The sequence below is a fragment of the Microbulbifer sp. CnH-101-G genome, assembly GCF_052466775.1.
The window spans coordinates 3,836,443-3,893,628 of record NZ_CP174292.1 but is presented as its reverse complement, the minus strand read 5'-3'; the positions used below and the strand labels follow the sequence as shown (position 1 = coordinate 3,893,628).

The following is a 57,186-nucleotide window of genomic DNA, read 5'->3' as shown; positions in this document are numbered from 1 at the left end:
GCGATAGCGTACAGCAACAGAAACACAAAAATACTTTGCCAGCCTCCCAGCGTCAGCAGCAGCGAGCCTATAACCGGGGCAATCAGGGGGGCGATCAGCATGATAGTGCTGATCATGGAGATAATTTTGGCGGCCTCACGCCCACTGTGCAGATCGCGCACAATGGCCGCGCAAATTACCGTAGCAAAACCACCACCTACTGCCTGCAGAAAACGCAGGATGATCAATTGGTCGACATGATCGGCAAACAGGATCAGCAGCGAACTGACGATGTAAATACACAGGCCGATAGTGCCTACCAACCGTCTTCCCCAGCGGTCCGAGAGCGGCCCGCCGAAGAGCTGGCCGAGAGCGAAGCCCAATAAAAAACTGGAAACCGAGTATTGAACCCGCGCAACCTCCGTATCCAACGCCCCGGCCATGGCCGGTATGGCCGGCAAGTAGCTGTCGATGGAAAACGGCGTCAGGGAGACCAGAGCCGCCAGCCATACCACCAACCAGCGTGGTGCCTTTTGCTCAGCGGATAAAGCAGTGGATGTCATGGAATTGCTCTGGGACGATTTGAGGGCTCTTGTTGGCGGTGACAATAGATTGCTGAATACAGCAGGCACGCTAGAGGGGGCGCGACACCTTATCTAGTGCCGCATTCCGCTCCCTCAATGCTTGTCTTCCCGCAATGTGTACAGGCCCTGTTTGAGTTTCAATAAATGTTCCTGCAACTGGGGGCCTTTGCGCTGGGCAACGCCAATGGCGAGTACATCGATCACCACCAGGTGGGCGATCCGCGAGGACAGCGGCGTATAGATCTCGATATCCTCTTCCACATCGACTTCCAGCGGGATACTGGCCTGCTGTGCCACCGGTGAACCGCTTGGTGCCAGGCCAACTACTAGGGCGCCCTGCTCTTTCGCCATGCCCATGGAGCGCAGCAATGCCTTGGTGCGTCCGCTTTGCGAGATCGCCACCACGATATCGCCCGGCTGCATGGACATGGCCGACATATTCTGGATGTGATGATCCGAGTGGGCTGCGGTGGCCAGCTGCAGGCGGAAGAACTTGTGCTGGGCATCGGCGGCTACCGCACCGGAGGCGCCGAAGCCAAAGAATTCAACCCGTTTGGAAGCGGCAATGGCGGTCACTGCGGCTTCCAGGGCGCGGTCGTCGATGCGATCGCGCACCTTCAGTAGGGTATCTACGGTGGAGTCGAATACTTTGCGTTTGTACTCGGCGATAGTGTCGGTCTCAGTCACCGCAATTTGGCCGAAACTGGGGCTTGAAGCTAGTTGCTGTGCCAGATTCAGCTTAAATTCCTGAAAGCCGGAACAACCCACTGCACGGCAAAAGCGCACCACGGTGGGCTCGCTCACTTGGGCCTCTGTGGCCAAATCGACGATACGCATATGAATGATTTCGTCGGGGTTGGCGAGAATATACTCCGCCACCTTGCGCTCAGATTTGCGCATGGATGACAGCTGTTCGCTGATTTTTTGCGTGACTTCCGCCGGTTTCACAGGACTACCTTCTCTATGCCAGATGCCGCAGTTTAGCCGCTGCGCCCTCTGCTGGCGAGCGGCTTGGCATTGTCAGCCGGGGCAAAATCCTGTTTATTTACACAGGTCTCGCACAGCAGCTCTGGTACAATCTTCGCCCATGGACGTATCTCAGATTTTAGACCCCCTCAACGACGCCCAGCGCGAAGCGGTAGCTGCTGCGCCAGGCAATCAATTGGTTCTGGCCGGTGCCGGCTCGGGCAAGACCCGCGTGCTGGTGCACCGTATTGCCTGGCTGATGCAGGTGGAGGGCGCCTCGCCCTACTCCATTATGGCGGTGACCTTCACCAACAAGGCCGCCCGCGAGATGCGCGCAAGAATTGAGGAACTGCTGGGGGTGAATACCTTCGGTATGTGGGTGGGCACCTTCCACGGTTTGGCCCACCGGCTACTCAAGGCCCACTGGCAAGAGGCCAAGTTGCCGCAAAACTTCCAGATTCTGGATTCCGACGACCAGCTGCGTTTGATCAAGCGGGTGCAGACAGATCTGGGCCTGGACGATAAGAAGTGGCCACCGCGGGAGACCCAGTGGTGGATTGGTGCGCAGAAAGACGAAGGCCTGCGCCCGCAATATATCAATGCAGGTGCCGATCCCTGGCAGCAGACCATGGTGCGCATCTACTTAGCCTATGAAGAGGCCTGTCAGCGCGGCGGATTGGTGGATTTTGGGGAACTGCTGCTGCGTGCCCACGAGCTCTGGCTGAATAATGACGCTATTCTCGCCCACTACCGTCGGCGTTTCCCCTTTATCCTGGTGGATGAGTTCCAGGATACCAACACCATACAATACGCCTGGCTGCGCCTGCTTGCCGGTGAGGAGTGCCACATCACCGCCGTGGGGGATGATGACCAGTCCATTTACGGCTGGCGCGGCGCCAAAATAGAGAACATCCAGCACTTTTCCACAGACTTGCGCGAAGTGCAGACGGTGCGACTGGAGCAAAATTATCGCTCCACCTCCACCATTTTGAACGCGGCTAACGCGGTGATCGCCAATAACAGCGGCCGTCTGGGTAAGGAGCTGTGGACTAAGGGCGATGAGGGAGAGCCCATCGCCGTCTACGCCGCCTATAACGAGCAGGACGAATCGCGCTTTATTGTCGAGCGTATCAATGACTGGGTGCGCGATGGCAACCGCCGTGACAGCATTGCTATTCTCTACCGCTCCAATGCCCAATCTCGGGTACTTGAAGAGGGCCTGCTGCGCGAGCAAGTGCCTTACCGTATTTACGGCGGCCAGCGTTTCTACGACCGCCTGGAAATCAAAAATGCCCTTTCCTATCTGCGCCTGATCAGCAACCGCAATGATGACACCGCCTTTGAGCGGGTGGTGAATACCCCCACGCGCGGTATCGGTGCGCGCACGGTGGAGATGGTGCGCTCCTTTGCTCGCGAGCAGGGCTGCTCCCTATGGCAGGCGGCCAAGCTGATGTTGCAACAGCGGGTTCTGGCCGCGCGCGCCGGCAACGCCCTGCAGAGCTTCCTGGATCTGATCAACCAGCTGGCTGCAAATGCCGAAGATAAAGAGCTGGACGCCATTGCCGAGGATGTGATCGAGACCAGCGGCCTGCTGGAATTCCACGGCAAAGAAAAAGGTGAGAAGGGCCAGACCCGGGTGGAAAACTTGCAGGAGCTAGTGACTGCTTGTCGCTCCTTTGCCGGCGTGGACCTGCCCGAGGGCGAGGAAGGTGAGGAGGAGATTCCCCTGCTCAACCAGTTCCTCGACAGTGCCGCCCTCGATGCCGGTGAAGGCCAGGCGGATGAGTTTGAGGATGCAGTCCAGCTGATGACCCTACACTCCGCCAAGGGTCTGGAGTTTCCCCTGGTATTTATGGCGGGTGTGGAGGAAAACCTGTTCCCGCACAAGATGTCTGCACAGGAGCCTGGCCGCATGGAGGAAGAGCGACGCCTCTGCTATGTGGGTATTACCCGAGCCATGCGCAAGTTGTACATCACCTATGCGGAAAATCGTCGCCTGTTTGGCAGCGAGACCTATAACAGCCCGTCTCCGCTTTATCGGTGAGATTCCTGCAAACCTAGTGCACGAAGTACGCTTGAAGACTGAAATTTCCCGACCGCTCTATCAGGCGGACTACGGTAAAGTGGGTCAGTTTTCCGACCCGGCCCCGGACTTTGATGACCTGCCACCACTGGCCCTGGGCGGTCGAGTGGAGCACGCAAGGTTTGGCGAAGGCACCGTAGTACAGTTCGAAGGCAATGGTCCACGTGCGCGGGTGCAGGTCAATTTCGATGATGCCGGTAGTAAATGGCTGGTGGTGGCTATGGCTAAGTTGCAGCCTCTATAGATCGCTAGCTTTGGTAAAAACCGGGCCACATAAAAGAGATCTTTCTACAGTGGTTTTGGTTTTTTCCAAGATATCGAATATTTAAAAAGATCATTAATCGATGATCAACGCCATAAAATAAAAAAGATAATTAAAAGCGATGAAAAAAGTTAACTGGTACCCCGCTATTATTTTGGGCCTCATCGCCCTGCTGGTTATTACCTTTGCCGCATTGGTCACTTCCCGTGCGGCACAGGGGCCTGCACAACACTTTTCTGATACGGACAACAAAGAATTGTTCGAGTGGAAGTTGGTCACTACCTGGCCAAAAAATTTTCCCGGCCTCGGCCAGGCACCGGAACGCTTCGCAAAAAATGTTGAGAAGATGTCCTCCGGCCGTCTCAAAATAAATGTTTATGGTGCGGGCGAGCTGGTGCCAGCACTGGGTATTTTTGGCGCGGTATCTGAGGGCGCTGCACAGATGGGACACGGTGCTGCCTATTATTGGAAAGGCAAGATTCCAGCGGCCCAGTTTTTTACCGCAGTGCCTTTTGGCTTAAACGCCCAGGAAATGAATGGCTGGCTGCATCATGGTGGCGGTTTAGAGCTTTGGACGGAGATTTATGAACCGTTTAATCTGATCCCCCTGGCCGGAGGCTCCACCGGGGTACAGATGGCGGGTTGGTTTAATAAGCCGATTAATTCCGTTGAGGATTTGCAGGGCCTAAAAATGCGTATTCCCGGCCTGGGAGGTGAAGTTTTAAATCGGGCCGGCGGTACCGCTGTGACTATTCCCGGTGGTGAACTCTATACCGCGTTGCAAACGGGTGTAATCGATGCGACGGAATGGGTCGGCCCTTACAACGATCTCGCTTTTGGTTTCCACCAGGTTGCCGAATATTACTACTACCCAGGTTGGCATGAGCCCGGCTCAATGATGGAATTTATCGTCAACAAGAAAACCTTTGAGAAATTACCCAAAGACCTGCAAGTCATTGTGCGGGTCGCAGCCCGTGAAGCAAATCAGGATATGTTGGATGAGTACACCGCGCGTAATAACCGCGCCCTGCGAGAGCTGGTGGAAACACACGGGGTAAAGGTTAGGCGCCTGCCAGATGATGTACTTTCACATCTGAAGAAAATCAATACGCAGATTATGCAGGCGACTGCAAACAAAGACCCGGAATTTGCGCGTATCTATAAAGCTTTTAAGGACTTTGAGCGAGATGTGCGGCCCTATCACCAGATTAGTGAAGAGGCTTATTACCAGGCGCGAGAGCTGGATGGAGAAAGCAAGAAACAGTAGTAAAAGGCAAAATTAACATATAGAAGGGAAACTGGCTTAAGGCAGTTTCCCGGAATAGTTTGGCAAGTCGTTTCAGGGCAGCGGCCTGGTATGCCCTCTATCGTCAATAGCGACAAAAACAAACTCACCTTCGGTGACCTTCACCTGCTCACCGGAATCTACCCGCGTCAGCCATACCTCAACCATTGTCCTGATGGAGGAGCGCCCCACCTCGATAGCTTCTGCATAGCAGCTGACCGTAGAGCCAACCGGTACCGGACGTAAAAACACCATACTGCCAACCGCGACGGTAGTTACCCTACCGCGTGCGATGCTCTGAGCCAGGATTGCACCGGCAAGGTCCATTTGCGACATCAGCCAACCGGCGAATACGTCTCCCTGGGGGTTGGTATCACGGGGCATAGCCAGGGTTTGCAGGGTAAGCGTGCCTGTTGGTTGCGGGTTTTCATCAAGGGCTGAAAGTGCGGACATCGACTACTCACAGATTGTTAGAGTTATTGGTTTCCACCTGAGGGAAGGTGGCGCATTCTAGCACAAATTGTCCAGTAAATGACCAGCATCCTTTGTAAAAGCTTCCTCTAATCCTTTGGCAATACACGGTGTTAACCGGTTAATAACCCTGGCAGCCAAGTCACCAGAGCAGGCCAAAGAGCCAGGAGGCACAATATCAGCAGCTGAATAGCGATAAATGGCATGACGCCACGATAGATAGCGGAAGTGGCCACTGAACTTGGCGCAACACCGCGAAGATAAAACAACGCAAAGCCAAAGGGTGGCGTAAGGAAAGAAGTCTGCAAATTGATCGCGATCATGATACCCAGCCATACCGGATCTAAGCCCATTGCCAGCAGTACCGGCCCGACGATGGGCACCACCACAAAGGTGATCTCGATAAAGTCGAGAATAAAACCGAGCAGGAAAATTACCAGCATCACCAAAAGAGTTGCGCCGACAACACCACCGGGCAGGTTGTGGAAAATGTTGGTGACTAACTCTTCACCGCCGTAACCGCGGAAGACCAGGGAAAACAGAGAAGCGCCAATTAGGATGGCAAACACCATCGCGCTTACTTGTAGAGTGCTGCGACCCACCTCCCCCGCCTGTGTCCACTGCAGAGCGCTGCGACGGTAAGCGAGTAATCCTGCGCCCAGGGCGCCTACGGCGGCGGCTTCTGTAGGCGTTGCGGCACCGGTAATAATGGAACCCAGCACTAATAGCATCAGAGTAATAGGAGGAAAAAGGCTACTCAGTAGCGGCCAAACTTCCAGATGTTGACGCTGCGCGGTCTCGGCCTTACTCGGAGGACGGCGTGCCACGAACAATAGGTAAACAATGTAGGCTGCAACCAACATTAGGCCAGGGATAATCGCGCCGATAAACAGATCACCAACGCTGACCGGCTTCGGATTAAAAATACCCGCGGATAGCTGTGCCTGTTGGTAGGCGTTGGAGAGAGTATCCCCAAGTAGAACCAGTGCAATTGATGGAGGGATGATTTGCCCGAGGGTGCCGGTGGCACAGATAGTGCCGGTGGCGAGCTTGGGAGAGTAGCCCTGTTTCAACATGGTGGGCAGGGACATCAATCCCATCGTCACCACGGTGGCGCCCACAATACCGGTGCTGGCGGCCAGAAGTGCGCCGACCACTACCACGGAGATGGCCATACCCGCCGGTGCACCCATAAATACTTTGGTCAGATTGACCAGTAAGTCTTCGGCGATCTTGGCTCTCTCGAGAATCACTCCCATTAGGACAAAGAGTGGTACGGCTACCAGGGTGCCGTTTTGCATAATGCCGTAGAGGCGGTCGGGGAAGGCGCGCAGTAGTTCTGCATCGAAAACGCCATACACGATACCCAGGCCGGCGGTGATTAGGGCTGTACCGGCGAGGGTGAAGGCCACCGGGTAGCCGAACATCAACAGCCCACAGACGGCGGCAAACATCAGTAGTGGTATCAGCTCGATCATGCTTCGGCTTCCTCCACTTGTTTGAGGAGGTGTGGTTTCGCCACAGCCTCGCTCGCCGGGCTGGAAACCTCCATCAGCTGTAATAAAGCGCGTAGAAATTGGGCGCTGCCCGCGAGACCAAGAGTTATTGCCGCGAGGGGAATCAGGCTTTTCAGTAGGAAAACACCGGGAAGGCCGCCGGCATTGGCGCTCTCCTCAAGCACTGACCAACTGTTCAAAACGAAATGCCAGCTGCCCAGTAACATAAAGGTACAGAGTGGCAGCAGAAATAAGAGAAAGCCGACAGCGTTAACCCAAGCCTTGCTCTTGGGACCCATTCGCCGATAGAAGACATCGACACGCACATGGGCGTCGGTTTGTAGGGCATAGGCCAGCCCCAGCATGAAGGCGGCACCGTGTAGATAGATCACGGATTCCTGTAGCGCGATAGAGCCACTGTCAAACAGGTGGCGTAGGGCTACGACGCAAGATTGCAGTAGGACCATGGCCCAGGTAAACCAGGCGAGCAGGTGGCCGGTGCGACTGGACAGACTCTCCAGTGCACGCGCTCCACGCATCAGAAATAGCATGGGGGCTTCTCTCTTTACATCTTATTGTTATCTCGTTTGCATGCAGGTTACCGCTTTGCCTGCCCGGGCACCAGCGGGGCAAATTTCAGGTTGTAATCTTTTTGTCATGTTTTATTCATAGAATCGTCATCCGTTCTTCCTAGCATCGCCGCGTGAAATAAAAAACACTCATCGGAGTTACACATGAACAAGCGAATTCTGGCTACTTCCTTGGCGGCATTGACCCTCGCCACTTCTCAGGTGGCTCTGGCGGCGCGCGACTACATCAGCGTTGTTGGTTCCTCCACTGTTTACCCATTTACCACCACTGTGGCGGAGCGTTTCAGCCGCGCTACCCAGTTCAAAACTCCGGTAGTCGAATCCACAGGTACTGGCGGCGGCATGAAGCTGTTCTGCCAGGGCGTTGGTGAAAGCACTGCGGACATTACCGGTGCCTCTCGCCGCATTAAGCAGTCTGAGTTGGAGATGTGTAACGGCAACGGCGTCGATGTTGTGGAAGTGCAGATTGGTTACGACGGCATCGTGCTGGCGAATGCTAAGAAAGCGACTCCTTTCAAGCTTTCCCGTAAGGATATTTTCCTGGCTTTGGCAAAAGAAGTTCCGAACCCGAACGGCTCCGAGACTCTGGTTGCCAACCCTTACAAGACCTGGAAAGACGTGAACCCAGCGCTGCCCAACACCAAAATCGAAGTTCTGGGTCCGCCCCCCACTTCCGGTACACGTGACGCCTTCGCGGAGCTGGCAATGGAAGGTGGCTGTAAGAAGTTCGATTGGATCGCAGCCATGAAGAAAAAAGACAAGAGCGCTTACAAGGCGATCTGTCACAACGTTCGTGAAGACGGCGCTTATGTTGAAGCCGGTGAGAACGATAACCTGATCGTTAACAAGTTGGTTGCCAATTCGAATGCCCTGGGCATCTTTGGTTTCAGCTTCCTCGACCAGAATGCCGATAAAGTACAAGGCTCTTTGATCGAAGGACAGGCTCCGACTTTCGACTCTATCGCAGATCAGAGCTACCCGGTTTCCCGCCCGCTGTTTATTTATGTGAAGAAAGCACATGCCGACGTAGTACCGGGTATCAAGCAGTTCCTGGCAGAGTTCACCAATGAGCGCGCCTGGGGTGATGAAGGTTACCTGACTGACAAAGGTATGATCCCGCTGCCCCAAGAGAAACGCCAGAAAATTGCTACTGACGTTCGCAAGCTGAATGCCCTGAGCAATCTTGCTGCGAAGTAAATTTATCCTGGAGTAGTACAGTCAAAGGGAATTGACGGCCAAGCTCGAGAGGGCTTGGCCGTTTTTATGAAAGCCAAGTGGAAACACAGGGAAAAGTCGGGATAATGCCGACATCGACATTTTTAGCACGGTAACTCAATGCAAACCCCCACACTGTTCGCCCTTTTGCTGCTGTTGATTTTAGTGGCCTACGGTACCGGCTTTAGTCGTGCACTGAGTGCAGCGCGCAGCCGCGGAGGCCTGCGTAATCTGGCCTCACTGCCCAGCTATCACGGTATATTTACCGCGCTTTGGTGTGGTTTACCGGCACTTTTACTACTGGGTGCCTGGCTGATTTTTGACGATGCCATTATTCGCACCATGGTGATGCACAGCATTGCAGACAAGCCCGATACCATTGCCGGACAGAACCTGCTCTATGCACAAATTCAAAACCTCGCTGCCGGCCATTTGGTGGGAGAGTCATCTCCACAGTTACAGTCGGCGGCGGAGCATCTCAGTCAATTGCGCAATAACTCCAATACCCTGCAGGCTTTTTTAAGTCTGGTATTGGCGGTGGGCCTGGGGGCATTTGCACTGTTGCGTTTTTCTCCGGAACTGCGCGCCCGTGAGAAAGTAGAAAAAGTCCTTAAGTCTATTCTGATTACTTGTGCTTGCGCCGCGATTTTTACCACTGTGGGTATTTTGTTCTCGGTACTGTTTGAGTCGCTGCGCTTTTTCCAGTCGGTGCCGGTGACTGAATTCCTGTTCGGCTTACATTGGAGCCCGCAGATGGCCCTGCGTGCCGATCAGGTTGGTTCCAGTGGAGCCTTTGGTGCGGTACCCCTGTTTACCGGTACCTTGATGGTTTCCGCAATTGCCATGTTCGTGGCGGTGCCAGTGGGCCTAATGGCGGCTATTTATCTGGCCGAGTATGCCAGCAAGCGCGTGCGCAACGTGGCCAAGCCAATTTTGGAAATCCTCGCCGGTGTACCCACAGTGGTATACGGCTTTTTTGCGGCGTTAACCGTCGCTCCGTTTATTCGTGACCTGGCTACTTCTATTGGCCTACAGGCCTCCAGTGAGAGCGCCCTGGCCGCTGGGTTGGTAATGGGGATTATGATTATCCCGTTTGTCTCCTCATTATCAGACGATGTGATTAATGCGGTACCTCAATCCCTGCGCGATGGCGCTCTGGGGTTGGGTTCAACCCAATCGGAGACCGTGCGTAAAGTGGTGATCCCCGCAGCACTGCCGGGAATTGTCGGCGGTGTGCTTTTGGCGGTATCCCGCGCAATTGGTGAGACGATGATCGTGGTAATGGCCGCGGGCCTCGCCGCCAATTTAACCGCCAATCCCCTGGAGTCGGTCACCACCGTTACCGTACAAATTGTGACGCTACTAGTCGGCGACCAAGAGTTTGACAGTCCCAAGACCCTGGCCGCGTTTGCGCTTGGTCTGATGTTGTTTGTCTCGACTCTGGTACTGAACTTTATCGCCCTGCACGTAGTGAAAAAATACCGGGAGCAGTATGACTAATCTCACTCAGACGCAGGTTCGCGAGCGTATCGAAAAGCGTCTCGCCAGCCGTCATCGCAAGGAAAAACTGTTTCGCGGGCTGGGTATTGCCAGTATTGCTTTCGGCATTCTCGCGGTTGTTATTTTGTTTAGCGATATTATCAGCAAGGGTAGCGGTGCCTTTGTACAGACCGCCATTGAGTTGGAAGTACACTACGATGCTCAGGTACTCGGTATCGAAAACGTCGATGACGAGAGCCTTGCCTGGGCCAACTTCACCGGGGTAATCCGCGAGGCCCTGCGCGAGCGTTTCCCTTCGGTGACTGGCCGCAGTAACAAGCGTGAACTGTATTCGCTGGTTTCCTCTGGAGCGCCCTTTAACCTGCGTGATCGACTGGCCGCAAACCCAGAGCTGCTCGGTAAGAGCGAGAAAGTATGGTTTGCCGCTGACGACGATGTGGATACTTTTGTTAAAAGTCTGAAGGATTCCAAAGAGGGCTTCCGCGGCCGTACTTCGGAACAGAAAGCCGGCTGGATCGAACAGTTATTGGAAAGCGGCGAACTGAAGAAGCGTTTTAATACCATCTTCTTTACCAACGGCGACTCCCGTGAACCGGAGCAGGCCGGTATCCGCGCGGCCTTGATGGGCTCGCTGTTTACATTGCTGGTGACCCTGGCGCTGTCTTTCCCAATCGGGGTGGCTGCGGCCATCTACCTGGAAGAATACGCACCAAAGAATCGTTGGACCGACCTGATTGAGGTGAATATCAATAACCTCGCCGCGGTGCCATCCATCGTATTCGGCCTTCTGGGGTTGGCGATCTTTATCAACTTCTTTGAGTTGCCACGCTCCGCGCCCCTGGTTGGAGGTCTGGTACTCACCCTGATGACATTGCCGACAATTATTATTTCCAGCCGTGCGGCCCTGAAGGCGGTGCCGCCTTCGATTCGCGAAGCGGCGATGGGTATGGGTGCCTCGCGTATGCAGGTGGTTTTCCACCATGTGCTGCCGCTGGCCATGCCCGGTATGCTCACCGGTGCGATTATCGGTATGGCTCAGGCCCTGGGTGAGACCGCGCCCCTGCTGATGATCGGTATGGTCGCCTTTATTGTGGATGTACCCGGAGGGGTGACCGATCCGGCCACGGTATTGCCGGTGCAGATTTTCCTCTGGGCGGATAGCCCCGAGCGCGCCTTTGTGGAGCGCACCTCGGCAGCCATTATGGTGTTGCTGAGTGTATTGATTCTTATGAATGCCAGCGCGGTAATGCTGCGCAAGAAACTTGAGCGCCGCTGGTAACAGCGCGGATAATCGGAAAACGGGATTATTTATGAGTACCATGACCCTGGATGCCGCCGGACATACTGGAGCGGCGCAATCCGAACTGACCGGTGACAAAATGGCAATCAGCCAGACCGAGGTGCGGAAAACAGTGGGCCAGCCCTTCTCTGACACCGCCAAGTTGCGCATGCGCAATGTGAATGTGTTCTACGGCGAAACCCAAGCTATTCACAACGTTGGCCTGGATATCGGTCGCAATGAAGTTGTGGCGATGATCGGCCCATCCGGTTGTGGTAAGTCCACCTTCCTGCGCTGCCTCAACCGCATGAACGACACCATTGAAGGCTGTCGGGTTGAAGGTGAGCTGAGTTTGGATGGCGACCCCATTTATGGTCCCAAGGTGGATGTTGTACCTCTGCGCGCACGGGTGGGGATGGTGTTCCAGAAACCCAATCCCTTTCCCAAGTCCATCTATGAAAACGTGGCCTACGGCCCCAAGATTCACGGAATCGCCAGCCGCCGCGCGGACCTGGATGAAATTGTGGAAAACAGCCTGCGCCGCGCCGGCCTCTGGGATGAGGTCAAGGATCGTTTGGATAAACCAGGTACCGGCCTGTCTGGCGGTCAGCAGCAGCGTCTGTGTATCGCCCGTGCAATTGCAGTGAGCCCGGAAGTGATTCTGATGGATGAGCCCTGCTCCGCTCTGGACCCAATTGCCACTGCACGGATTGAAGAACTGATTGATGAGCTGCGCGAGAACTACACTATTGCCATCGTGACTCACTCGATGCAGCAGGCGGCTCGTGTCAGCCAGCGCACGGCTTATTTCCATCTGGGACATCTAGTCGAGGTTAACGACACTGAAACCGTGTTCACCAATCCGGAGCACGAACTAACCGAAGCCTATATTACCGGCCGCTTCGGCTGAGCCAGTTCTGCCCCGAGGGATAACTATGGAAATGCACTTCGATCAACATATCTCCCGCCAGTTCAACGAGGACCTGGAGGGAATCAAGACCGAGATGTTAGAGATGGGCGGCATGGTCGCCCGCCAGGTAGCCGATGCCGTCGATGCCCTGTCCAATGCCGACAGCCAGCTGGCGGAGGAAGTCCTGCGCATCGAAGAGGAAATCGACAAGTGTGAGATGGCCCTGGACGAGCACGCGACCTTGATTATCGCTAAGCGCCAGCCCGCCGCCTCGGATTTACGCATGGTGATGTCGGTAACCCGCATCGCCCGCGACCTGGAACGTATTGGTGATGAGGCCAGCAAGATCGCGAAAATGGCGATTGCGCTCACCGACGAGGGCACCTCACCGCGCGGCTATACCGAGATACGCCACCTGGCCAATGCCGTGCGTAAAATGCTCAACGATGCCCTGGATGCCTACACTCGTTTCGATGTGGAGTCCGCATTACGCACCCTCGCCGAGGATGAGCAGGTGGATATGGATTACCGCACCGCTGTTCGCGAGCTGGTGACTTATATGATGGAAGATCCACGCAGTATTTCCCGTGTAATCAATGTGCTGTGGACACTGCGCTCACTGGAGCGTATCGGTGACCACGCCAAAAATATCTGTGAGCAGGTGGTCTATCTGGTGGAAGGGGCGGATATTCGCCACGGCCACGAGAGAAACCTGAACTTAAGGAAATCCTAAGTTCCCCACCCAAAAGAAAAGGTCGCTTAACGCGGCCTTTTTTATTGCGTGTGCTTACTGAAAAGATGGAAAGGAAGAGTTCACTAAATTTTTGAGTCGAGAGAGAAATAGAAGCACTGCTACCAGTGCGTAGGGAATTATTCACAATGTGTCATAAGAGCGGAGCGTTCTTTTCTACTTTTCTACTTGCAAGTAGATAGCTCAAGGAGATAGTCGGTGAAATATATTTTTGAGGTTCGAATTAAGGAAGGCTTCACAGCGGAAGAATATGCCGATGCCTGGGTACGTGCGTCCCAATTAATTCAGCGAGCACCTGGGGCTATGGGGACGGAACTTTTGCAAAAGATCGGTGACGAAAATACTCTGATCGCCATCGCTACCTGGCATAGTAAAATTGAACGCGATGCCATGCAGTCTCGGCACACGACAGAAATTGACAGAATTATTCAAAGCGTTGCTCCTTTTGTAGGTATACGCCTTTTAGGTGAGTATGAGGAGTTTCGAAAAGTAGATAGTTCTTTTACAGATAGTAAGCGCTAAGGATAACTAGAAAACCTGAATAGAAGCTGAATAAATAAAAGTTTTTCTCAGTCATTAAACAACAGCAAATAATACACACCCTTACAAGGAGATAACTGCTTACGGCAACATATAATTTAGTACAGACTGCGTCATTCGCTACATCCCCCGTTTTCACTCCCTTCGTCGCAAAGTCTTCATAAACTGACTTTGTGTAATTAGCTGTGGTTGCGGACAAAAAAACTTTTGCTACAATCCGCATCCCAATTTGGATCCATAGTTAACGAAGGATTTTAAAATGAGATTCAAGCTCGCAGCTCTTCCCCTGATGCTTCTCGCCGCAACCGCTGGTGCCGAGGAGTACAACTCTTTTACTAAATCTAAGTACACCAATTTAGAGAATGATGCAGATAGTTTTACTATTGGCAGCCAGTATTTTTTTAGTGGAAAAGAAACTCTCGGTCCTCTGAAAGAATTTGAGTACATCAACAAAGTTAGTAATATTTACGGTGATTTTTCTCATTACAATGAAGGTAGTGAAGACTCTGATATTTTTACAGTTGGTGGAGAATACTTTGCATCTAACGGGATCGTTTTGGGTGCTCAGTTAGCAGATTTTGGTGAAGAAAATATTGATACTCTATCAATAGGTTATCTCTTTACTCCTAACTTCCTGGTTAGCCTGGAGCATGAAGATAACGACAGCGATAATGAGTTGTCTGTAAATGCTCGTTATAACCATCAGCTGAATGCAACAGATTACATAGGTTTCGACTTTTCCGTTGACGAAGAGTTTGATACCCGCAGCTTGTCCTCGAAGTATTTTACTCACCTGGGTGGCGAGCAGTACCTGACAGCAGAACTGGCTTATGTTAGCTACGATGAGGGCGATGACTATTGGAAGTTGGGCACAGAGTACTTCTTTACTCAGCGCACCTCCGTCGGCTTTACTTTCGATGAAAATGAAGAGTTTAAGCTGGGCATGAACCATTTCTTCAGCCGTAATTTTGCCGTTGAAGCGGCTTATGTTTCCAATACTGATAGTGATGATGATTACGATATCTACCAAATTGGTATGACCGTACAGCTGTAAGTCAGAAAGGGCTATCTTCGATAGCCCTTTTCTTTCCTTGGTTCATTATCGCCTGTTACCTAAGCGCCTATTTTTTGTCGTATTGTTATTGTTTCTAGCAATAAAAAATAACCTCCATTAAAATCTCGCAACTTTGAATTTATAGTTGGAAAAGGATTCTATGAAAAGTCTGAGGATGTCAATTTTCCCCCTGATGGTGCTGGCTACTGGCGTAACGGCTGAGGAGTATAAGTCGATAACTACGTTGAGTTATTCAGATAAAGAATACTCTTATCACGATCATTACTACAGCCCAATGGGATGGCCATATAGCCCAACGTCTGGTTATAGTGTTGAAGAAAATAAGTATAAAACCTCTTCCGTTGGTACTACTTATTTTTTTGGAGGAAAAGAAACTCTTGGGCCTCTAAAAGAATTTGAGTATATTAACAAGATTAGCAATATATCAGCACAGTTCTCTCGACACGAAATTCGGGATGATTATTGGCGGGATGATCACCATCAAAATTCACTTTCTACAAAAGGTGAGTATTTTTTAGAAAATGGTGTGGTACTGAGTGCTGGTATAGAAGATAAAAAATATGCCAATATTTATGATCAATCGATTGGTTATTTTTTCACTCCGAATGTTTTAGTGAAATTAAACTACAGTAATACTGATTTTAAGTATTTTGATGAGGAAGAAGAGTTTTCATTAACCGCTCAGTATAGCCACCAATTAAGTGATGCTGGTTATATTGGTTTTACAATGAATGTCGGTGAGGAAGCTGACGATCACACTTTATCTTCTAAATATTTCGTAGATTTCGGAAATGATAAGTATCTAAGTGTTGAGGCGAGTTATTATCACGGAAACGGAAGAGTATGGGGTGATGCCTCGGAGTTGAGTGCAGAGTTCTATTTTAATAAAGAGACTTCCGTCAATATAGCCTATGATGAAAATCATCGTTATAAATTAGGATTCTCCCACTTCTTTAATCGGAATATTGCCTTTGACGTAGTTTACTTAGCTGCAGCAACAAATAAGTACAATGGATATTACGAAGATTATGGGTGTGATGATTGCGATGCTTATCGGTATGACGAATACCGGCTGGGCTTGAGAGTTCAGTTATAATCTTCTGAAAGAAAAGGGCTATTTAATAGCCCTTTTTAATTTTTTAAATCAAAATTTCTAAAAGATAAATTCAGCCCTTTCCCGTCAATGCCTGTATCCGGGCCTGCGCTTTAGAGCCAATTTCTCCCCCCGCCCCGGCCGCAGTCTCGTAGTGCTTGAAAGCACTTTGTTTATTCCCCTGCTTTTCATATACCTCGCCCAGGTAGAAGTGTGCGTAGGCTGTTTCCAGGTAGCGTAGTGAGCGGTTTAAGTCTCTCTCCGCTGCGGTGTAATCATTTAGCTGCGCACTTGCCATGCCGCGTTTTAACCAGTGGGAAAACAGTGCTGGGTTTTTCTGTACGGCACGGTCGTAGGCTTGGTGGGCTTTATCAAATTGTTTTTTCTGGGCGAGCAGATCTCCTTCCAGTGCGAAGAAAGAGGCCTCTTTTGGTTGTTGCTTTTGTGCCTTTCGTACCAAATTCAGTGCCGTATCAAACTGCTTTTTATTGGCTGCGTTTAGGGCATCATCATAATTTTCATAGGCATCGGCATCACGTTTCAGTTGCGCTATGGCTTTTTGATAGGCATCGCGGTTGGTAACCCCGCCCTTGGGCAGGGATTTACTGTGCTCGATATTGGCGCTGACACGGGATTGTGATGGCGGGTGGCTGGCGAAGAGGGCTTCCAGGCCATTGCTTTGGCGACCCTTCGAGAGTTCAACGAACTTGCGTTGCAGACGCACGGCGCCCTGGGGATCATAGCCGGCGGCAGCCATATATTTCATGCCGTATTCGTCGGATTCAAATTCGTTACCGCGACCATAGCGGGCGATATAGGCGGAGCCTCCCAGCTGGCTGCCGGTAGAAATCAGGTCCGCATAGGCGGATTCCTTGGTGGCTGCACCGAGTACTGCCAGCCCCGCCTCGAGCACCTGTTGCTGTGACATGGCGGTGGCGGAGTGGCGTGCTGCAGCGTGGACAATCTCGTGGCCGAGTACAGCGGCTAGCTCCGCTTCATCCTCAAGCAGGACCAGCAAGCCCCGGTTAATGGCGATTTTGCCTCCAGGCAGTGCCCAGGCGTTGGGAACGGAGTTGTTCAACACCACAAATTCATAGGGTAGCTGCGGCTGGTCCGAGGCCCGTGCCAGTTTCTGCCCAACCCGGTTCACATACTCTTGCAAACTGGGGTCTATGGTGTACTGGCCACCCTGCTGTTGCTGGTTGATCGGGTATTGTTGCTGCCCTAAATTCAATTCCTGTTGGGTTGAAATCAGGGAAAGCTGTTGCTCTCCGGTTACCGGATTGGTGACACAACCACTGAGAATTGAGGTCGCTGTCAACGCCAGTGCGGCGAAGAAAGCCTGGTTACGCGAGATCATTGCTTGCCTCCCTGTATAATGCCGAGTATTCAACGATCACCCATTGTACACAGTCGGGGAATAGAGGTTATGACGGCACTTCAGGTAATTGAGTTATTTGCGGGCACCAATCCCGATGGCGAACCGGTGGTGGAGCGCTTACAGGTGCGTGTCAACGAGGACGATAGTTGCCAGTTGGTGCGTTCTCCCGCATTTATAAAAGGCATCGCCAGTGGCGATTGCATTAAGGTGGATAAAGATACCCAGCAGTTCGAACTGGTAAAGCGTTCGGGTAATCTGGCGATCCGCGTCTTTTGTCGCGGTAACAGCGCCGAACTTTCCGACCGCTTGAGCCCACAGCTGGAAAAACTTGGAGGAGAGCTGGATCTGGAAGTTCCACGAATGCTGGTATACAGCATCCATGTGAGCTGTGGTTTCGACAAAATTGAACAAATTCTTAATAGTGTCTGCGATGGTGCTAACAGTGCTTGGTACTACGGCAATGTCTACGATCCCAAAGATGGCCAGACCCCACTCAATTGGTGGCAGGATATACTGAAGCCAGAGTAGGCTATTGACCGCCGGTCCGAGTGGCTGGACCCAAACGGAAAGCAAAGCAGCGATAACTAAGGCACCCGATGTTAATAGTGATTTCTCCAGCCAAGACGCTGGACTATGAGAGCGAAATTCCCACCCTGGACACCACTCAACCGGATTTTCTCAAGGAGTCAGCGGCACTAATCAAAGAGTTGCGTGATTTGAGCCCACAACAGATCTCCAGCCTGATGAAGATTTCCGACAAGCTCGGTGTGTTGAATTACGACCGCTTCCAATCCTGGAAACGCCCTTTCACCGATAAGAATGCACGCCCAGCCCTGCTCGCATTTAAGGGGGATGTCTACACCGGTCTGGCTGCTGAAACCATGGGCAAGCGCGATTTCAGCTATGCCCAGAAGCACCTGCGTATGCTCTCCGGCCTCTACGGCCTGTTGCGCCCATTGGACTTGATGCAGCCCTATCGCCTGGAGATGGGGACCAAATTTGAAAACAGTCGCGGTAAAAATCTGTATGAATTTTGGGGAAAGCAAATTACTGAGGCGCTCAATTCACAGTTGCAGGCGCTGAAGAGTCGGGAGCTGGTCAACCTCGCTTCTAATGAGTACTTCAAGGCGGTAAAGCCCAAAGCGCTCGATGCGGAGGTAATCACTCCCCACTTCAAAGATCTAAAAAATGGCCAGTACAAAATGATCAGTTTCTTTGCCAAAAAGGCGCGGGGCATGATGAGCCGCTGGGCCATTGAGCAGCGGGTGAAGAAGGCGGAGGAGCTTAAAGACTTTGATATGGCTGGCTATTCCTATAATTCGGAGATGTCCAGTGAGCGGGATTGGGTCTTTACTCGGGATGAGCTGCCGTGAGCGATTCCAGCCTGCCGGATGCGCCGGCTTGTGCGCGCAATCGCGATCCAATACTTTCCCACCTGCGCCGCCTGTTGGAGGCTAGCCAACAGGTATTGGAGGTGGGGAGCGGCACAGGCCAGCACGCGGTCTACTTTGCCCCGCGCCTGCCCCACTTAATCTGGCAGACCTCGGAACGCGCAGAAATGCTGCCCGGCGTACGCGCGTGGCTGGCGAGTGCGCCCGCACAGAACCTGCGCCAACCACTGGCCCTGGATGTCGATGCGTCCTGGCCTGAGCTGAATTTTGATGCGGTGTTTAGTGCAAATACCCTGCATATTATGTCGCGGGAGTCGGTCCAGCGCTTTTTTCACCAACTGCGCACCCTGCTACAACCTGGTGGTCTGTTGGTTGTTTATGGCCCCTTCAAGATCGATGGTAGTTTTATCGGCCCCAGCAATGCAGATTTCGATACCTATCTCAAAGAGCGCAATCCCGACAGCGGTATTCGCGATCTGGAGTGGTTGGACCAGTTGGCAGGGGGTGTGGGCATGCAGCGAGAAGAATTAAATTACCTGCCGGCGAACAATCAGTTGGTTGTTTGGCGTAAAAACGATAACAAGGAGTGATTATGCCCGTATGGTTTGAAGTGTCGGTCGTTGTGGCCTTTGCCATAGGGGCGGTTTTCTTTTTCGCTAAATACCGCGAGACTGCCGCCGCCCTGCATGAGAGTGAGCGCATGAAAACACGCCTCTCCAATGACTTGAATCGCTATAAGGATGTACCGCGGCTGCGCGCGTTGCGCGATGCATTGGTCGGTACCAAACCTCTGCCCATAGATGATGACGGCAATGAGCATCTGCTATTGCGGGATGGAGACTTGCAGTTGCATCACTTGATTTTGCGCCGGGAGAGTACCCCGGTACACGATGAAGAGGAAGCTACCTACATAAAAGATGGTGAGCCGGTAAAACTATCAGAATTTGAATAGCTTTTACTGATGCAGGGGCGGATCAGGAATCCGCCTTTTCGTTTTGTAGCAGTGCCCTGGAGGGTTTTTCTTCCAGCTTGGTGGAGGGAAAGTGCAGGGTGAAGGTGCTGCCCTGACCGGGGACGCTCCGAACACTCATTTCTGCGCCGTGGCGCAACAATACATGTTTGACAATGGCCAGGCCCAATCCTGTACCGCCACTATCGCGGGAGCGACCGGGGTCGACTCGGTAAAAACGTTCGGTAAGACGCGGGATATGAATCGGATCTATGCCGATACCCTGGTCCTGCACACTGAAGTGTCCGCCATCGTTATCCTGCCACCAGCGCAGCTGGATTTCTCCATTCCCCGGACTGTATTTCACCGCATTGAACGCAAGATTAGCGAAGGCGCTGTGTAGCTCGCTGGCATCGCCGCGAATGCTGCAATCCCCTTCGCAGTCCACCGTGACCGGGTGGCGGTCACCGCTAAAGCTGCGCGCCTCCCGGGCAACCCGCTCCATCAATTCGCGGACATCCACGGAAACGTCGCTGGATTTTCGCTCGGAAGTCTCCAGGCGTGCCAGGAGAAGCAGATCGTTGACCAACGTGGTCATGCGCGCGGCTTGTTCCTCCATCTGAACCAGGGGACGTCGCCAGGCGGGGGGGGCCATATCGCTGCTCTGTAGGGTTTCCAGGTAGCCGGCGATTACGGTGAGTGGAGTGCGCAGTTCATGGGAGACATTAGCGACAAAATCCCGGCGCATCTGCTCGAGATTGTGCAGGCGAGTGATATCGCGAACGATCACCAGGGCTTCATCCTTACCGTAGCGGGTGACTTCCAGCTGTAGGTGAAGAGCTTCATTACCCGGCGCCTGCAGGGTCAGTGGTCCGCGGGGACTGTTGTCCTCGCTGTGCATATAGCTGACAAATCCGGGATCGCGCACGAAGTTCACCAGGGACTGCCCCTGATCACTGGACTGTAGGCCGAGTAGCTCGCCGGCGGCGGGGTTCCACCAGGCCAGGTGGTCGCCATTTTCCAATGCCACAATACCTTCGCGCAGGGCACTAGTACTGTCCTGAACACGGCGCAACATGGCATGCAGCTTTTGTTTTTCGCGGCGGTGGCGGCGCTGCATGCGGTAGAAGTCGTCGTAGATTTCGCCCCAGATACCAAAAGCGGTAGGCGCAGGGCCGCGGCGGCCATTGGCCAGCCATCGATTGAAGCGGTGCTGTTGCCACAGCACCGAGAGCAGGTAGGCTGCCAGCCCCAAAATCAGGGTCAGGGACCACTCGGAGGTGGTGAACCCTAGGGTTAAGCAGCCCAGTGCAATAATTAAAAAGCGCGAAAATTCGCCAATACTGCGATCTAACATAGCCTTGCCGTGTTACCTGGCGGTCGTCGGGAGGGCTGGTGTCCACCCCCGCACTCAGTACATCTTAGAAACCCGATCCTCTACAGGAGTGACCAAGGGTTACCGCGGGAGTCAGTGCCGATCCAGAAGGATTGTCACACTTTTTCGACAGTTTGCACAGAAAATCGATAGCCGGTGCCGCGCACTGTCTGGATATAGCGGTCGTGACCATCCAGTGCCAGTGCCTTGCGCAGGCGGCGGATATGTACGTCGACCGTGCGCTCCTCCACATACACATTACCGCCCCAGACATGATCCAGCAGTTGGGTGCGGGTGTAGGCGCGCTCCTGGTGAGAGAGGAAGAAGGTCAGCAGGCGAAATTCGGTCGGGCCCATATCCACCGGCTGTCCCTTGATGTTGACCCTGTGGCTGATAGGGTCCAGAACCAAATCTCCGGCGCTGAGGGGGTCTTCGGGGGTGGCTGGGCCGGCGCGGCGCAGCACTGCCTTGAGGCGCGCCACCAGTTCACGGGGGGAGAATGGCTTGGTGATATAGTCGTCGGCGCCCGTCTCTAACCCTTTGATTTTATTATCTTCTTCACCCTTGGCGGTGAGCATGATAATGGGCACCGCAGTGGTCAGCTCATCGCGCTTGAGGCGGCGGGCCAGCTCCACACCGGACACATCGGGCAGCATCCAATCGAGGAGAATGAGGTCTGGCTTTTCGTCGATGACCAGGGCGTGGGCCTCCTGGGCGTTCTCCGCCTCCAGGCAGCGGTAGTCTGCCATTTCCAACGCCACCCGCAGCATATCGCGGACTGCTGCTTCGTCGTCGACAATCAGGATTGTTTTACTGTGCATTTGGCTGCCATACCCGTTCTGTTGTCAGAAGTTCCCGGTTATGACCGGGGATTAAACGGGATTTATATGACAAATATATGACGGTTGTGCCTCAACTCCCAGGCCTGGATCAATTGAAGAGGTAATGCAGGAATATTCCGGCAAATATCGCCAATCCTACCCAGTTGTTATGGAGAAATGCTTTGAAGCAGGCGTTTCTGTCTCGGTCGCGGATCAGCCACTGCTGGTAGGAAAAGAGCGCCGCCACGATAGCCATAGCCACATAGTAAATGGCTCCGAGAGCAAAGCGCTGGCCCATCAACAGTAGTGCCAGTAACACCAAAAACTGCAGGGCTGCAGTTATGGCTCTGTCCATATCCCCGAACAGAATTGCCGTGGACTTGACCCCGATTTTCAGGTCGTCATCCCGATCCACCATGGCATAGAAGGTGTCGTAGCAGAGAGTCCACAACAGGTTGGCAGTATAAAGAAGCCAAGCCTGTGGCGGGACTTCGCCAGTCACTGCGGCAAAAGCCATGGGGATGCCCATACTGAATGCCGCACCCAGTACCACTTGTGGCAGGTGAGTATGGCGCTTAGCGAAGGGGTAGCAGAAGGCCAATGCCAGTGCTGGCAATGACAATAAAATCGTTAGCAGGTTGGTGGTGAGGACCAGTAGAAAAGCCGCGAAGCTGAGCCCGGCAAAGAGGCCCAGGGCTGCCTTGGGGGTAATACTTCCTGTGGCGAGGGGGCGCGTGGCGGTGCGCTTTACATGGCCGTCAATCTCGCGGTCGGCAAAGTCGTTTACCGCACAGCCGGCCGCGCGCATCAGTATGACTCCCAGGGTGAACACCGCAAACAGGTGCAGCCCTGGCCAGCCGCCCGCGGCGAGCCAAAGTGCGGCCCAGGTTGGCCATAGCAGTAGCAGGGAGCCGATGGGCCTATCCATACGCGCCAATTGCCAGTAGGGCATTACTGCGGGCCAGCGCGCGGCGATTTGTTGGCTTATCACGGTAGCTTATCTCCCTGTGTTTGGTTATTGGTTTGTGGGGGCTATGGGTGGGCCGTCGGGACGAAAGTGCGTGAGGAAGGCCTCTGCCACCAGCAGGGGTTTGCCCCGCAGCCAGAATATTGAACGGCGCCCCCAGACATTATCGCCCTCGCTGCAGAGCCCTTGAGCCTGCAAATCGGGGTTGCGGCGCAACTGGTTGAACTCTATTTCACCGCGGCGAATCCCCGGCTCGCTGAAAAGCAGCTCCCCCAGGGGGCGGCTGTCCAGGCTGCGCAGGTTGCGGGACTTGCCCTGCAGGCTGCGCAGGGGCAGGACACTGCGTGCGTAAACCCAGGGCTGGCCACATCCCAGCAATAGAACCTCTCGCACCAGGGCGCGGCTGCGGCGATTTAAATTGAGTGCGCGGCACTCCTCGGCGCGGGGCAGTTGCCAGCTTTGGCCGAGTACCCGCACGCTAAAGTCCCCTCCACTCAATTGCTTCAGGGCTGCAGTGAGCGAACCGGTGTACGCCAGCCACGGCATCAGGTTTTCCGGTGGCTGGGACTGCGCCGGTTCAAATGGCCGCCCCTGCCAATCGCCCGCAGGTACAAATGGAGATTGGTGCAACGATAACTCCGCAGTCTGCAAAAGTGGGCATTGTACCCTGCCCTCTGGCGGCTGGCGCCACCCCGTTGGATTTTTGCTCACCGGGGCGGCAATGGATATAGTGCTCCCTTTAATGAAAACAATGAATTTATAAAGAGAAGCTTGTTATGGGGCTTACGACCAAAATTCTTCTGGGGATGGTGGCGGGCATCGGCCTGGGGGTCTTGTTCAATTACTTGAATGCCAGCCAGTTGTTGGGTGCCGGCGTTACCGAGGCCATCAATCTCTATCTGACAGAGGGGCTCTTCGACATCATCGGTCGGATCTTTATCGCTTCGCTGAAATTGATGGTGGTGCCACTGGTATTGGTTTCTCTGATCAGCGGTGCCTGTGCCCTGTCAGAGGGCAGCCGGATCGGGCCGCTGGCGGGTAAAACTGTTCTGCTTTATATGCTCACTACGGCGATTGCCATAACAGTGGCCTTGTGCCTGGCACTGGTATTCCAGCCTGGGGTTGGTGTGAGTGAGGCCGCTGCGACAGTAAATTCTACGTTCCAGCCAAAGGAGTCTCCGCCTCTTTCTGAAGTCCTGGTGAATATCTTCCCCACTAACCCGGTCGCGGCTATGGCCGAAGGTAATATGCTGCAGATTATCGTGTTTGCCCTGTTGATGGGCTACGCGATTTCCCGTTGCGGTGAGCCGGGCCAGCGAATTGCCGCATTCTTTAACGATTTGAATACCGTTGTACTGCGCATGGTTGGGGTGCTGATGGTATTTGCACCCTATGGGGTCTTCGCTCTATTGGCGAAGACATTTGCGGATCTTGGCTTCAGTGGGTTGGTGCAACTGGGTAAATACTTCCTGGTCGTTTTATCTGCCCTGCTGCTCCATGCCCTGGGTGTTTACTCGATTATCTTGAAGCTTTTGAGCGGCCTCAACCCGCTGGAGCTGATAAAGAAAATGTGGTCGACCATGGTCTTCGCTTTCAGTACCGCATCCTCAGCGGCCACCATTCCGGTAACTCTGTCGACGGTGGAAAAGCGTCTCGGCGTCGATAACAAGATCGCTGCTTTTACTGTACCCCTTGGCGCCACTATTAATATGGATGGCACCGCGATTATGCAGGGTGTGGCTACGGTCTTTATCGCCCAATTCTATGGCATTGATATTGGTTTTACCGGCTATCTCACCGTAATTCTGACGGCAACTCTGGCCTCCATTGGTACCGCGGGGGTACCCGGCGTTGGTCTGATCATGCTCGGTATGGTGCTGCAGCAGGTGGGTCTGCCGCTGGAGGGTATCGCCATTATTATCGGCGTCGACCGCTTGTTGGATATGGTGCGCACTGCAGTGAATATCACCGGCGATGCGGTGGTGAGCAGCGTGGTGGCTAAGAGTGAGGGCGCACTGGATGAGGAGGTCTACTATGACTCCAATTACAACAGTGTAAACGCCAACGACCAGCAAAATACTATCGGCGCCCACTGAGGCGCCCAGCTATCAAGCCTCGGCAAAGCGGGGCTTGTTCTGTAGCCAGCGCTTGATCAGCTGGCTGCGCATTTCCTGACTCAGAGCTGGAGATACGGCGATTTTTTGCACCTGCGGCAGCAGTTCCGCATCCCGCTGTAGATCGGCGATGCGGTGCTGGATCTCCCCGGTCTGGCGGGTGCCGAGAATTTCACCGGGGCCGCGCAGGCGCAGGTCCTCTTCTGCGATGGCGAAGCCGTCGCTGTGCTGGCGCAGTGCCTGTAAACGCGCGCGGCCATTTTGTGAAAGCGGAGTGCCGTAAAGCAGCACACAGTGACTGGCAATAGAACCGCGCCCTACCCGACCGCGCAGCTGGTGCAGCTGGGCGAGGCCCAGGCGCTCGGGGTTTTCGATAATCATCAGGCTGGCATTGGGCACATCCACCCCGACCTCAATCACTGTGGTTGCCACCAACAGGTCAACCTCACCGGCTTTAAAGGCACTCATAACCTGCTCTTTCTGTTCTGGCTTGAGGCGCCCGTGTACCAGGGCTACGCGCGCACCGTCGAGCATCTCCGCTAATTCCTCGGCGGTGGACTCCGCTGCCTGAGCCTGCAGACTCTCGGACTCCTCAATCAGGGTACAGACCCAATAGGCCTGGCGTCCTTCGGCGATGGCACTGTGCACTCTTTCCATCACCTGATCGCGGCGATCGTTGGAGATTGCCACGGTGTTGATCGGCTGGCGCCCGGGGGGCAGCTCGTCAATGATGGAGCAATCCAGGTCGGCAAAGGCGGACATCGCCAGTGTGCGGGGTATCGGGGTAGCGGTCATGATCAACTGGTGTGGTTGCAACCTGCCGGTCGCTCCGCTGGCAGCGCCTTTCTCGCGCAACTCCAAACGCTGGCGCACCCCGAAGCGGTGCTGCTCGTCGATAATTACCAGCACCAAGTTGTGGAACACCACGCCTTCCTGGAAGAGTGCGTGGGTGCCCACCACCAGCTGCGCCTCGCCACTGGCAATTTTTCCCAACTGCTCGCGTCGCTCGGCGGCCTTTAAGCTGCCGGTGAGTTGCGCGACCTGAACACCGAGAGGTTCAAGCCAGTTGCAGAAATTGATTCGGTGTTGTTCGGCGAGAATCTCTGTCGGTGCCATCACCACCACCTGAGCCCCAGCGCCGATGCCTTTGAGGGCGGCCATGGCGGCTACCAGAGTTTTGCCGGCGCCGACATCTCCTTGCAGCAGGCGCATCATGGGGATGTCCTGGGCGAGGTCTTCGGCGATCTCCTCGCAGACCCGTTGTTGTGCACCGGTGAGCGCAAATGGCAGGCGCGAGAGAAAATCCCTCTCCAGGGATTCGTTTACGGGTAGTGGCGGTGCCGCGACCCTGGCGCTGTTGCGCCGCAGTTCCAGCAGGCTCAAGTGGTGTGCGAGCAGTTCTTCCAATGCCAGGCGCTGCTGCGCGGGATGCGTGCCGGCGGCGAGCTGTTCCAGCTGAGTGCCGGCAGGGGGCGAATGCAAATAAATCAGGGCGTCACTCAGGGGATAACGCAGTGTTTTTGGCAATAACTCAGCGGGTAGCAGCTCAGTAACCGCTCCGCTTCGCAGTAGAGCCACTGCCTGCTGCATCAGGCCGCGCATACGCCCCTGGCTGACGCCTTCGGTCAGGGGGTAAACCGGTGTCAGGGTTTCCTCGGTAGCGGCGTTTTCACTGCCGACCACCTCAGTTTCCGGGTGGTACAGCTCCAGGCCGGCGGCGCCGCGTCGTGCCTCGCCGAAGCAACGCAGGCGCACACCGCGGGCAAAGCGGTTTTTCTGCGCTGCAGAAAAGTGGAAAAAACGCAGGGTGATACTGCCGCTCATATCCTGCAGCTTCACTACCAAGCTGCGTCGGCGGCCGAAGACCACATCGGCTGCGGTCACTTCACCTTCTATAACGGCGTCCATGCCGGCGGTGAGTCCGGCCACCGGCACGACTCGGGTGCGATCCTGGTAGCGCAGTGGCAGGTGGAACAACAGGTCCTGCAGGGAGTGGATATGCAGTTTGGCCAGCACCTGGGCAAACTTGTCCCCTACCCCTTTGAGGTTGGTGACCGGCTGATCCGCGAGGCTGTTTATGGCTCGATCAGGTGACACTGGCTGATGGCCTCACGCAATATATCGATAGCACGGTGGCGTGGAAAACTGGCGCGCCAGGCCAGGGCGACGGTGCGTCGAGGGCCGGGTGCCTTGAAGGGGCGGGTCTCCAGCAGCCCGCTGGCATATTGCGAGGCGGTGGCAGCGGAGAATGGCAGTACGGTGATGCCGAGCCCGGAAGCCACCATGTGTCTCAGGGTTTCCAGCGAACTGCCATCGGCAGCTGTGCGAATGCCTCCACCGCCACTCTCCTTGTCCATAGTCACCTGCAAATGTGGGCAGGCTTCCAGCACCTGGTCACGGAAACAGTGGCCCTCCCCCAGCAGCAGTACATTATCTTTGGTGAGCTGTTCGGGCTCTATGAACTCTTGCTGTGCAAGGGGGTGTCCCACCGGCATCAAAACTACAAAGGGCTCGTCATAAAGTGGCTGGGTGACCACATCGGGCTCGGTGAATGGAAGCGCAATAATGATTGCATCCAACTCCCCCTTGCGCAGGCGCTGGCGCAGGGTAGCGGTATAGCCCTCTTCTACATAAAGAGGCATGTCCGGTGCCAAGTGCTGTAGCTGCGGAATAAAGTGAGGGAACAGATAGGGACCGATGGTGAATATCGCCCCAACCGAGAGGGGGCTCGCCAGCTGATCCTTACCGGCGCTGGCGATATCTTTAATGGCGGCGGATTGCTCCAGCACCAGTTGGGCCTGGGCGACAATGCGCTCTCCCAGCGGCGTGGCTTGTACCCGGGTCTTGGAGCGTTCGAACAGGGCGACCCCCAACTCTTTCTCCAACTTTTTTACCGCGATAGACAGGGTCGGTTGGCTGACGAAGCAGCGTTCGGCAGCGCGGCCGAAGTGCTGTTCCTGAGCGAGAGTGACTATGTAGCGCAGTTCATTGAGGGTCATGGTAAAGACAATTAAAGAATAGTAGTTGATAGCTATTATTCATAAATAATGGCCGCTGGCCACTACTGAACTTCAAGCTGTCGCCTCAAGCACAAAGTTGGAAAAAATTACTAATTATGGAAGGGTATATGGGATTGAGGCGCAAAATTTTGCTATATCTTATGTGGGCCAACAGAATGGAGAAACGCCATGGGAGTTTTATCCTGGATTATTCTCGGACTGATTGCCGGTGCCTTAGCGAAATGGATCATGCCAGGTAAAGATCCCGGTGGCTGGATAGTCACAATGGTGATTGGCATCATTGGGGCCTTTATCGGTGGTTGGTTGGGCGCCCTAATTGGATTCGGTGGACCCGTGACCGGTTTCGGATTTGGCGACATAATAACGGCCACCATTGGTGCGATTATCTTTCTCGCTGTCTACCGCTTACTCAAACGGCGCGGTAATTAGTTCAATATCAGAGTGGCAGATGGAATGGCGAGGCGCGAAAGTGCCCCGCATCGTTATTCATGGACGGTAAAGCCGCAATCGTTTGCGGATTATTTTTGGCGTATCGCATAAACGGCCGGAGAAAAGGCTAGGGGTTCCCCAGGTAGGGTTTCTCCAGCGGGACGCAACAGCATAATATCAAGGGAATATGGCAATCGACGCTGTCCCAGGCGCCCGATTGCCGGGAACTATATGACACAAAAAGAGAAGCTTTGGATCCTTGGGTGTGGCGACCTCGGGGCGCGTCTTGCGCTCAACATAGATCGCAAGCAATACAGCGTATACGGCATGCGGCGCAATCCACTGGTGGCTTTGGCGAGTAAGCGACGTGCAGATGCCGTCAATTGGCGCCGCGGGGATGCTACCAAGGTGGGGGATATAGAACGCCTGCTGGCGGATGGTGCCGATATTATCCTCGCCACATTTACCCCGGATGAACATACCCCAAGCGGTTATCAGCGCGCCTATGTGGAGACTGCCCGGGCGCTGAGTGAGGCCGTTTCGCGCCTGTCAAAACCGCCGCGCATGGTGATTTGGGTATCTTCCACCCGCGTGTATGGCCAAAGCGGCGATGATTTTCTCGATGAGCAGACGCTCCCTATGCCCAGTGGGTTTCAGGGGGAGGCACTGCTCGCGGCGGAGGATATTATTCACTCGGCGATACCGGGTGCCTGCATTGTACGTTTTGCCGGTATCTATGGCCCCGGTCGCGACCGCCTGCTCTCCCAGGTGCGCGCCGGTCGCTGTGCGCCGCCCCAGCCCCCCCAATTCAGCAATCGTATTCATGTGGATGACTGCATTGGCTTTTTGCTGCACCTGGTCGAAAGGCAAAAGCAGGGTTGGAAGCCGGAGCCACTGTATATCGGTGCTGACAGCAAGCCGGTGCCCATGTATGAACTGCAGCAATGGCTGGTGAAGGCGATGGGTTACACCAGTGCCCATCTGCGTGAGATTGTGCAGACCAGTGAGCGCCGCTCGAAAAAGCTCAGTAATCAGCGCATGCTCGCCAGTGGCTATCGGCTTCAATACCCCGATTACAAAGTGGGCTACAGCGCATTATTGGAAGCGGAAGGCTAGTAAAAGCTAAGAGTGGGAAATCTAAGAGAGTGAAAGGCAGAGTAGTGAATGAGCCGGGTGTGTGCCCGGCTCTGCAGTATGGTGCTCCGCTGAGTTAGGGCACCATCACTCCTTCGGCTTCAAATTGCGCCCCGAGGGGCAGTTCTTTAACCACCACGGTAGCACGCGCCGGGTATGGCTCCTGGAAAAACTCTGTCATTACCTCATTCACCGCAGCAAAGTTGCTGCTGTCGGTGATGTACAGGTTGAGCTTTACAATATGCTGAAGCGAGCCATCCGAGGCCTCACATACCGCCCCCAGGTTGTGGAAAACCTGGCGCGCCTCATCGGCAAAACTGCCGGAAACCATCTGCTGGGTTTTGGGGTCCAGTCCTATCTGCCCTGACAGGTACACAGTATCGTTAACCTTTACCGCCTGGGAATAGGTGCCGGCTGCTTTGGGAGCCTTGTCTGTCTTGATAATCGCGCGGTTGGGCATTGGGCACTCCATTACTTATTGCTATTTGCAGAAAGCGGGTAAATATAGCGCGCTTTAATGCTGAATGGCAGCGACGCTAAAGGCCAAGAAAAGCCAAAAACCTATCAGCTGTGATCCGGTGGCAAATATATCGCCAGATTATCTCAGGGGCGTGAGATACGGATTACAGATGGCAGATTGCGCAGCCTCTTCATGACCCTCGCCAGATGAATCCGGCCGCTCACTTCCAAAGTGAGAGAAATCACACTGTTGTGGGCGTCCTTCTCGTCCACGTTGATCTGCTCGATACTGGCGCCCTCTTCGGTAATGCGAGTGGCCAGACGCGCGATAATGCCGCGCTCAGACTCCACTTCCACCCGCACATCGCCGAGGAATTCCCCGCGCACATCCGGCGACCAGTTCACTGGCATGAGGTTTTCAGGGTGCTCGCGGAATTCGTTGGTATTGCGGCAGGTATCCCTGTGAACCACCACGCCTTTGCCCGAACTGATATGGCCGATAATGGTATCCCCCGGAATTGGCCGGCAGCAGCGTGCGAAACTGATCATCATGCCCTCCTGGGCGTCGATGGTCAGTGGTGAGGAGATGTTGCTTGCTTCCGCCTCTTCGCTGTGGGAGGGGGCCAATAGCTTGGCTGCGGAGAAGGCTACCTTATTGCCGAGGCCGATCTCCTCCAGCAGTTTTTCCAACGTGGGGCACTTGGCTTCATGCAGTCCCTGCTCCAATTGCTCCGGTGTCAGTTCTTCCAGGCGGGTATTAAATTTACCCAGGGCCTTTTCGAGCAGGCGCCGTCCCAGAGCGATGGAGTCGTGGTGGCGCTGGTGCTTGAGGAAGTGACGGATGGCGCTGCGGGCCTTGGCGGTGACCACAAAATTGAGCCAGTTGGGATTTGGCTGGGCGTTTTTACGGGTGAGAATTTCCACCTTCTGCCCGCTGGCTAACGGCTGAGACAAGGGGGCCAGGCGCTGGTTGATCCGCACTGCCACACAGGAGTTGCCGATATCCGTATGCACTGAGTAGGCGAAATCCACCGCGGTGGCACCGGCGGGCAGGTCGATAATCTGCCCCTTGGGGGTGAAGACATAGACCTCGTCGGGGAAGAGGTCGATTTTAACGTTCTCGATAAACTCGAGGGAGTCGCCGGCGCGCTGTTGCATTTCCAGCAGGCCCTGCACCCAGCGGCGAGCGCGCACCTGGCTGGTACCGCCAGTATTGATTACCTCATCGCCGGAGGCCTTGTACAGCCAGTGGGCGGCGATGCCGCTGTTGGCCATTTCATCCATTTCCTTGGTGCGAATCTGCACTTCAATGGGCACACCGTGCATGCCCAGCAGCACGGTGTGCAGGGACTGATACCCATTGGATTTGGGGATGGCAACATAATCCTTGAATTCGGAGATGACCGGCTTGTACAGGCTGTGCATCACACCCAGCACCCGGTAGCAGGTGTCCACGCTGTCCACGATGATGCGGAAAGCGTAGACATCCATGATCTCTTTAAAGGATTTCTTCTTGGTGCGCATCTTTTGGTAGATGCTGAACAGGTGCTTTTCGCGGCCGATCACCAGGGAGCTTATCCCCTCCCGCTGCAGGCGCAGTTCTATGGCGTTCTGAATCTGCTCCAACAGTTCCTTGCGATTGCCACGCGCGGCTACCAGCGCGGCGCGAAGTCGGCTGGCGCGCAGCGGATGAATCGCAAAAAAGGCGCGGTCCTCAAATTCGATACGCACATCGTTCATCCCCAGGCGGTGGGCAATGGGTGCATAGATTTCCAGGGTTTCGCGGGCGATGCGGTGACGCTTTTGCGGCTTGAGCGCGCCGAGGGTGCGCATATTGTGCAGACGGTCGGCCAGCTTGACCAAAATCACGCGGATATCGCGCGCCATGGCCAGGGCCATTTTCTGGAAGTTTTCCGCCTGTTTTTCCGCAGCGCTATCCGTCTCAAACTGGGTCAGCTTGGAAACGCCGTCGACGATATCGGCAATCTCGCCACCAAACTGCTCTTCCAGAGCGGCTTTGGGGATTCCGGTGTCTTCGATCACATCGTGGAGCATGGCCGCCGCCAGGCTCTCGTGATCCATATGCATGCCGGCGAGAATTGTGGCCACCGCCAGAGGGTGGGTCACGTAGGGCTCGCCGGAACGGCGCTGCTGACCGTCGTGGGCCTGTTCCGCATAGAAATAGGCGCGACGGACTATCTGGATTTGCTCGGGAGGCAGGTATGAGGAGAGGCGGTGGGCCAGACTATCGATGGTGTGCAATGCCGCGCGCGCCTCTCATATAACTCATAAAACTCTGGGTCAGAACAGATCGAAATCAGATTTCCTGGTCGGATAGATAAGCCGGGGCGGCCATGGGTGCCGGGGCCTCTTCGCGGTCGGGCTGATCGAGAATACTCGCGTCTACCAGGCCTTCTTCGATTTCGCGCAGGGCGATAACTGTGGGCTTGTCGTTCTCTTCTGGAACCATCGGATCCTGTCCGCCGGTGGCGATCTGACGGGCGCGCTTGCTACCCACGATTACGAGTTCGAAGCGATTGTCGACGTGCTCCAGGCAATCTTCAACGGTGATACGTGCCATAAACTTTCGGTTCCATTCACTGTGCCCGGGAGGGCGAATTCTGTTCGGGGGACCGGTTATTTTACCGGACCGCGGAGTGTACGCAATTCGATCAACCGGCTCAATGGCGCAGCAGTGCCTGCAACAGATCACCGTGGCGTTTCTGTTGCTTTTCCAGGCGTTGGCGCTGGGCGGTGAAAATGGAGCGAAGCTCCACCAGGGCCTGCTCGAAATCGTCGTTGATCACCAGATAGTCGGCTTCTACATAGTGGGCCATTTCATCGATGGCCTGATCCATACGGCGCTCGATTACACTTTCGTCATCCTGGCCGCGGCCGGTGAGGCGTTCGCGCAGCGCTTCTTGGGAGGGCGGCAAAATAAAAATGCCGATGGTTTCCGAGTGCAGCCGACGCACCTGGGCGGCGCCCTGCCAGTCGATTTCCAGAACCACATCGCGTCCGCTGGCGAGAATTTCCTCGATACTGCCCTTGGAAGTCCCGTAGTAATTATCACCGTATACCTGGGCGTGCTCGAAGAAAGCATCCTGCTCAAGCATTGCCAGAAACTCTTCACGCGACACGAAATGGTAATCGACGCCGTTGACCTCACCGGGGCGCATAGGCCGGGTGGTGTGTGAGGTAGAAACGGTGATTTGACTGTCGCTATCCACCAGCGCTTTGACGAGGCTGGTTTTCCCAGCACCGGAGGGGGCGGATACGGTATAGAGGGTTCCTGTTTGCACAACTGATCCTGTTAGGGGGCAAAGCGCGCAGTATAACCGAAGCCGTTACCCGAGCGGTGACCGGCAGTTGCGGAATCCCAAGGAGATATAGGGAGAAAAGGCTAAACCCCGGCCGGAGTTGGGGGGTATGTGTTGGGAGTTTCAGGGGGCGCTACAAACTGCCTCCTGAGCCCGGCCGGGATCGCCCAGCGGGAGATTGCTCGATCACCACCAACATCCTGCAATCGAGGTTCACTCCTGGTTGCTAATCGCAAACGACAGCGACTGTATCCTCTTTGCCAGTGATTGCCAACCACCCCCAGGCCAGAGCGCTGAGTGCGATATAAGTGCTAAAAACTGGGACAAATTGTGCACTTAACAGCGGAAGGGCTCCGCAGTAGAGGGTCAGGCGCAGAGGCTCCAGATATTTTGCCAGGGGGTGGTTATCGAGAATGCGCCCATTGACCACAAGGCCAAAAACCAACAGGGCCACTGCGGCCAGCAGTGAGGAAATCTCCAGACTCTGGTAGTACCAGAGTAGGGCCAGGGTAGCGGCGGAATAGCAGAGGTGCTGGCCCAGCGCATAGTTACGCCGGCCCCGACGAATCTGTGGATTGTAACGCTGGAAATGCGCCAAATTGGTTGAGGGCACTGGCATCGCTGCTTCGGCATCGGCGGGACGGTAGCCGGTGGGGCGGAACCAAAGGGTAAATTTATCCCACCAGTTTTTGGTATACCAGGCGTCCTGAGCCATGCGTTTTAAATGTTGCAGGTTGGCCGCCAGCGGATCGAAAGTATTGAGGGGTTTGCGCACACCGTAAATACACGGCTCCTCTTTCAGTTCCTCTTGATAGGTGCCGAACAGTCGGTCCCATAAAATCAGGATACCGCCATAATTTTTGTCCACATAAACCTTGTTCTGCGCATGGTGTACGCGGTGGTTGGAAGGGGTGATCAGTAACCATTCCATCCAGCGGATTTTGGGAATTTTTTGGGTGTGTACCCAGAATTGGTAAATCAGATCTATAGCACCTGCGGCGATCACCATTTCCGCCGGCAGGCCAATCAATAGCAGGGGCAAATAGAACACCCAATCCAACTGCAGGCCCCCACTGGACTGGCGCAGAGCGGTGGTAAGGTTGTAATCCTCACTTTGGTGATGAACCAAGTGTTCCGCCCAAAACACGTTGACCTCATGGCAGATGCGGTGCTTCCAGTAATAACAAAAGTCGTAAGCGAGAACGGCCAGCGCCAGATGCCATCCGTTGCTCATAGACCAGTTAAAGCCGACTGCCTGGTAGTAAGGCTGCAGCAGCTGGAATAGCGGGATGTAAATCACCAAAAACAGGCTTTTGTAGGTAAGGCCCAAGATACGGCTGAGAATGCCTGTACTCAGGTTGCCCAGAGCATCGTTGAGGCGATAAAGCCCCCAACCTTTCCAGCGGTCCAGGGCGAGCTCGGTGAGCACGGCGATCAGGAAAAAGGGGATGGCGAAGGTAATCAGATCCACGGCGACCTCTTATTGTTATTGCTTCATACCGTATCGCTGGACTTTGCCACATGGGGCTAGAGGTAAAAATATCCACAGGATCTGGATTCCGAAATCCGTCAGTATTTCCAGTCGGATTCGGGTGATTGTTGAGCCTGTTAATACGGCAGCTTTGAGATGGGGGTAGCTTGGACTGGGATTGGGTTCAGGAATGAAACCCGGTGTGGAACCGGAAAGGAAGTCAGAAGTGTACGCGGGGTGAAAAGGTGAATGGGTAAAGGGGTGAAAACAGAAGCGGCCTTTACGACCGCTCCAGAGAGAAGTCCTTCTATTGAAGACTGGCCGCTGCTACCGCGGCGGCGGCATCGACAATACCGGAGCCACAGCGGGAACAGCTCGCCGGGAAGCTGCGCGCGGTACTGGTGAGAATCGATTCCACCTCATCCGGGGTCACGCTGGGGTTTACCGAATAAATTAGTGCCGCAGCGCCAGCCACATGGGGGGTGGCCATGCTGGTACCGGGATAGAAAGCGTAGGCATCAGTACCGGCAAATGTGTTGCCGCTGTTGAGGGTGGAAAGTACGCCATCGCTGCTGACTACATTGATCTCACCTCCGGGAGCGGCCACGTCGACCACACTTCCGTAATTGGAGTAGTAGGCACGACCACCGGAGCGGTCTGTGGCGGCGACAGTAATAACCCCGGAGCAGCTAGCCGGCGAGTAGCGGCGGGCATTGCGGGCCGAGTTACCTGCGGCAACCACAATGGTGGCACCAAGGCTACGCGCGGTATTGATGGCATTCTGTGTCGTGGTGTCGCAGCGGCCACTGCCACCCAGGCTCAGGTTCAACACTTGCGCTGGATTTTGATTATTCGGCACGCCGCTAACGGAACCGCCGGCGCTCCAGATAATGCCGTCGGCGATGTCCGAGGTGTAGCCACCGCAGCGGCCAAGCACGCGTACCGGGACAATTTTCGCTTTGTAGGCCACCCCGGCGATACCCATATTATTATTGGTGACCGCCGCTATGGTGCCGGCCACATGGGTGCCGTGCCAGCTGCTGTCCATCTCTGGGTAGCTCGGGTCGCCGCAGTGGGTGTTGGTGTACCAGTCACCGGGATCGGTGGCATCGCTATCGCGACCATCGCCATCCACAGAGACGTCGGTATCGGAAATCATGTCGTAGCCTGGCAGGATATTTGCGACCAGGTCTGCGTGGGGCAGGTAACCGGTATCAATCACTGCGACCACGACACCTTCACCCTGAGCGCTGTCCCAGGCTGCAGGCAGGTTGAGGCCGCCGGTGGATTCGAAATAGTGCCATTGGTCGTAGTAGCTGGGATCGTTAGGCACGGCCATGGCCTTCATCATCAGATCCGGCTCCGCATATTCGACATCTGGATCCTGTCTCAGGCGGCTGATGATGGCTTCCAGTTCAGCCTTGTTTTTACGGCCTTCCAGTCGCATCACCTGTGCACCAGTAGCCATACGGCGCAGATGGCGCATCTTGTGGCCGGCGCGACGGGAGGCCTTTGCCATTGTTTCCGGGCTCAGGCTGGCAGCCTGCCCTACTTTGGCCCCTTGCTTGTATTTCACGATAATGCGATCGGTAATTTGAGTGCTACTTGTCTTCTCCACTTGGGCGGCGAAGGGGCTCGCGCACAGTAGTGAAAATAGGCTGGCCAGTGCAGATTTTTGCAGTAGGTTTTTCAGTGATGTTTTCATTATTGTTATCTCTCCGTGATGGTTGTTGCCCCAGTCAGCATTTTGCTGACATGGATATCAATCCGGGTGCACCGCTATTGATTGGGCTGCGTAAGGCGAGGCACCGTTAACTAACAGGCAAAATATGTGCCCGAAAAAAGTGCACTAAGGAGGTCTGACGGTATTGCTGGCAAAGCTGGGGATTGGTGCAAGGTTACAGAGATGCGCTCCTCTACCTAAGAGGCGGAGAAGTTCTAACCTTTGTTATGTGCCTTGCACCATTTAAGGGAGGTATTTCAGCTATTTGCTGCTTAGTCGCACCAAAATACCTCCCTATTAAAGGCCGGCTGTTTAAAGTGCCGGCCAGAGGGTTCTCTTAAGGAGTTGTTTCGGCCTTCAGGGTAACGCCACTGTAGGAGTCATAACCATACACGCTGACATACCAGGTACCGGAATCTGGATTGCTGATGGTGCAGGTCTCTTCATTACCCCAGAGGTAGGGGCGGCAATCATATCTGCGCAGAGTCGGGTAGTTGGCGTGACGCACATAGAGATCGACTTCACCATTGCCGCCGGACATCTCAATATTCAGGCTCGAGGTACCCGCAGCAACTTCGATAGTGAAGTCGCTCCAGCTGCCGGAGTTGCCGGAAAGGTTGGTTTCGGTCCAGCTGACACCGCCGCCATTTCCGTTGTCGCCACCGTCGCCGTTACCGTCACCATCGCTACCGCCACTCGCCATGGCAACGGCCGCTGCCGCATCGACGATACCGGCACCACAGCCACTGCATGAAGACGGGAAGCTACGTGCGGTGGTGGTGAGTATTGATTCGATGTCGTCCGGGCCCAGGCCGGGGTTTACCGAATACAGTAGTGCGGCGGCACCGGCAACATGGGGCGCTGCCATACTGGTGCCCTGCATGTAGACGTAGCTATCGCTGCCCGCGATCGTACTGCCACTATTGTGGGTGGAGAGAATGCCGTTCGGGTCGTTAGCAAAACTCTGCGCGCCTCCCGGTGCCGCAACATCCACTACGCTGCCGTAGTTGGAGAAGTAAGAGCGGCCACCATCGCGGTTGGTTGAAGCAATGGTGATTACCCCATCGCAGCTGGCGGGAGTGTATTGGCTGGCGTTATCGGATTCATTACCGGCGGCGACCACGACGGTAGCGCCGAGGCTGCGTGCGGTGTTGATGGCATTCTGAGTAGTCGTGGCACAGCTGCCACCACCACCGAGGCTCAGGTTGAGCACCTGGGCGGGGTTGGGGTTGGATGGCAGGCCGCTGACAGAGCCGCCGGCGCCCCAGATGATGCCGTCAGCGATATCTGAGGTATAGCCACCACAGCGGCCGAGCACGCGTATCGGTACGATCTTGGCTTTGTAGGCAACACCGGCGATACCCATATTGTTATTGGTGACGCCTGCGATGGTGCCGGCGACATGGGTGCCGTGCCAGCTACTGTCGCTTTCCGAGGGGATGCGAGGATCATCGCCACAGGCTTTATCCGTATACCAGTCGCCTGGGTCAGTGGCATCGCTATCACGGCCATCACCGTCTACAGACACGAAGGTGTCGGAAATCATGTCATAGCCCGGCAGAATATTGTCCACCAGATCGGGGTGTGGGCGATAACCGGTGTCGAGCACTGCGACAACCGCTCCCTCACCCTGGGTGACATCCCAGGCCGATGGCAGGTTCAGGCCGCCGGTGGATTCAAAATAGTGCCACTGGTTGAGATAGCTAGAGTCGTTGGGCACAGCCATTGCGCGCATCATCAAATCCGGCTCGGCGTACTCCACATCTGGATCTTGCTTCAGGCGGTTGATAATCGCGTTCATTTCCGCTCTGTTTTTGCGACCTTCCAGGCGCATTACCTGAGCGCCGGTGGCCATACGGCGCAGGTGGCGCATTTTGTGGCCAGCGCGACGGGAGGCTTTTTCCACAGTGTCCCTGGCCATGCTGGCTGCACGGCCTACTTTGGCACCTTCCTTGTATTTAATGATGATGCGATCCGTTAGCGGGGTGTTGTCAGCACTCTGAGCCAGGGCGGCGAATGGCGCGGTGCACAGCAGTGTGAATACGCTTGCCAGAGCGGTCTTCTGCCGAAGGCTTTTTAATGGTGAGGTCATTATTGTTATCTCTTCGAAATTGTTGTTTTCCGGCCACCAATAGGTCAGTTGGTGTGCCGGTCACTCCTGAAAAGAACTCCCGCTGACAGAAAAAAATCCGCCAGCACAGAGATCTGGATAGCCGCCTTATTAGGCTTTTGGCGGTTAAAAAGACCCAAAATAGTACCAAGGTTTCATTTTGATACAGGTATATAACGATTTTGAAATTATTGTCCTCAGTAGAGGAGTTGGAATTTGTGTGGCTTATGACGACAAATTTATAAATTTTCAGAAAAAAGTCAGGTAACGAGAACTTGGTCAATGGGAGGGTGTGTTGTAGTTCACGGGGGCTGGCTGATGAGAAATGGCTAATAGCGGTAAGAAAAAATAATGTCATTTCCCGGTAAGACAGGAACTCACCTTATGCCATTCCGAGGCGTTTACAGGAGAGTCCGCAAAAGAGTTCACAAAGGGGGTTGTTTGCCTCAGGATTTTTCCCGGAGCATACACGAGTCGTCAGTCAGTGATGGCCTAGCCGGATTTTACGGTGATAATTCTTTATCGATTACCACCGCAGATCTGTACTCCGCCTAAAACATCATTCGATGCTTTATCCAGATTGTGATAAGGGGATTTATTTTTTGAATTCTTTTGAGTGCAATCTGGGAATAGTTAACCTCTTCCCTCTAGGTTTGCTGTGAACCTGCCAAGGAGGAATCGCTAATTTTTAGAAGCTGCCTCTCGGGCCGTAATATAGTTAGGTGTGTGTGCCCACATTTTTGCGGCCATCAGGCCGAATAGAAAACCAAACAGATGCGATTCCCAGGAAATATACTTTCCTTGTGGCAGTACTCCGAAAATAAGTCCGCCATAAACCAATCCGACAAAAATCGATATCATTAATCGAAAAAACTGTTTGCTGATAAACCCGGCCAGCAGTAAAAATCCAAAGTAACCATAGATCACTGAGCTGGCACCGAGGTGGTTTCCCCCTCTGGCAAATAGCCAGACTGCAAGCCCGGTGGTGACAATAATCATCAATGTCACCTTCAAATAGGTTTTCACTCCATACTGCAATAGCAAAAAGCTGAAAACGCACAGGGTTACGATGTTTGACAGGAAGTGCCAGAAGCTTCCATGCAACAGGGGAGCGGAAAAAACATGGGGGAGGTGGTTGATGGAGCGAGGAATCAGGCCAAAATAGTTCAGTGCTCGGCCGGTAAATAGATTAACAATTTCAATAGCGGTTAAAACTAAGAATATAGCCCCAACCCATTTTATATTGTTTTGCATAGTTAATACTGTTCGATGTACGGTGTGAGAGGACAAAAAAAGGCTGATGGGTAGTGTTAATATGGGGTCTTTAGTTTGGCTGCAGTTAAAAACCCCATAATTTCCTTACTCAATATTCTGCACTTGCTCACGCATCTGTTCGATTAATACTTTCAACTCTACCGCAGCCTGGGTGGTATCGGTTACCACGGACTTGGAGGACAGAGTATTGGCCTCGCGGTTAAACTCCTGCATAAGAAAATCCAAGCGTCGGCCTATAGCGCCACCACCGGCGAGTACCCGGCGGGTTTCTGCAGTGTGGGCATTGAGACGGTCCAGCTCTTCGTCTACGTCAGCTTTTTGAGCGAGCAGCACAATTTCCTGTTCAAGGCGCTCCTTGTCCAGTTCCACAGACAGCTCTTCCAGGCGGCTGCGCAGTTTTTCTCTCTGTGCCTCTAAAATTTGGGGCAGCTGCTCACGCACCAATGCCACCTGCTCTTCAATACTTTTTAAACGGGCCTCGATAAATTTGGCCAGCTCTGCACCTTCGCGTTCGCGATTTGCGCGCAGTTGTTCCAGCGCTTCGCGAAATGCCTGCAAAATAGTGGTGGGTTGCTGTTCGGTATCGGCTTCCGGTTCACTGATGACGCCGGGCCACTGGAGAATTTGCAGGGGGTTGAGCGGCTGGGCCTCTACGCCGCCGGTGACCTGTTTGGCAGCCTGAACCAGTGCCTGTGCCAGCGGCTGGTTAATTTCGAGCCCGCTAGTTTCCACATTGTTGGGTTTCACCGTAAGCGTGAGTTCCACTTTTCCGCGGGATAAATTTTTCCGCAAGATATCGCGCAGCTGAGCTTCCAAGGGACGGGCGACTTCTGGCAGGCGGAAGTGCGGCTCCAGGTAGCGATGATTGACCGAGCGCAGCTCCCAAATGGCGTTTCCTGTGGCATAAGCGGCTTCGGCGCGACCGAAGGCTGTCATGCTTCGCACTTTGTTCTGTTCCCGGTTATTGGCCATTGCTCGTCCCCTGCAGGCGTATTTATCGGCCCGGCATCATAGCACAGCGTTCGGATATCCATGTGGGGGTATATAATGCAGGGCTTTCATTCATTGACTGAGGTGAGCTATGCAGCGTCCCAGTGGCCGCGCGGCGGCGCAACTGCGTCCGATAAAAATTACCCGAAACTACACCCGCCACGCCGAGGGCTCCGTGTTGGTAGAATTTGGCGACACAAAGGTCCTGTGTAACGCCTCAGTATCGAGTGAAGTGCCGCGCTTCCTGCGCGGCCAGGGCAGCGGCTGGATTACTGCCGAATACGGCATGCTGCCGCGCTCCACCGGTTCGCGTATGCCGCGCGAGGCTGCCAAGGGCAAACAGAGCGGCCGCACGGTGGAAATCCAGCGGTTGATTGGCCGCTCCCTGCGTGCAGCGGTGGACCTGGAAAAACTCGGTGAGAACCAAATTACATTGGACTGCGATGTGATCCAGGCCGATGGCGGCACGCGCACGGCGGCGATTACTGGCGCTTGTGTGGCGTTAGTGGATGCTCTTCGGCACATGCAACGGGAAAAAATTCTCACCGAGGACCCGTTGCTCAATCTGGTAGCGGCGGTTTCTGTGGGCATTTATGAAGGCGAGCCGGTACTGGATCTGGATTATCCGGAGGACAGTGCGGCCGATACCGATATGAACCTGGTGATGGCGGCAGACGGCGGCATGATCGAGGTGCAGGGTACGGCGGAGGGCAAGCCTTTTTCCGAGAAAGAGTTCGCGCAGATGCTTGGCTTGGGTAAAGCGGGAATCGATGAACTGATCGAATTGCAGCAGAAAGCCCTGGATGAGTGAGATTTTATAGTTTGCTGAGATGAGGCCGGCTCTATTGTAGAGCGGGCCCATTCGTATAGGGACTCGGCCCACTCTGTATCGAGCCGAGTCCTTCGCCGCTTACACTTCCAGGTCGTAATCCATCATCAGCGGCAGGTGGCTGGAGAAAGTGACATTCTTGTTGATCGCGCCGTATTCGATACGGTTTTTCAACCCGTGCGATACGATCTGCATGTCGGTGCGCCAGCCATCGCCCTCACCCACGGTGCCACTCGGCCACCAGGTAAATTCATCGGTGTCCTTGACGACGCGGCGGAAGGCGTCGACATAACCAATCTCGTTGAACAACTGGTCCAGCCAGCGCTGTTCGTGACGCATAAAACCGGGACTGTCCTGGTGGTCCTGCCAGTTCTGCACATCGGCGCGGCGGTGTGCCATGCCCCAATTACCACAGAAAATAAAGTCGCGGCGCTTGCGGCTGATCTTGTGCAAATGCGCTTGCATATCGTCGAAAAACTGGACTTTCTTTTCCAGCGAAGCCTCGTCGGTGGCCACCGGCGCTAACAGCGAGCCGACGCTCAGGCGTTCAAAATCCGCCTGTAAATAGCGCCCGTACATATCCTCACCGTTGGCGAAGCCCATGCCGAAAATAATGGCTTTGGGTTGGTTGCGCGTATAGATAGCCACGCCGTTCTCATGGGGCGTTCCAGAATCAAAGAAGTAGCTGTAATAGCCGTCGGGGTGGAATATGGGGTGGTCTAGCTCCGGCTCCAAAGAGCGCAGGTCCTGTAGGCAGATAATGTCTGCATCCTGCTCAGCTAACCAATCGTAGAGACCGCGTTGTGCGGCCTGATGAACGCCGTCTACAGACAAGCTCACTATTCGCATTATTAGCCCCTTACCAGCGGACTGTGTATCATTAGAAACATTATTTGCATGCCTATCCCCGGAAATGCTACGGGGAGGTCTCCCTTCACCTTAGCCAATAGTTAACAATTTTCCATGCAGCAATATCAGCGCAATTTTATCCAACTGGCCCTGGATCATCAGGTGTTGTGTTTTGGTGACTTCACTCTGAAATCAGGCCGTCAAAGTCCCTATTTTTTCAATGCCGGCCGCTTCCACACCGGTGCGGCATTGGCCGCACTGGGACAGGCTTACGCCGAGGCGATTATCGCTTCGGGAGTAGAGTTTGATGTCATTTTCGGACCGGCTTACAAGGGTATCCCGCTGGGTGCGGTGACTGCCGTGGCATTGGCACAGAAAGGGGTCGATAAGCCTTTCTGCTACAACCGCAAAGAGGCCAAGGATCACGGCGAAGGCGGAACCTTAGTGGGTGCGCCGCTTAATGGCAAGGTTTTGATCATTGATGATGTGATTACGGCCGGTACTGCGGTGCGTGAAGTGATGCAGATCATCGAATCTCACGGTGCCGAAGCGGCCGGTGTGGTCATCGGTTTAAATCGTCAGGAAAAAGCCAGCGAGGATTGTGAATTCTCCGCTATTCAGCAGGTTGAGCGGCAGTTTAATATCCCGGTAATCAGCATTGTACAGCTGGATAATATAATCAGTTTCCTCGAGCAGGAGTCACAAGATAGTGAAACCCTGCAAAAAATTGTGAATTACCGGCAACGTTACGGCGTAACGGGTTAATTAAAAGCCCGCTCATTGTAGCGGGCCGCACCCATTTAGTGAGAAGAGCGTTGAGAATCGCCCCCATAGTACGTTTACTGGCCTCAATCACTTTGTTGTCTAGTGCTCTGGCGAATGCTGCCAGCGATGAACAGGTGCTCTATCGCTATACCGATGAGCAGGGCATCGTGGTGCTCAACGAAATTGTACCGCCGGAATACGTGGGCAAGGGCTACGAAATTCTCAACCTCTCCGGCCGTGTTATAGAAGTGGTTCCGCCACAGTTGAGCCCCGAGGAATTTGAGGCACAGCGCCGGCAGGAGGCACAGGAAGAGGCGGACCGCAAGCTGCTCAAGCGATATAACAGCCTTGCCGACATTGAGAGTGCGCGCAAACGCAAGCTGGCAATTGTCGAACAGGACATGGCGATAATGCACTCGAATATCACCAGTCTTACCCGCCAGATTACCCAGGAGGAAGCGCAGGCAGCGCGCACTCAGCGCGGCGGCCGCGAGGTAGCTCCGGAGCTTCTCCAGCGAATCGCCGATTTACAGAAAGAAGTCGCGGTCTTGCGCGAGCGCCTCAAGCGGCGCAATGAGGAAGCCAGCTCTATCGGTGAGGAGTTTGATAAAGCCGCGGCACGCTACACAGAAATCACATCCAAATCCTGATCGGATCCGATCATTCAAGCATTTCCCCAGCGCTGACAGGCGCGTGTCCACTTACCACTTATTTTTATTTTCCCGGTGCAGTAGACACACAGCCAGTTACCTGGCCGCAGCGACGGTCTCGCGGAAAAAGCCGGAGGTCAGTACTGGCCACTGTTCGGCCCAATACTCGGTGGGCTTACGTTTAAAGCCGCTGCGTACATATTGCACTATGCGGCCCTCGGCACTGGCCAACAACAGGTTCGCGGCACCGCCCAGAGGTAGGGTCGGGCGCAGGTGCTCGCGCAGTTCCGCTTCACGCAGAATCTGACGGATTTGGGTTTCCAGACGGTCGAACAACTGCAGGATGCGCCCGTGCAGGCGTTCGGTCTCGCCGGTCAATGCATCGCCAGTGAGCAGACGAGTAATACCCGGATTGCGCTCACAGAATGCCAGGAGAAGGTGCAGGATTCTCTGGCATCGCTCCAGGGCAGAGGGCTCCTCCTGGAGGATCAGTGCGATACGACTGAAAATAGTCTCCTCGATAAACTCGATGAGACCCTCAAACATTTTCGACTTGCTGGGGAAGTGGCGGTATAGCGCCGCTTCAGAAAAGCCAACTTCCTTGGCCAGGGCTGCAGTTGTAATACGTGCGCCGGGACTGGCTTCCAGCATATGTGCCAGGGCTTCCAGAATTTGTTGACGCCGATTGATTTTTTCGCTGCTCATTGACTGCCTTTAGTCCACTTGGGGAGCGGACGGTGATTTTTGCTCTTGTCGCCTTCATATTGCGGCGGCGGAATCCTACCGATTCGTACGTCTGTCTTCAATTGCCAAGCGCTAATGCGCGACGTCTTATGTCTCACTATGATTAATCTGAGTGATTGGTAATCAGCGTGCCGACGCCGGTATCGGTAAATATTTCCAGCAGCACTGCGTGAGGTACCCTTCCGTCGATAATATGAGCAGAAGTGACCCCAGCTCTTACTGCGTCGAGGGCACAATCGATCTTTGGTAACATGCCGCCGTAAATTGTCCCGTCTTTTATTAACTCTTCCACTTGTTGTGTGGTCAGGCCGGTGAGTACTTCTCCCTGCTTATCTTGCAGCCCCGCCACATTGGTGAGAAGCATCAGTTTTTCCGCCTGCAGACACTCGGCGATCTTGCCTGCTACCAGGTCGGCATTGATATTGTAAGAAACGCCCTCCTTGTCGACACCGATAGGGGCGATGACTGGAATAAAGCCACCTTGGATCAGCATATTGATCACATCGGTATTAACCTTTTTCACTTCGCCGACCTGGCCGATATCAATAATTTCGGAGGCGTGCAGGCCTGCACTCTCGTTTTTACGGTTAAGCTTACGCGCTTCGATTAACAAACCATCCTTGCCTGTTACGCCCACCGCGCGACCGCCGTTTTTATTGATCAGGTTGACAATTTGCTTGTTGACCGTGCCCCCCAGCACCATTTCCACCACATCCATGGTCTCGCTATCGGTTACGCGCATACCGTCGACAAAACGGGACTCAATATTGAGTTTATTCAGCAGCAGCCCGATTTGCGGGCCGCCACCGTGAACCACCACTGGGTTCATGCCCACCAGCTTCATCAGGATAATGTCTCGGGCGAAGCTGTTTTGCAGCTCGTGATGCACCATGGCATTGCCACCAAACTTCACTACTACAGTTTTATTGGTAAATTGCTGAATATAGGGCAGAGCCTCATTCAAAACTTGGGCGATGCGCAGAGCGGACTTCTTATCGAGAGACATGGTCATTCCTTTTTGATGGGATGCGATTGAATGGCTTTCCCCCGCCATCCAGTTGCCGCTGAAGATACTGCGCGGTTGGGTGTCTTTTGGATTAAATAAAGCACCGACCACGAGTCGGTTGCGGCACCTGCCTGTGCCGCACTGAATAAAATAGGCGCGTTAGTTAAGTAGCTCCCAGTTGGGGACTACAGCAGTGGGAGCAATTTTCTTTATCTGTGCCATGACCACTTTTCGAATGCGTTCTAAGGCTTCTTTATTTTCGGCCTCGAAACGCAGCGTCAATGCGCTGGTGGTATTGGAGGCGCGTACTAGTCCCCAGCCATCAGAAAACTCAATGCGCAGACCATCGACAGTATTGATATCGGCATTGTTAAAATCACCTTGCTCGCGCAGCTGTTTTATCAGGGAGAACTTTTCTTGTTCCTCCACGGGCAACAATATTTCTGGAGTACTCTCCATTTGCGGCAGGGAGTCTAGGAGTTCATCCAAGCTCTGCTCGCGCAGGGCCATGATTTCTAGCAGGCGCGCGGCTGCGTAAATACCATCGTCGAAACCAAACCAGCGATCCCGAATGAAAATATGGCCGGATAACTCACCACCGAGAATTGCCTTGGTTTCGAGCATTTTATTTTTCATCGGCGCGTGGCCGGTTTTCCACATCACCGGGCGGCCGCCATACTGGCTGACCAGCTGGGCCAGGGTGCGGCTGCTCTTCACATCGAAGACGATCGTTTCCCCTGGGTTGCGCGCCAGAATGTCTCGAGCGAGCAGCATCACCAGTTGATCGGCCCAGGCGATGCGGCCGCTGCTGGAAATCAGGGTGACGCGATCGCCGTCGCCATCCAAGGCCACCCCTAGATCTGCGCCGGTCTCTGTCACCTTGTCGATCAACGCCTGCAGGTTTTCCGGACGCGAGGGGTCGGGGGGATGGTTGGGGAAGTCCCCATCTACTTCGCAAAATATCGGGGTTACCGCGCAGCCCAGTTGTTCGAACAACCGCGGTGCCAGGACAGAAGTGGCGCCATTGCCCGCATCTACCACCAGATGTGGCTGCCCGGCCAGGGCCACGTTGTTAAAGATCTCGTCGATATATTTGTCTTTAATATCCTGCTCGCGGTTGCTGCCTTCCCCATTTTTAAAAGGCCCCTGCTGCATAAGCTGGTGTAGGCCCTGTAACTTTTCTTCGGACAGGGGGCGGCCCTTGAGTACGATCTTGAAGCCGTTGTATTCGGCCGGGTTGTGGCTCGCGGTTACCATAACGCCGCTGCTGGTGTTCTTGCCTTTAGCGCAGGCGTAGTAGAGCAGTGGCGATGGAATCAGGCCTAGGTCGATACTGTTGCAGCCGCTATCGAGGATGCCTTCCATCAGGCAGTTGCTGAGCAATGCACTACTGTTGCGCCCATCGCGGCCCACCAACAGGATCTGTTCTCCGGCGTGCTGTGCCAGGGTGCCAAGCGCCCGCCCCAGCTGGTAGGCAAAGGGCTCATCGATTTCCTCACCGGCGATGCCGCGAATATCGTATGCGCGAAACACGTGGTGGGGAAACTCGGAAGTGGGTTGGTGTTGCGGTTTGCCCGATGCGGACGCTGACCTTTCTGCAGCGCGGTTTTCCATGTCCTGCACGGGGACCTCTGGGGAGATACTGGGCGCCGATGCCAGCCCCTGGGGTATGGGGTCCACCGCCAATTGACTATCCTGCTGCAGCTCAGACGTTGGGAAATTCTCACTTTCGCGCTTCCCGCTTTTTGGGCTGCGCTCCCAGGGGGCGCGGCTGTCTCGCGGTAAGAAGCGCATCAGGAACAGCAGGGTGAGCAGCAGGCCCGCGCCAGCGGCGAGATAAATCCACAGTGTCGGCAGGCTGTGCTGCTGAGTGAATGCATTAGAGGGGCTGAATTGCACCTGCAGGAAACTATCCCGAATCGCTACAGAGTGGCTGATCCCACCGCCCTGCCCGCCGCGCCAGAGGGGCTGAGCAGCTGATTCGGGAAACTTCTGGATCAGTTGAATTTGTCCCAGGTTTTTATCGAGAGCCTCCAGGGATTTTTGCAGAACGGTAAAGGGCTGGCTGATCAGGATTTTTTGTTTGGCCAGGCTGATTGCATTGTGAAGCTCCCAGCTGTTGTCGGCACCGGTGCGCAGTATTTCCAAAGGTTGTTGGCTGTCTTGTCGAGCACGCTTTAGCAGGTCCACCAGGGCGAAGTTCAGGGTTGGGTTTTCGCCCGCGCCCACGCGGATCTGCGACTCCGAGAATTCCTGTACCCGAGACTGTTCCGGTAGTTGTGCTGTTTTCAGTAGCTCCTCAAGGGGCTGCTCACTGCGTTCGAGTTGTTGCAGCTGCTGGGCGCGCTGCCCCAGCAGTGCCTGTACACTTTGAGCGAAAGTTTCTCCCTGTACTCGAGTTGCCTGCTGTACCTGAGCCTGGTTGTAGGGGGTGATTATATGTTCGACGATTAAATAGGCCCCGCAGAGCCAGGCGACGGCCGCCAGCAGCGATGGTAGTAACAGCCCCTTGTGTAATAGCGCTTCGCCCTGATTCTTCTTGTTGGAAACCACTGATTTTCCTGCCTGTAAACCTTTACTGCTGCGCTTTGGCGGCAATGATTTCTATTAATTGTCGCGCCAGGTCGGCCTTCAGGGCCTCAGGCAGTTGCGTGCTGCCATGGCGATCTATCACTGTGACAGCATTGCGATCACTGTTGAAGCCGGTGTCGCTGCCACTGACGTCATTGGCGACAATCATATCGAGGTTTTTGCGCTGTAGTTTGCTCTGCGCGTATTGCTCGACCTGCTGGGTCTCTGCGGCAAAGCCCACGGTAAAGGGACGTCTCTCGCTGCGCGCGGCAATACCGGCGACGATATCCGGGTTTTTAACCAGGGCGATAGCACTCTCTTCGCTGCCTTCGCGTTTCTTGATTTTCTGCTCTGCCACCGAGGCGGGGCGAAAATCGGCAACGGCGGCGGCGCTGATAAAAATATCGCAGAGGTCGGCCGCGCGCTCTGCGGCCTCCTGCATATCCCGCGCATTAATGACATCAACGCGCTTCACTTGCGCAGGGGTGGCCAGATTTACCGGCCCGGCGATAAGGGTTACCTCGGCGCCGGCTTTCTGGGCGGCCTCAGCCAGGGCAAAGCCCATCTTGCCGGAGCTGTGGTTGCTCAGGTAGCGCACAGGGTCCAGGGCCTCGCGGGTTGGACCGGCGGTAATTGCCACGCGCTTGCCGCGTAGGCAGTCGCTGGCGCCGAACTGGGACTCGGCCTGTAGGGCCAAGTCGGCGGGCTCCAGCATACGGCCGGGTCCCACGTCACCGCAGGCCTGGCTGCCAGCCGCAGGCCCCCACAGCTGTACCCCGCGCTCACGCAGAGTTTTGGCATTGGCAGCGGTGGCTGGGTGGCGCCACATGGCCTGATTCATGGCGGGGGCCAGGGCCACAGGTGCCTCACTGGCGAGGCATAGGGTAGTGAGCAGGTCGTCGGCCATGCCGCAGGCCAGCTTTGCCATCACCTGGGCACTGGCGGGGGCAATCAGGATCAGGTCGGCCCACTTGGCCAGCTCGATATGCCCCATGGCGGCCTCAGCCGCCGGGTCCAGCAGATCGGTGTGCACGGGGTTGCCGGAGAGGGCCTGGAAGGTCAGAGGCTGCACAAACTCGCGCGCGCCGGCGCTCATCACCACTCTTACCTGGGCACCGCGTTCTTTCAGGCGGCGCACAAGGTCGGCGCTCTTATAGGCGGCAATACCGCCACTGATTCCCAAAAGTATGCGTTTTTCGACCAGCGAGGACATAGATACAGTTTCCGAATATATGCGAGCGGGTTAGATTAGCATTTCTGCGTCTGGACTTATAAGGCGCAGGATAGACGCGAAAATCGTGCTTGTGGTGAGTTGGGGAGAGATTTCACAGAAAAAAGACTGTCAGGGAAGGCGGAGAGCGAAGATGAAGATCAAGGATTGGCCAGCAGCTGAGAGGCCCAGGGAGAAATTATTGGCGCGGGGTGCCGCGGCGCTGTCGGATGCCGAGTTGCTGGCCATTTTTTTACGGGTGGGGCTACCGGGCGTTTCCGCAGTGGATTTGGCGCGGGGCCTGCTGAGCGAGTTTGGTGGCCTGCGTGCCTTGTTGGAGGTAGATAGGGAGCAGTTTTGCCGCGCGCGCGGACTGGGAGACGCCAAGTTTGTGCAGCTGCAGGCGGCGCTGGAGATGGCGCGGCGTCATCTTGCAGAAATTATGCGGCAAGGCAGTGCTTTGTGTAGCCCCGCAGCGGTGCGCGATTACCTGGCTATGCAGTTGCGCCACCGTCGCCGCGAGGTTTTTTGCTGTCTATATCTGGATACTCAGCACCGGGTTATCAGTTTCGAGGAGTTGTTTGAGGGCACTCTGAATGCCGCCAGCGTCTATCCTCGCGAGGTAGTACAGGTGGCTTTGCAGCGTGGGGCGGCAGCCGTGATTCTGGCGCACAATCACCCCTCGGGAATCTGTGAGCCGAGCCAGGCGGATATCTGGATTACCGAGCGTTTGGTGCAGGCTCTGGAGCTTGTGGATATCAAGGTGTTGGATCACCTGATTGTGGGCGAGGGTCAGGCCCTATCCTTTGCTGAGCAGGGGCTGTTGTAGGTAGTTCAATAGAGAAGTATTGATTGACACAGAAGTACTGTACAAAACTTGCTCCCTACGGGCTCTTTTGGTATAAAACGCCGCTCTTTGCGGCCGGGCCAGATTCTGCACAGGTTCCGCCGCCATCCAGGAACCGGATTAGAATCCCGATTTTTATGTTCCCGCACACCCTTTTCCTCTTCAGGATTGGCGCCATGCGGGCACAAGCGTTTTGAAGAGGCCAACAGATGTCCAAGGTATGTCAGGTAACCGGTAAGCGTCCGGTAACCGGAAACAATGTATCCCACGCTAAGAACCGCACCAAGCGTCGCTTCGTGCCGAACCTGCACAGCCACCGTTTCTGGGTTGAGTCCGAGAAGCGTTTTGTGAAACTGCGTGTTTCCGCAAAAGGCATGCGCGTTATCGATAAGAAAGGTATCGACGCTGTCCTGACTGAGCTGCGCGCCCGCGGCGAAAAAGTATAATTAGCTGTATCCAGCTAACTGATTGGAGATTGAGCAATGCGTGAGAAGATTCGTCTGAATTCCAGCGCCGGTACTGGCCACTTCTACACCACTACCAAGAACAAGCGCAACATGCCTGAGAAAATGGAGATCAAAAAGTACGATCCCGTTGTTCGCAAGCACGTTATGTACAAGGAAGGCAAAATCAAGTAATTGCCCCCGCGTACTCGCAGAAGAGCCCGGTTTTTGCCGGGCTTTTTTGTGTCCGGTCCCCGGCTAAAGCCGTCGTGAGATGAGAGATGCCCGAACTTCCCGAAGTAGAAACCACCTGCCGCGGCCTTGCTCCCCACCTGGAAGGACAGCGGGTTAGATCCGTTGTGGTGCGACAGCCCCGGCTGCGCTGGCCAGTGGACCCGGATTTTGCCAAGCATATCAAAAATGCCAATATCCTGAAGCTGGAGCGGCGCGCCAAGTACCTGTTAGTACATACAGACAGGGGGTGTGCCATTTGGCATCTGGGGATGTCCGGTAGCCTGCGCCTGGTCGAGAAGGGTGAGTCTCCCGAGAAACACGATCATGTCGACTGGCGGCTCGATAGCGGGCTGATTCTTCGCTATAGAGATCCGCGCCGGTTTGGCGCCCTGCTGTGGACTGCGGCAGACCCACTGGTCCACGACCTGCTCAGCCACTTGGGACCGGAGCCGCTGTCGGAGGACTTTAGTGTTGACTACCTGTTCACCTCTTCCCGCAAGCGCAAGCAGTCGGTGAAAACATTCATTATGGATGGGCGCATCGTGGTGGGAGTGGGGAATATTTATGCCAGTGAATCCCTATTCCTAGCGGGGATCCGCCCGGATCGTGAAGCAGGGTCTATTTCCAAAGCCCGCTACTTGCGCTTGGTAGAGGCGATTAAGCAGGTATTGAGTCGCGCCATTGCCCAGGGGGGCACCACCCTGCGGGACTTTATCGGGGGGGATGGCAAGCCCGGCTATTTCGCCCAGGAACTCAATGTCTACGGCCGCGCGGGCGCACCCTGCCCCAGTTGCGGAAGCCCGGTGCGGGACATGGTTCTGGGCCAGCGCAGTACCTTCTTTTGCGCTCGCTGCCAGCGCTGAGTAGGGCGGTGGCGGGAATTTACTACTAGTATCAGAGTATTGCTGTCTGTGGAGATGGCCAGTGGTATTGGTACTGCCTTTTCTCACCGTTCTGATTTCAGCCTGGTGTATATGGAAGCGCCGCCAGCGCGCGGCTACCGTGTGGTGGTTGCTGACCATGGTGATCTACATCATCTGGTTGATTTATCACTCGGCCACTCCGCTGGACCTCTCCTTTTAGCCGGGGTGCCACTATGGTGTATATGGTTCGAAGGCTCGATGCCCTGGCTCTTCTCGGCCTTTCTGCGGTTCTCTGGATCGCTTTTATTATCGAGTTATACCAGCACCAACTGCCCTGCCCCCTATGCCTGCTGCAGCGAGTGGCTTTTACCATGGCGGGTTTGGGTCTGCTGATGAACTTGCGTTTTGGTGTGCGCCCAGCCCATTACGGTATTGTCATTCTGTCGTGTATTGCCGGATTGGCCGCTGCCGGGCGCCAAGTGTTGCTGCATATCCTGCCCGAAAATTCCGGATTTGGAGAGCCCTTCCTCGGCCTGCACCTCTATACCTGGGCGGCTTTGGCTTTTTTTGCTCTACTCGCTTATTGCGGGGTCGCAATGATGTTGGGCTTTTTACGGCGAAATCTTTCCCCGCGTCGGTTCTCTTTTCCCGAGAAATTTATTGCGATCGTGTTTCTTACCATTGCGATGGCGAATCTGGCCAGCACGCTGCTGGAGTGTGGTCTGGGTCCCTGTGTGAGTGGCTCATTTGGTTATCACTGGCTCTGGCCTTGAGTAAATTGGTGGATCGCTCAATCGAATAAGGTTGCTGTCACCATGCAAAACTGGGCGTGGTTAGGGCAACACGATGGGTAGTTATATGCGCTGGCTAATTTTGTTATCGATTCTTTTACTTCTTTCCTGCGATCCTATGGCGAAGAGCGCAAGCTCTGACTCCCCCCCAAGTCAGCCTGCCCAGCTAATTATCCGCAACGCTACTATTTACACCGCGGATAAGGTGCGCTCAATGGCTTCGGCAATGGCAATTAGAGATGGGCGCATCGTCTTTGTTGGCAGTGAGGCGGATGTTGAGGGCTATATTGGAGCCGATAGTAAAATTGTAGATCTAAACGGTAAGCTGGTATTGCCCGGATTTTTTCAACGGGCAAAAATTCGAGGTTCTGCATCAAGAATCGATTTGTTTCCTGGAAACTCCATCGAAGACTACCGTTTGGCGGTATCACGTTATATTCGAGAAAACCCCGGGCAACAGGTAATTGTTGGTGATGGTTGGAATATGCAGGCATTTTCTGCAGAGCCTCCGCATAAAGGGATACTCGATCAAATCAATGACCTTATCCCAATTATTTTATTCTCATCCGATCGAAGCAGTATCTGGACAAACTCTGAGGGCTTGGCTGCCGCTGGAATCGATAATGATAGTGAGAATCCCGTCAATGGATTTATAGAAAAAAATGAGCACGGTATTGCTACCGGCTGGTTACGCGGCCCTGGCGCTGTTGCGTTAATAGAAGCATTAATACCGAAAGATCCTGACGGCGATTACCGAACAGATTTGTTGCGTATTCAGGAGTTGGCGGCTAGCAGTGGTGTGACAACCCTGTATGAGTCGGCTGTTTACTTAAAGGATAAGGAAGCCAGAAATCGTTATTTTGATATGCTATCCGATATCGACTCTATGGATATTCGTGTGCTGTCTTCTTTGGTGGTGAGTCCAACATTTAGCGAAAAAGATTTTTCACAGTTACAGCAGAAAATTAGTCAAATATCTATCAGTGATTATAAGCTGTCTTCGGTAAGCTTTATCGAGTGGCTTCCAAAAAAAATACAAATGAGGATTGCTGAGGAAGTGCCTGATGGTGAGTCGGGATCTTTAAAAGAAGTCACTGCCTTGGCGCAGAGAGCCCACGCTTACCAACTTCCTCTACAGATATTGGTTTCCGGAAAAGAGGGGACCAATAAGGCATGGAAAGTACTGGGAGACCTGGAGTCGGCGGGATTCGGTACGGAAATGCGTAATGCTATCGTCAATGCTTATTTGGAAGGAGAGACAGCCCTGGAAGGCATCTCTCAAGCGCATAGTGTGGCCTTTGTACAGCCGGAAAATATTTTTGCTTTGCAAAAGTATTCTGATTCCTCGAAGGCAAAGAAGCGTTTAGATAAACGCTTAAAGAGAGGTAATAAATACCTTCCCATGGGTGTCTCACTTCTTTCTTCCGACCTCTCTCAGGTTAATGGCATGGTAAGTCCTTTAGTGGTTATTCATCGGGGAGTGAATCACCATATCCCTATTTTTGATTTGGTTGAGGCTTTCACAATCAATGCTGCCTATGCCGGTAACCTGGAAAAAGAAACAGGTAGTATCGAGAAGGGTAAGTGGGCAGATTTTATTGTTTTAGATAGAAATATATTTAAGAGTACTACAGATCAGAAAACTGAAGCCAGAATTATAAAAACTTTTTACAAAGGAAGATTGGTTTTTGATCCAAACTCTCTAAAAAATAAGAGTTTCAGCAATTAATATGTATGTTTACAAATAGATGCACTCTAATTTGTCTATTGAGTAAGATTAGAATTAACAATAAGAGAAGTACTCAGCTTTGTAGGTGTGCTCCTTAATAAATACCAGTAAATCCTTTGGGCGCTCTAGTTCACTGAGTCCAAGCTCAAAGATTTTCTTGCTAACCCTTGCGGCTGTATTTTGGGCTATTTCTAAAATTTTTGCTTGTGGTGGAAACAGACAGCCCTGCTGTAACAGATCTTGATCGACTTGCTCGGCAACCCCACGGGCGGCCTCAATAAAGAGTGAGTCGGGAACGCGTTTAGCACGCGTTGCATAAATAGCCATGGCTACAGCGGGAAAAATATATAAATTATTGGCTTGACCCGGCAGGTAGGTTTTTCCATGGAACGTGACCTTGGGAAACTGTACGCCTGCCGCATAGATGGCTCGACCCTGGCTCCAGCTATAGGCCTGCTCCGCGCTGCACTCGGCGTGCTCGGTGGGATTGGAGAGTGCAAAGATAATTGGCTGCGGGTTGAGCGCGGCCATTGTTTCCACGACTTCCTGGGTAAATAATTGGCCGACAGTACTGACCCCAATCAAGGTTGTTGGCTTGTGGGTTTTTATCGCTTCTAATAATTGTGAAGTTGGGGCTTGGTCGTGCGCGTAGGGGCGCTGGAAATCGAAAAGGTCTTCACGACTTTTTACCAGCAGTCCTTTCTCATCGAACATAATAATGCGGGCTTGGGCCTCTTCCCTACTGAGCCCTTCATTGACCAGTTCACTCACAAATAAATCCGCAAGCCCTATGCCGGCAGAGCCGGCACCGGCGAAGAAGATCTTTTCATCCTTTAACGAGCCCTGTTTGATTTTCAGGGCGTTAATCATGCCGGCCAGGGCAATACCCGCAGTGCCCTGGATATCATCGTTGTAGCAGCAGACCTTGTCTCGATACCTCTGCAGTAAGTGGACGGCGTCACTACCGGTCCAGTCCTCGAAGTGCAGACAGCAGTGTGGGTAGCGCTGCTGAACGGTGTCCACAAACTCATCTACGAAGCGGTATAGCGTCTCGGTATCCGGGCGTTTACGACGCAGACCCACATAGAGAGGATCTGCGAGTACCTGCTCATTATTGGTGCCGGCATCTAAAAAGAGTGGCAGTAAATGTTCTGGCGGCACGCCCCCTGCGGCGGTGTATAGCTGCAGTTTGCCAATGGGGATGCCCATGCCGTTCGCGCCTATATCCCCAAGCCCCAGAATTCGTCCTCCATTGGTGACACAAATAAAGCGAATGTCCCGGTCCGGCCAGTGGGACAGGGAGTCGGCGATACTGCCCTTTTGTGCAATAGACAGATAGACACCCCTGACCCTGCGCATGATATGGCTGAACTTGGTACAGGCTTCGCCGATAGTGGGATCGTAAATGATCGGAAGGAAGCGCACCGGATCGGACATCACCACCCGGTAAAAGAGCGTCTCATTGGTATCCAGCAGGCCGGTCAGATAGACGAATCGATCGATATCCGAGTGTTTGTGGCTCAGCTGCATCATCACCCGCTCTACCTGGGTTTCTATGGTTTCCAGGGCGTAGGGAATCAGGCCGTTAAGGCCAAACTTGCTGCGTTCGGCCTCGGTAAAGGCCGTGCCCTTATTGGTGCGGGGGTCGTGCAGGAGATCGATGCCAGTGGCATCCACTTTGCGCTGGTCCAAGAGGGGCCCTCCAGTTGCGTTTTGGCTTCTCGCTAGCTAGGGGGAAGTATGGACCAGTCTCAAGAAGGGACGTTGCTATCCGGAAAGTTGGCTTATAAATGGCAGCTTTCCGGGGAGGGATTTGGTTTTGAGGAGGCGTATGATACGCCTCCTCCAGAAAATCAGTGCCCCAGGGCACTGCCTTCCCGGCGGGGGTCGGCACCGCCATAGAGTGTATTGTCTTTTATTGCGATCGCGTGAATACCGCTATTGAGATTGCGCTCAATGACCTGATGCCCGCGCCCTTTGAGTTTATCGATGGTGTCCTGGCTAAAGAAGCCGGGTTCCAGCTCGACACGCCGCCCGATAGCGCCAATGTTGCCGGCGGCGATGGCATCGGCGATAGGCATATCCAGCCCCAGATGGTAGAGGATGGTGCGGGCGGTGTAGTCGATAATGCGTGAGCCCCCAGGGGAGCCCACTAGCAGGCGCAAGCTGCCATCTTTATTAAATACCACCGTCGGCGACATGGAAGAGCGGGGTCGCTTACCGGCCTGAATACGGTTCGCCACCAAGTCCCCATTGGCTGTTTTTGGGGTGAAAGAAAAATCGGTCAACTGGTTATTCAACAGGAAACCCTTTACCAACAGGCGCGAGCCAAAACCCGTTTCGATGCTGCTGGTCATGCTCACGCCATTGCCGTAGCGATCCACAATCACTAAATGGCTGGTATTGGGCATCTCCGGTGATTGGGCCGTTAGACGCTTGGCCGCCCCAGTATTGGGCTTGCCGGGTTTGGCTATGCTGGCGCTGTCGGGGTCAATCAGGGTTGCACGCTCGCTCAAGTAAGCGGGGGATACCAGGGCCTTGCTGGGTACACTGATAAAATCTGAGTCGGCGGAATAGGTGTTGCGATCGGCAAAAGCCAGTTCTGAAGCCTCGATAAACAAATGGGTAAGCAGATCGTCCCCGGCTT

Annotated in this window: 54 protein-coding genes and 1 pseudogene (2 of these 55 cut by a window edge); 27 read left to right on the top strand and 28 right to left on the bottom strand. The window is 54.4% G+C overall.

The annotated features are described in order from the left end of the window. Both ACJJID_RS17290 and hexR read right to left on the bottom strand, forming a co-directional pair. On the bottom strand, positions 1-542 hold the 5' portion of the coding sequence (locus tag ACJJID_RS17290) for a multidrug effflux MFS transporter (RefSeq protein ID WP_444920533.1). The gene continues 718 nt to the left of window position 1, outside the view; 542 of the gene's 1,260 nt are visible here — the first part of the coding sequence; its start codon is at positions 540-542; its stop codon lies off the left edge, out of view. Between the two features lie 114 nt (positions 543-656). Beyond that, positions 657-1,511, bottom strand: a complete 855-nt coding sequence (hexR, locus tag ACJJID_RS17285; protein ID WP_152455943.1) for a transcriptional regulator HexR — start codon at positions 1,509-1,511, stop codon at positions 657-659. Between the two features lie 139 nt (positions 1,512-1,650). Between hexR and uvrD the strand changes: the two are divergent. Beyond that, a pseudogene (gene uvrD, locus ACJJID_RS17280) lies at positions 1,651-3,856 on the top strand (DNA helicase II). Positions 3,857-3,995: 139 nt separating this feature from the next. Beyond that, entirely contained in the window at positions 3,996-5,141 is a 1,146-nt protein-coding gene (locus ACJJID_RS17275) for a TRAP transporter substrate-binding protein (RefSeq protein WP_444920532.1), read from the top strand. 72 nt (positions 5,142-5,213) lie between these two features. On the opposite strand, the gene ACJJID_RS17270 is transcribed toward ACJJID_RS17275, so the two are convergent. The 3 genes from ACJJID_RS17270 to ACJJID_RS17260 all read right to left on the bottom strand — a co-directional run bounded on the left by ACJJID_RS17270 (position 5,214) and on the right by ACJJID_RS17260 (position 7,677). Beyond that, positions 5,214-5,612 carry an acyl-CoA thioesterase gene (locus tag ACJJID_RS17270; protein WP_152455932.1) on the bottom strand — a complete coding sequence of 133 codons (399 nt, stop codon included), beginning with the start codon at positions 5,610-5,612 and terminating at the stop codon, positions 5,214-5,216. 131 nt (positions 5,613-5,743) lie between these two features. Then, a complete protein-coding gene (locus ACJJID_RS17265) occupies positions 5,744-7,108 on the bottom strand; it encodes a TRAP transporter large permease (protein WP_444920531.1) in 1,365 nt (454 codons plus the stop codon). Next, positions 7,105-7,677 (bottom strand): TRAP transporter small permease subunit, encoded by a 573-nt coding sequence (locus ACJJID_RS17260; RefSeq protein ID WP_444920530.1) that lies wholly within the window; start codon positions 7,675-7,677, stop codon positions 7,105-7,107. The genes ACJJID_RS17265 and ACJJID_RS17260 overlap by 4 nt, the downstream gene beginning before the upstream one ends. A gap of 183 nt (positions 7,678-7,860) precedes the next feature. On the opposite strand from ACJJID_RS17260, the gene ACJJID_RS17255 reads away from it, so the two are divergent. The 8 genes from ACJJID_RS17255 (at position 7,861) to ACJJID_RS17220 (ending at position 16,082) form a co-directional block, all read left to right on the top strand. Further along, on the top strand, positions 7,861-8,913 hold the full coding sequence (locus ACJJID_RS17255; protein ID WP_444920529.1) for a PstS family phosphate ABC transporter substrate-binding protein: 1,053 nt from the start codon (positions 7,861-7,863) through the stop codon (positions 8,911-8,913). A 138-nt stretch (positions 8,914-9,051) separates the two neighbouring features. Next, entirely contained in the window at positions 9,052-10,431 is a 1,380-nt protein-coding gene (pstC, locus tag ACJJID_RS17250; protein ID WP_444920528.1) for a phosphate ABC transporter permease subunit PstC, read from the top strand. Then, a complete protein-coding gene (gene pstA, locus ACJJID_RS17245) occupies positions 10,424-11,710 on the top strand; it encodes a phosphate ABC transporter permease PstA (RefSeq protein ID WP_444920527.1) in 1,287 nt (428 codons plus the stop codon). The genes pstC and pstA overlap by 8 nt, the downstream gene beginning before the upstream one ends. Positions 11,711-11,810: 100 nt before the next feature. Next, positions 11,811-12,620, top strand: a complete 810-nt coding sequence (pstB, locus tag ACJJID_RS17240) for a phosphate ABC transporter ATP-binding protein PstB (RefSeq protein ID WP_253869151.1) — start codon at positions 11,811-11,813, stop codon at positions 12,618-12,620. Positions 12,621-12,645: 25 nt separating this feature from the next. Next, positions 12,646-13,353, top strand: a complete 708-nt coding sequence (phoU, locus tag ACJJID_RS17235; protein WP_152455918.1) for a phosphate signaling complex protein PhoU — start codon at positions 12,646-12,648, stop codon at positions 13,351-13,353. 216 nt (positions 13,354-13,569) lie between these two features. After that, a complete protein-coding gene (locus tag ACJJID_RS17230; RefSeq protein WP_444920526.1) occupies positions 13,570-13,893 on the top strand; it encodes an antibiotic biosynthesis monooxygenase family protein in 324 nt (107 codons plus the stop codon). A 277-nt stretch (positions 13,894-14,170) separates the two neighbouring features. Next, positions 14,171-14,965, top strand: a complete 795-nt coding sequence (locus ACJJID_RS17225; RefSeq protein ID WP_444920525.1) for a putative porin — start codon at positions 14,171-14,173, stop codon at positions 14,963-14,965. Between the two features lie 160 nt (positions 14,966-15,125). Next, positions 15,126-16,082 (top strand): putative porin, encoded by a 957-nt coding sequence (locus tag ACJJID_RS17220; RefSeq protein ID WP_444920524.1) that lies wholly within the window; start codon positions 15,126-15,128, stop codon positions 16,080-16,082. 70 nt (positions 16,083-16,152) lie between these two features. Here the strand turns inward: ACJJID_RS17220 and ACJJID_RS17215 are convergent, their stop codons facing one another. Continuing rightward, a complete protein-coding gene (locus ACJJID_RS17215) occupies positions 16,153-17,439 on the bottom strand; it encodes a M48 family metalloprotease (RefSeq protein WP_444920523.1) in 1,287 nt (428 codons plus the stop codon). Between the two features lie 69 nt (positions 17,440-17,508). On the opposite strand from ACJJID_RS17215, the gene ACJJID_RS17210 reads away from it, so the two are divergent. The 4 genes from ACJJID_RS17210 to ACJJID_RS17195 all read left to right on the top strand — a co-directional run bounded on the left by ACJJID_RS17210 (position 17,509) and on the right by ACJJID_RS17195 (position 19,803). Continuing rightward, positions 17,509-17,988: a DUF4265 domain-containing protein gene (locus ACJJID_RS17210; RefSeq protein WP_152455908.1), complete on the top strand. Its 480-nt coding sequence runs from the start codon at positions 17,509-17,511 to the stop codon at positions 17,986-17,988. Between the two features lie 68 nt (positions 17,989-18,056). After that, complete coding sequence (yaaA, locus tag ACJJID_RS17205; RefSeq protein WP_444920522.1) at positions 18,057-18,833, top strand: peroxide stress protein YaaA; 777 nt, start codon at positions 18,057-18,059, stop codon at positions 18,831-18,833. After that, on the top strand, positions 18,830-19,441 hold the full coding sequence (locus tag ACJJID_RS17200; protein ID WP_444920521.1) for a DUF938 domain-containing protein: 612 nt from the start codon (positions 18,830-18,832) through the stop codon (positions 19,439-19,441). Before yaaA ends, ACJJID_RS17200 begins: the two co-directional genes overlap by 4 nt. Before the next feature lie 2 nt (positions 19,442-19,443). Then, entirely contained in the window at positions 19,444-19,803 is a 360-nt protein-coding gene (locus ACJJID_RS17195) for a hypothetical protein (protein WP_444920520.1), read from the top strand. Between the two features lie 22 nt (positions 19,804-19,825). Here the strand turns inward: ACJJID_RS17195 and phoR are convergent, their stop codons facing one another. The 4 genes from phoR to ACJJID_RS17175 form a co-directional block, all read right to left on the bottom strand. Continuing rightward, positions 19,826-21,157: a phosphate regulon sensor histidine kinase PhoR gene (gene phoR, locus ACJJID_RS17190; protein ID WP_444920519.1), complete on the bottom strand. Its 1,332-nt coding sequence runs from the start codon at positions 21,155-21,157 to the stop codon at positions 19,826-19,828. Between the two features lie 134 nt (positions 21,158-21,291). Beyond that, on the bottom strand, positions 21,292-21,996 hold the full coding sequence (phoB, locus tag ACJJID_RS17185; protein ID WP_444920518.1) for a phosphate regulon transcriptional regulator PhoB: 705 nt from the start codon (positions 21,994-21,996) through the stop codon (positions 21,292-21,294). 109 nt (positions 21,997-22,105) lie between these two features. Then, entirely contained in the window at positions 22,106-22,948 is an 843-nt protein-coding gene (gene ubiA / locus ACJJID_RS17180) for a 4-hydroxybenzoate octaprenyltransferase (protein ID WP_444922649.1), read from the bottom strand. 63 nt (positions 22,949-23,011) lie between these two features. Further along, positions 23,012-23,593 (bottom strand): chorismate--pyruvate lyase family protein, encoded by a 582-nt coding sequence (locus ACJJID_RS17175; RefSeq protein WP_444920517.1) that lies wholly within the window; start codon positions 23,591-23,593, stop codon positions 23,012-23,014. Positions 23,594-23,739: 146 nt separating this feature from the next. Between ACJJID_RS17175 and ACJJID_RS17170 the strand changes: the two genes are divergently transcribed. Beyond that, positions 23,740-25,059 carry a dicarboxylate/amino acid:cation symporter gene (locus tag ACJJID_RS17170; protein WP_444920516.1) on the top strand — a complete coding sequence of 440 codons (1,320 nt, stop codon included), beginning with the start codon at positions 23,740-23,742 and terminating at the stop codon, positions 25,057-25,059. 12 nt (positions 25,060-25,071) lie between these two features. Here the strand turns inward: ACJJID_RS17170 and recG are convergent, their stop codons facing one another. Together recG and ACJJID_RS17160 are read right to left on the bottom strand one after the other, a co-directional pair. Continuing rightward, on the bottom strand, positions 25,072-27,174 hold the full coding sequence (gene recG / locus ACJJID_RS17165; RefSeq protein WP_444920515.1) for an ATP-dependent DNA helicase RecG: 2,103 nt from the start codon (positions 27,172-27,174) through the stop codon (positions 25,072-25,074). Beyond that, positions 27,153-28,076 (bottom strand): hydrogen peroxide-inducible genes activator, encoded by a 924-nt coding sequence (locus ACJJID_RS17160; RefSeq protein ID WP_444920514.1) that lies wholly within the window; start codon positions 28,074-28,076, stop codon positions 27,153-27,155. The genes recG and ACJJID_RS17160 overlap by 22 nt, the downstream gene beginning before the upstream one ends. A gap of 189 nt (positions 28,077-28,265) precedes the next feature. Here ACJJID_RS17160 and ACJJID_RS17155 point away from each other — a divergent pair, with 189 nt between their 5' ends. Next, a complete protein-coding gene (locus tag ACJJID_RS17155) occupies positions 28,266-28,526 on the top strand; it encodes a GlsB/YeaQ/YmgE family stress response membrane protein (RefSeq protein ID WP_020413961.1) in 261 nt (86 codons plus the stop codon). A gap of 231 nt (positions 28,527-28,757) precedes the next feature. Continuing rightward, the gene (locus tag ACJJID_RS17150; protein ID WP_444920513.1) at positions 28,758-29,642 is read left to right on the top strand and encodes an NAD-dependent epimerase/dehydratase family protein; all 885 of its coding nucleotides are present in this window, start codon (positions 28,758-28,760) and stop codon (positions 29,640-29,642) included. Between the two features lie 94 nt (positions 29,643-29,736). Here the strand turns inward: ACJJID_RS17150 and ACJJID_RS17145 are convergent, their stop codons facing one another. The 9 genes from ACJJID_RS17145 to ACJJID_RS17105 form a co-directional block, all read right to left on the bottom strand. Then, complete coding sequence (locus tag ACJJID_RS17145; protein WP_152455886.1) at positions 29,737-30,120, bottom strand: Rid family detoxifying hydrolase; 384 nt, start codon at positions 30,118-30,120, stop codon at positions 29,737-29,739. Between the two features lie 143 nt (positions 30,121-30,263). Continuing rightward, entirely contained in the window at positions 30,264-32,381 is a 2,118-nt protein-coding gene (gene spoT, locus ACJJID_RS17140) for a bifunctional GTP diphosphokinase/guanosine-3',5'-bis pyrophosphate 3'-pyrophosphohydrolase (RefSeq protein ID WP_444920512.1), read from the bottom strand. Positions 32,382-32,436: 55 nt separating this feature from the next. Next, positions 32,437-32,700, bottom strand: a complete 264-nt coding sequence (gene rpoZ, locus ACJJID_RS17135) for a DNA-directed RNA polymerase subunit omega (RefSeq protein WP_252086044.1) — start codon at positions 32,698-32,700, stop codon at positions 32,437-32,439. Between the two features lie 100 nt (positions 32,701-32,800). Further along, positions 32,801-33,421, bottom strand: coding sequence for a guanylate kinase (gene gmk / locus ACJJID_RS17130; RefSeq protein WP_444920511.1), 621 nt, complete (start codon positions 33,419-33,421; stop codon positions 32,801-32,803). A 244-nt stretch (positions 33,422-33,665) separates the two neighbouring features. After that, positions 33,666-34,910 (bottom strand): sterol desaturase family protein, encoded by a 1,245-nt coding sequence (locus ACJJID_RS17125; protein WP_444920510.1) that lies wholly within the window; start codon positions 34,908-34,910, stop codon positions 33,666-33,668. Positions 34,911-35,217: 307 nt separating this feature from the next. Next, a complete protein-coding gene (locus ACJJID_RS17120) occupies positions 35,218-36,615 on the bottom strand; it encodes a S8 family peptidase (RefSeq protein WP_444920509.1) in 1,398 nt (465 codons plus the stop codon). Between the two features lie 355 nt (positions 36,616-36,970). Beyond that, entirely contained in the window at positions 36,971-38,725 is a 1,755-nt protein-coding gene (locus ACJJID_RS17115) for a S8 family peptidase (protein ID WP_444920508.1), read from the bottom strand. A gap of 699 nt (positions 38,726-39,424) precedes the next feature. After that, complete coding sequence (locus tag ACJJID_RS17110) at positions 39,425-39,997, bottom strand: rhomboid family intramembrane serine protease (RefSeq protein WP_444920507.1); 573 nt, start codon at positions 39,995-39,997, stop codon at positions 39,425-39,427. A 105-nt stretch (positions 39,998-40,102) separates the two neighbouring features. Continuing rightward, positions 40,103-40,990: a YicC/YloC family endoribonuclease gene (locus tag ACJJID_RS17105; RefSeq protein WP_444920506.1), complete on the bottom strand. Its 888-nt coding sequence runs from the start codon at positions 40,988-40,990 to the stop codon at positions 40,103-40,105. Between the two features lie 109 nt (positions 40,991-41,099). Between ACJJID_RS17105 and rph the strand changes: the two genes are divergently transcribed. Then, positions 41,100-41,819 carry a ribonuclease PH gene (gene rph, locus ACJJID_RS17100; RefSeq protein WP_226644123.1) on the top strand — a complete coding sequence of 240 codons (720 nt, stop codon included), beginning with the start codon at positions 41,100-41,102 and terminating at the stop codon, positions 41,817-41,819. A gap of 99 nt (positions 41,820-41,918) precedes the next feature. Here rph and ACJJID_RS17095 read toward each other — a convergent pair whose 3' ends face one another. Further along, positions 41,919-42,686, bottom strand: coding sequence for an exodeoxyribonuclease III (locus tag ACJJID_RS17095; RefSeq protein WP_152455869.1), 768 nt, complete (start codon positions 42,684-42,686; stop codon positions 41,919-41,921). A 114-nt stretch (positions 42,687-42,800) separates the two neighbouring features. Between ACJJID_RS17095 and pyrE the strand changes: the two genes are divergently transcribed. Continuing rightward, entirely contained in the window at positions 42,801-43,451 is a 651-nt protein-coding gene (gene pyrE / locus ACJJID_RS17090) for an orotate phosphoribosyltransferase (protein WP_152455867.1), read from the top strand. A 50-nt stretch (positions 43,452-43,501) separates the two neighbouring features. Then, complete coding sequence (locus ACJJID_RS17085; RefSeq protein WP_444920505.1) at positions 43,502-44,101, top strand: hypothetical protein; 600 nt, start codon at positions 43,502-43,504, stop codon at positions 44,099-44,101. A 96-nt stretch (positions 44,102-44,197) separates the two neighbouring features. Here ACJJID_RS17085 and slmA read toward each other — a convergent pair whose 3' ends face one another. The 4 genes from slmA to coaBC all read right to left on the bottom strand — a co-directional run bounded on the left by slmA (position 44,198) and on the right by coaBC (position 49,635). Further along, a complete protein-coding gene (slmA, locus tag ACJJID_RS17080) occupies positions 44,198-44,806 on the bottom strand; it encodes a nucleoid occlusion factor SlmA (RefSeq protein WP_152455863.1) in 609 nt (202 codons plus the stop codon). A gap of 142 nt (positions 44,807-44,948) precedes the next feature. Further along, positions 44,949-45,851 carry an acetylglutamate kinase gene (gene argB / locus ACJJID_RS17075; protein ID WP_444920504.1) on the bottom strand — a complete coding sequence of 301 codons (903 nt, stop codon included), beginning with the start codon at positions 45,849-45,851 and terminating at the stop codon, positions 44,949-44,951. Between the two features lie 159 nt (positions 45,852-46,010). Further along, the gene (locus tag ACJJID_RS17070) at positions 46,011-48,404 is read right to left on the bottom strand and encodes a phosphomannomutase/phosphoglucomutase (RefSeq protein WP_444920503.1); all 2,394 of its coding nucleotides are present in this window, start codon (positions 48,402-48,404) and stop codon (positions 46,011-46,013) included. Positions 48,405-48,426: 22 nt separating this feature from the next. Further along, positions 48,427-49,635, bottom strand: coding sequence for a bifunctional phosphopantothenoylcysteine decarboxylase/phosphopantothenate--cysteine ligase CoaBC (gene coaBC, locus ACJJID_RS17065; protein WP_444920502.1), 1,209 nt, complete (start codon positions 49,633-49,635; stop codon positions 48,427-48,429). 151 nt (positions 49,636-49,786) lie between these two features. Here coaBC and radC point away from each other — a divergent pair, with 151 nt between their 5' ends. From radC to ACJJID_RS17030, 7 genes are all read left to right on the top strand, one after another. Beyond that, positions 49,787-50,461, top strand: coding sequence for a RadC family protein (gene radC, locus ACJJID_RS17060; protein WP_152455855.1), 675 nt, complete (start codon positions 49,787-49,789; stop codon positions 50,459-50,461). Between the two features lie 227 nt (positions 50,462-50,688). Continuing rightward, on the top strand, positions 50,689-50,925 hold the full coding sequence (rpmB, locus tag ACJJID_RS17055; protein WP_020413982.1) for a 50S ribosomal protein L28: 237 nt from the start codon (positions 50,689-50,691) through the stop codon (positions 50,923-50,925). Positions 50,926-50,961: 36 nt separating this feature from the next. Then, positions 50,962-51,117: a 50S ribosomal protein L33 gene (gene rpmG, locus ACJJID_RS17050; RefSeq protein ID WP_020413983.1), complete on the top strand. Its 156-nt coding sequence runs from the start codon at positions 50,962-50,964 to the stop codon at positions 51,115-51,117. A gap of 86 nt (positions 51,118-51,203) precedes the next feature. Beyond that, entirely contained in the window at positions 51,204-52,019 is an 816-nt protein-coding gene (gene mutM / locus ACJJID_RS17045; RefSeq protein ID WP_444920501.1) for a bifunctional DNA-formamidopyrimidine glycosylase/DNA-(apurinic or apyrimidinic site) lyase, read from the top strand. A 61-nt stretch (positions 52,020-52,080) separates the two neighbouring features. Next, positions 52,081-52,239, top strand: coding sequence for a DUF5993 family protein (locus ACJJID_RS17040; protein WP_172975468.1), 159 nt, complete (start codon positions 52,081-52,083; stop codon positions 52,237-52,239). A gap of 13 nt (positions 52,240-52,252) precedes the next feature. Next, positions 52,253-52,792 (top strand): disulfide bond formation protein B, encoded by a 540-nt coding sequence (locus ACJJID_RS17035; RefSeq protein ID WP_216646286.1) that lies wholly within the window; start codon positions 52,253-52,255, stop codon positions 52,790-52,792. Positions 52,793-52,877: 85 nt separating this feature from the next. After that, a complete protein-coding gene (locus ACJJID_RS17030) occupies positions 52,878-54,539 on the top strand; it encodes an amidohydrolase (RefSeq protein WP_444920500.1) in 1,662 nt (553 codons plus the stop codon). A gap of 54 nt (positions 54,540-54,593) precedes the next feature. Here ACJJID_RS17030 and ACJJID_RS17025 read toward each other — a convergent pair whose 3' ends face one another. Then, on the bottom strand, positions 54,594-56,231 hold the full coding sequence (locus tag ACJJID_RS17025; RefSeq protein WP_444920499.1) for an NAD-dependent malic enzyme: 1,638 nt from the start codon (positions 56,229-56,231) through the stop codon (positions 54,594-54,596). Between the two features lie 161 nt (positions 56,232-56,392). Beyond that, positions 56,393-57,186, bottom strand: partial view of a gamma-glutamyltransferase gene (gene ggt / locus ACJJID_RS17020; RefSeq protein ID WP_444920498.1) — the end only. 925 nt of this gene lie beyond the right edge of the window; 794 of the gene's 1,719 nt are visible here — the last part of the coding sequence; its start codon lies beyond the right edge, outside the window; its stop codon occupies positions 56,393-56,395.

Coding starts and splice junctions, on each gene's coding strand:
- ACJJID_RS17095 (WP_152455869.1), bottom strand. CDS start 42,686: ATGCGAATAGTGAGCTTGTCTGTAGACGGCGTTCATCAGGCCGCACAA.
- rpmB (WP_020413982.1), top strand. CDS start 50,689: ATGTCCAAGGTATGTCAGGTAACCGGTAAGCGTCCGGTAACCGGAAAC.
- phoR (WP_444920519.1), bottom strand. CDS start 21,157: ATGTTAGATCGCAGTATTGGCGAATTTTCGCGCTTTTTAATTATTGCA.
- pyrE (WP_152455867.1), top strand. CDS start 42,801: ATGCAGCAATATCAGCGCAATTTTATCCAACTGGCCCTGGATCATCAG.
- rpmG (WP_020413983.1), top strand. CDS start 50,962: ATGCGTGAGAAGATTCGTCTGAATTCCAGCGCCGGTACTGGCCACTTC.
- ACJJID_RS17145 (WP_152455886.1), bottom strand. CDS start 30,120: ATGCCCAACCGCGCGATTATCAAGACAGACAAGGCTCCCAAAGCAGCC.
- rpoZ (WP_252086044.1), bottom strand. CDS start 32,700: ATGGCACGTATCACCGTTGAAGATTGCCTGGAGCACGTCGACAATCGC.
- coaBC (WP_444920502.1), bottom strand. CDS start 49,635: ATGTCCTCGCTGGTCGAAAAACGCATACTTTTGGGAATCAGTGGCGGT.
- ACJJID_RS17120 (WP_444920509.1), bottom strand. CDS start 36,615: ATGAAAACATCACTGAAAAACCTACTGCAAAAATCTGCACTGGCCAGC.
- argB (WP_444920504.1), bottom strand. CDS start 45,851: ATGTCTCTCGATAAGAAGTCCGCTCTGCGCATCGCCCAAGTTTTGAAT.
- ACJJID_RS17215 (WP_444920523.1), bottom strand. CDS start 17,439: ATGATCTCGCGTAACCAGGCTTTCTTCGCCGCACTGGCGTTGACAGCG.
- ACJJID_RS17265 (WP_444920531.1), bottom strand. CDS start 7,108: ATGATCGAGCTGATACCACTACTGATGTTTGCCGCCGTCTGTGGGCTG.
- ACJJID_RS17220 (WP_444920524.1), top strand. CDS start 15,126: ATGAAAAGTCTGAGGATGTCAATTTTCCCCCTGATGGTGCTGGCTACT.
- ACJJID_RS17110 (WP_444920507.1), bottom strand. CDS start 39,997: ATGCAAAACAATATAAAATGGGTTGGGGCTATATTCTTAGTTTTAACC.
- ACJJID_RS17210 (WP_152455908.1), top strand. CDS start 17,509: ATGACGGCACTTCAGGTAATTGAGTTATTTGCGGGCACCAATCCCGAT.
- ACJJID_RS17035 (WP_216646286.1), top strand. CDS start 52,253: ATGGTGTATATGGTTCGAAGGCTCGATGCCCTGGCTCTTCTCGGCCTT.
- radC (WP_152455855.1), top strand. CDS start 49,787: ATGAAGATCAAGGATTGGCCAGCAGCTGAGAGGCCCAGGGAGAAATTA.
- pstC (WP_444920528.1), top strand. CDS start 9,052: ATGCAAACCCCCACACTGTTCGCCCTTTTGCTGCTGTTGATTTTAGTG.
- slmA (WP_152455863.1), bottom strand. CDS start 44,806: ATGAGCAGCGAAAAAATCAATCGGCGTCAACAAATTCTGGAAGCCCTG.
- ACJJID_RS17255 (WP_444920529.1), top strand. CDS start 7,861: ATGAACAAGCGAATTCTGGCTACTTCCTTGGCGGCATTGACCCTCGCC.
- ACJJID_RS17225 (WP_444920525.1), top strand. CDS start 14,171: ATGAGATTCAAGCTCGCAGCTCTTCCCCTGATGCTTCTCGCCGCAACC.
- ACJJID_RS17195 (WP_444920520.1), top strand. CDS start 19,444: ATGCCCGTATGGTTTGAAGTGTCGGTCGTTGTGGCCTTTGCCATAGGG.
- rph (WP_226644123.1), top strand. CDS start 41,100: ATGCAGCGTCCCAGTGGCCGCGCGGCGGCGCAACTGCGTCCGATAAAA.
- ACJJID_RS17115 (WP_444920508.1), bottom strand. CDS start 38,725: ATGACCTCACCATTAAAAAGCCTTCGGCAGAAGACCGCTCTGGCAAGC.
- ACJJID_RS17275 (WP_444920532.1), top strand. CDS start 3,996: ATGAAAAAAGTTAACTGGTACCCCGCTATTATTTTGGGCCTCATCGCC.
- ACJJID_RS17030 (WP_444920500.1), top strand. CDS start 52,878: ATGCGCTGGCTAATTTTGTTATCGATTCTTTTACTTCTTTCCTGCGAT.
- ACJJID_RS17160 (WP_444920514.1), bottom strand. CDS start 28,076: ATGACCCTCAATGAACTGCGCTACATAGTCACTCTCGCTCAGGAACAG.
- pstA (WP_444920527.1), top strand. CDS start 10,424: ATGACTAATCTCACTCAGACGCAGGTTCGCGAGCGTATCGAAAAGCGT.
- ACJJID_RS17260 (WP_444920530.1), bottom strand. CDS start 7,677: ATGCTATTTCTGATGCGTGGAGCGCGTGCACTGGAGAGTCTGTCCAGT.
- ACJJID_RS17150 (WP_444920513.1), top strand. CDS start 28,758: ATGACACAAAAAGAGAAGCTTTGGATCCTTGGGTGTGGCGACCTCGGG.
- ACJJID_RS17170 (WP_444920516.1), top strand. CDS start 23,740: ATGGGGCTTACGACCAAAATTCTTCTGGGGATGGTGGCGGGCATCGGC.
- ACJJID_RS17270 (WP_152455932.1), bottom strand. CDS start 5,612: ATGTCCGCACTTTCAGCCCTTGATGAAAACCCGCAACCAACAGGCACG.
- phoB (WP_444920518.1), bottom strand. CDS start 21,996: ATGCACAGTAAAACAATCCTGATTGTCGACGACGAAGCAGCAGTCCGC.
- pstB (WP_253869151.1), top strand. CDS start 11,811: ATGGCAATCAGCCAGACCGAGGTGCGGAAAACAGTGGGCCAGCCCTTC.
- mutM (WP_444920501.1), top strand. CDS start 51,204: ATGCCCGAACTTCCCGAAGTAGAAACCACCTGCCGCGGCCTTGCTCCC.
- ACJJID_RS17155 (WP_020413961.1), top strand. CDS start 28,266: ATGGGAGTTTTATCCTGGATTATTCTCGGACTGATTGCCGGTGCCTTA.
- ubiA (WP_444922649.1), bottom strand. CDS start 22,948: ATGCCCTACTGGCAATTGGCGCGTATGGATAGGCCCATCGGCTCCCTG.
- ACJJID_RS17105 (WP_444920506.1), bottom strand. CDS start 40,990: ATGGCCAATAACCGGGAACAGAACAAAGTGCGAAGCATGACAGCCTTC.
- phoU (WP_152455918.1), top strand. CDS start 12,646: ATGGAAATGCACTTCGATCAACATATCTCCCGCCAGTTCAACGAGGAC.
- yaaA (WP_444920522.1), top strand. CDS start 18,057: ATGTTAATAGTGATTTCTCCAGCCAAGACGCTGGACTATGAGAGCGAA.